Source organism: Actinomyces sp. SKVG-SVH-4(1) (genome assembly GCF_048514265.1).
In the GTDB taxonomy this organism is placed as follows: domain Bacteria; phylum Actinomycetota; class Actinomycetes; order Actinomycetales; family Actinomycetaceae; genus Actinomyces; species Actinomyces oris.
Genome location: NZ_JBGEVE010000005.1, coordinates 115,344 through 173,014 on the forward strand (window position 1 = coordinate 115,344; position 57,671 = coordinate 173,014).

General features: G+C 68.8%; 46 protein-coding genes (1 of these 46 only partly in view). 17 read left to right on the plus strand and 29 right to left on the minus strand.

Annotated elements, in window-relative coordinates; all coding sequences use genetic code 11:
* Nucleotides 1-197, plus strand: the final stretch of a protein-coding gene (rfbA, locus tag AB7V09_RS06265; protein ID WP_279012744.1) for a glucose-1-phosphate thymidylyltransferase RfbA. Its footprint begins 676 nt before the window's first position; 197 of the gene's 873 nt are visible here — the last part of the coding sequence; its start codon lies off the left edge, out of view; it ends in the stop codon at nucleotides 195-197.
* A gap of 90 nt (nucleotides 198-287) precedes the next feature.
* On the opposite strand, the gene AB7V09_RS06270 is transcribed toward rfbA, so the two are convergent.
* The 3 genes from AB7V09_RS06270 to AB7V09_RS06280 form a co-directional block, all read right to left on the minus strand.
* Nucleotides 288-1,856 (minus strand): DUF2142 domain-containing protein, encoded by a 1,569-nt coding sequence (locus AB7V09_RS06270; RefSeq protein WP_279012745.1) that lies wholly within the window; start codon nucleotides 1,854-1,856, stop codon nucleotides 288-290.
* Between the two features lie 54 nt (nucleotides 1,857-1,910).
* Entirely contained in the window at nucleotides 1,911-2,840 is a 930-nt protein-coding gene (locus AB7V09_RS06275) for an SDR family oxidoreductase (RefSeq protein ID WP_279012746.1), read from the minus strand.
* 155 nt (nucleotides 2,841-2,995) lie between these two features.
* Nucleotides 2,996-4,117: a glycosyltransferase family 4 protein gene (locus tag AB7V09_RS06280; protein ID WP_419143248.1), complete on the minus strand. Its 1,122-nt coding sequence runs from the start codon at nucleotides 4,115-4,117 to the stop codon at nucleotides 2,996-2,998.
* Nucleotides 4,118-4,284: 167 nt separating this feature from the next.
* Between AB7V09_RS06280 and AB7V09_RS06285 the strand changes: the two genes are divergently transcribed.
* The 3 genes from AB7V09_RS06285 (at nucleotide 4,285) to AB7V09_RS06295 (ending at nucleotide 7,637) form a co-directional block, all read left to right on the plus strand.
* Nucleotides 4,285-5,397 (plus strand): glycosyltransferase family 4 protein, encoded by a 1,113-nt coding sequence (locus AB7V09_RS06285; RefSeq protein WP_419143278.1) that lies wholly within the window; start codon nucleotides 4,285-4,287, stop codon nucleotides 5,395-5,397.
* Nucleotides 5,394-6,404, plus strand: a complete 1,011-nt coding sequence (locus AB7V09_RS06290; protein WP_279012997.1) for a glycosyltransferase family 2 protein — start codon at nucleotides 5,394-5,396, stop codon at nucleotides 6,402-6,404. Before AB7V09_RS06285 ends, AB7V09_RS06290 begins: the two co-directional genes overlap by 4 nt.
* A 132-nt stretch (nucleotides 6,405-6,536) precedes the next feature.
* A complete protein-coding gene (locus AB7V09_RS06295; RefSeq protein ID WP_419143249.1) occupies nucleotides 6,537-7,637 on the plus strand; it encodes a glycosyltransferase family 2 protein in 1,101 nt (366 codons plus the stop codon).
* 28 nt (nucleotides 7,638-7,665) lie between these two features.
* Here the strand turns inward: AB7V09_RS06295 and AB7V09_RS06300 are convergent, their stop codons facing one another.
* The 11 genes from AB7V09_RS06300 to AB7V09_RS06350 form a co-directional block, all read right to left on the minus strand.
* Nucleotides 7,666-8,964, minus strand: coding sequence for an ABC transporter ATP-binding protein (locus AB7V09_RS06300; RefSeq protein WP_279012999.1), 1,299 nt, complete (start codon nucleotides 8,962-8,964; stop codon nucleotides 7,666-7,668).
* A gap of 8 nt (nucleotides 8,965-8,972) precedes the next feature.
* Nucleotides 8,973-9,839 carry an ABC transporter permease gene (locus AB7V09_RS06305; protein WP_279013000.1) on the minus strand — a complete coding sequence of 289 codons (867 nt, stop codon included), beginning with the start codon at nucleotides 9,837-9,839 and terminating at the stop codon, nucleotides 8,973-8,975.
* A 4-nt stretch (nucleotides 9,840-9,843) separates the two neighbouring features.
* Nucleotides 9,844-10,938 (minus strand): NAD-dependent epimerase/dehydratase family protein, encoded by a 1,095-nt coding sequence (locus AB7V09_RS06310; protein ID WP_279013001.1) that lies wholly within the window; start codon nucleotides 10,936-10,938, stop codon nucleotides 9,844-9,846.
* A 165-nt stretch (nucleotides 10,939-11,103) separates the two neighbouring features.
* Nucleotides 11,104-12,180, minus strand: coding sequence for an acyltransferase family protein (locus tag AB7V09_RS06315; protein ID WP_279013023.1), 1,077 nt, complete (start codon nucleotides 12,178-12,180; stop codon nucleotides 11,104-11,106).
* Between the two features lie 17 nt (nucleotides 12,181-12,197).
* The gene (locus AB7V09_RS06320; RefSeq protein WP_419143250.1) at nucleotides 12,198-14,078 is read right to left on the minus strand and encodes a rhamnan synthesis F family protein; all 1,881 of its coding nucleotides are present in this window, start codon (nucleotides 14,076-14,078) and stop codon (nucleotides 12,198-12,200) included.
* A 75-nt stretch (nucleotides 14,079-14,153) separates the two neighbouring features.
* Entirely contained in the window at nucleotides 14,154-14,996 is an 843-nt protein-coding gene (locus tag AB7V09_RS06325) for an NAD-dependent epimerase/dehydratase family protein (RefSeq protein WP_419143251.1), read from the minus strand.
* A gap of 35 nt (nucleotides 14,997-15,031) precedes the next feature.
* Nucleotides 15,032-17,041 (minus strand): hypothetical protein, encoded by a 2,010-nt coding sequence (locus AB7V09_RS06330; RefSeq protein ID WP_419143252.1) that lies wholly within the window; start codon nucleotides 17,039-17,041, stop codon nucleotides 15,032-15,034.
* Nucleotides 17,031-17,498, minus strand: coding sequence for a GtrA family protein (locus AB7V09_RS06335; protein ID WP_075374382.1), 468 nt, complete (start codon nucleotides 17,496-17,498; stop codon nucleotides 17,031-17,033). Before AB7V09_RS06335 ends, AB7V09_RS06330 begins: the two co-directional genes overlap by 11 nt.
* Nucleotides 17,495-18,541, minus strand: coding sequence for a glycosyltransferase family 2 protein (locus tag AB7V09_RS06340; RefSeq protein ID WP_419143253.1), 1,047 nt, complete (start codon nucleotides 18,539-18,541; stop codon nucleotides 17,495-17,497). Before AB7V09_RS06340 ends, AB7V09_RS06335 begins: the two co-directional genes overlap by 4 nt.
* A gap of 106 nt (nucleotides 18,542-18,647) precedes the next feature.
* Nucleotides 18,648-20,711 (minus strand): rhamnan synthesis F family protein, encoded by a 2,064-nt coding sequence (locus AB7V09_RS06345; protein WP_419143254.1) that lies wholly within the window; start codon nucleotides 20,709-20,711, stop codon nucleotides 18,648-18,650.
* Between the two features lie 123 nt (nucleotides 20,712-20,834).
* Entirely contained in the window at nucleotides 20,835-23,315 is a 2,481-nt protein-coding gene (locus tag AB7V09_RS06350) for an N-acetylmuramoyl-L-alanine amidase (protein ID WP_419143255.1), read from the minus strand.
* 411 nt (nucleotides 23,316-23,726) lie between these two features.
* Here AB7V09_RS06350 and rfbB point away from each other — a divergent pair, with 411 nt between their 5' ends.
* Nucleotides 23,727-24,722, plus strand: a complete 996-nt coding sequence (gene rfbB / locus AB7V09_RS06355) for a dTDP-glucose 4,6-dehydratase (protein WP_075374379.1) — start codon at nucleotides 23,727-23,729, stop codon at nucleotides 24,720-24,722.
* 953 nt (nucleotides 24,723-25,675) lie between these two features.
* The gene (locus AB7V09_RS06360) at nucleotides 25,676-25,849 is read left to right on the plus strand and encodes a type II toxin-antitoxin system HicB family antitoxin (RefSeq protein WP_081385314.1); all 174 of its coding nucleotides are present in this window, start codon (nucleotides 25,676-25,678) and stop codon (nucleotides 25,847-25,849) included.
* Between the two features lie 24 nt (nucleotides 25,850-25,873).
* On the opposite strand, the gene AB7V09_RS06365 is transcribed toward AB7V09_RS06360, so the two are convergent.
* Together AB7V09_RS06365 and AB7V09_RS06370 are read right to left on the minus strand one after the other, a co-directional pair.
* Entirely contained in the window at nucleotides 25,874-27,940 is a 2,067-nt protein-coding gene (locus AB7V09_RS06365) for a DUF6541 family protein (RefSeq protein WP_419143256.1), read from the minus strand.
* Nucleotides 27,941-27,971: 31 nt separating this feature from the next.
* A complete protein-coding gene (locus AB7V09_RS06370; protein WP_003787076.1) occupies nucleotides 27,972-29,276 on the minus strand; it encodes a nucleotide sugar dehydrogenase in 1,305 nt (434 codons plus the stop codon).
* Nucleotides 29,277-29,378: 102 nt separating this feature from the next.
* On the opposite strand from AB7V09_RS06370, the gene AB7V09_RS06375 reads away from it, so the two are divergent.
* Complete coding sequence (locus tag AB7V09_RS06375; protein ID WP_279015217.1) at nucleotides 29,379-31,067, plus strand: asparagine synthase-related protein; 1,689 nt, start codon at nucleotides 29,379-29,381, stop codon at nucleotides 31,065-31,067.
* 56 nt (nucleotides 31,068-31,123) lie between these two features.
* Here AB7V09_RS06375 and AB7V09_RS06380 read toward each other — a convergent pair whose 3' ends face one another.
* Genes AB7V09_RS06380 through AB7V09_RS06390 form a run of 3 tightly spaced genes read right to left on the minus strand, consistent with a single transcriptional unit; the run spans nucleotide 31,124 to nucleotide 35,795 of the window.
* Complete coding sequence (locus tag AB7V09_RS06380) at nucleotides 31,124-33,226, minus strand: DUF6541 family protein (RefSeq protein ID WP_279015219.1); 2,103 nt, start codon at nucleotides 33,224-33,226, stop codon at nucleotides 31,124-31,126.
* Nucleotides 33,223-34,644 carry a glycosyltransferase gene (locus tag AB7V09_RS06385; RefSeq protein ID WP_279015220.1) on the minus strand — a complete coding sequence of 474 codons (1,422 nt, stop codon included), beginning with the start codon at nucleotides 34,642-34,644 and terminating at the stop codon, nucleotides 33,223-33,225. Before AB7V09_RS06385 ends, AB7V09_RS06380 begins: the two co-directional genes overlap by 4 nt.
* On the minus strand, nucleotides 34,641-35,795 hold the full coding sequence (locus AB7V09_RS06390) for a glycosyltransferase family protein (protein ID WP_279015222.1): 1,155 nt from the start codon (nucleotides 35,793-35,795) through the stop codon (nucleotides 34,641-34,643). The genes AB7V09_RS06385 and AB7V09_RS06390 overlap by 4 nt, the downstream gene beginning before the upstream one ends.
* Before the next feature lie 290 nt (nucleotides 35,796-36,085).
* Here AB7V09_RS06390 and wecB point away from each other — a divergent pair, with 290 nt between their 5' ends.
* Nucleotides 36,086-37,168 (plus strand): non-hydrolyzing UDP-N-acetylglucosamine 2-epimerase, encoded by a 1,083-nt coding sequence (wecB, locus tag AB7V09_RS06395; RefSeq protein ID WP_308503973.1) that lies wholly within the window; start codon nucleotides 36,086-36,088, stop codon nucleotides 37,166-37,168.
* A 29-nt stretch (nucleotides 37,169-37,197) separates the two neighbouring features.
* Nucleotides 37,198-38,316, plus strand: a complete 1,119-nt coding sequence (locus AB7V09_RS06400; protein WP_279014312.1) for a glycosyltransferase family 4 protein — start codon at nucleotides 37,198-37,200, stop codon at nucleotides 38,314-38,316.
* Here AB7V09_RS06400 and AB7V09_RS06405 read toward each other — a convergent pair.
* From AB7V09_RS06405 to AB7V09_RS06425, 5 genes are all read right to left on the minus strand, one after another.
* Nucleotides 38,310-39,659 carry a lipopolysaccharide biosynthesis protein gene (locus tag AB7V09_RS06405; protein ID WP_279014313.1) on the minus strand — a complete coding sequence of 450 codons (1,350 nt, stop codon included), beginning with the start codon at nucleotides 39,657-39,659 and terminating at the stop codon, nucleotides 38,310-38,312. The two genes, AB7V09_RS06400 and AB7V09_RS06405, sit on opposite strands and share 7 nt — an antisense overlap.
* Before the next feature lie 26 nt (nucleotides 39,660-39,685).
* Nucleotides 39,686-40,753 carry a Gfo/Idh/MocA family protein gene (locus AB7V09_RS06410; RefSeq protein ID WP_279014315.1) on the minus strand — a complete coding sequence of 356 codons (1,068 nt, stop codon included), beginning with the start codon at nucleotides 40,751-40,753 and terminating at the stop codon, nucleotides 39,686-39,688.
* 1 nt (nucleotide 40,754) lies between these two features.
* Complete coding sequence (locus AB7V09_RS06415) at nucleotides 40,755-41,888, minus strand: DegT/DnrJ/EryC1/StrS family aminotransferase (protein ID WP_419143257.1); 1,134 nt, start codon at nucleotides 41,886-41,888, stop codon at nucleotides 40,755-40,757.
* On the minus strand, nucleotides 41,888-42,544 hold the full coding sequence (locus AB7V09_RS06420) for an acyltransferase (protein ID WP_419143258.1): 657 nt from the start codon (nucleotides 42,542-42,544) through the stop codon (nucleotides 41,888-41,890). The genes AB7V09_RS06415 and AB7V09_RS06420 overlap by 1 nt, the downstream gene beginning before the upstream one ends.
* Nucleotides 42,545-42,764: 220 nt before the next feature.
* Complete coding sequence (locus tag AB7V09_RS06425; RefSeq protein ID WP_419143259.1) at nucleotides 42,765-44,168, minus strand: glycosyltransferase; 1,404 nt, start codon at nucleotides 44,166-44,168, stop codon at nucleotides 42,765-42,767.
* A gap of 253 nt (nucleotides 44,169-44,421) precedes the next feature.
* Between AB7V09_RS06425 and AB7V09_RS06430 the strand changes: the two genes are divergently transcribed.
* Nucleotides 44,422-45,138 carry a glycosyltransferase family 2 protein gene (locus tag AB7V09_RS06430; protein WP_419143260.1) on the plus strand — a complete coding sequence of 239 codons (717 nt, stop codon included), beginning with the start codon at nucleotides 44,422-44,424 and terminating at the stop codon, nucleotides 45,136-45,138.
* Between the two features lie 22 nt (nucleotides 45,139-45,160).
* Nucleotides 45,161-45,574 carry a DUF2304 domain-containing protein gene (locus AB7V09_RS06435; protein WP_003787089.1) on the plus strand — a complete coding sequence of 138 codons (414 nt, stop codon included), beginning with the start codon at nucleotides 45,161-45,163 and terminating at the stop codon, nucleotides 45,572-45,574.
* A 35-nt stretch (nucleotides 45,575-45,609) separates the two neighbouring features.
* On the opposite strand, the gene AB7V09_RS06440 is transcribed toward AB7V09_RS06435, so the two are convergent.
* On the minus strand, nucleotides 45,610-46,563 hold the full coding sequence (locus AB7V09_RS06440; RefSeq protein ID WP_419143261.1) for a glycosyltransferase: 954 nt from the start codon (nucleotides 46,561-46,563) through the stop codon (nucleotides 45,610-45,612).
* 119 nt (nucleotides 46,564-46,682) lie between these two features.
* On the opposite strand from AB7V09_RS06440, the gene AB7V09_RS06445 reads away from it, so the two are divergent.
* Together AB7V09_RS06445 and AB7V09_RS06450 are read left to right on the plus strand one after the other, a co-directional pair.
* The gene (locus AB7V09_RS06445) at nucleotides 46,683-47,957 is read left to right on the plus strand and encodes an LCP family protein (RefSeq protein ID WP_419143262.1); all 1,275 of its coding nucleotides are present in this window, start codon (nucleotides 46,683-46,685) and stop codon (nucleotides 47,955-47,957) included.
* Nucleotides 47,958-47,972: 15 nt separating this feature from the next.
* The gene (locus tag AB7V09_RS06450; RefSeq protein ID WP_419143263.1) at nucleotides 47,973-49,469 is read left to right on the plus strand and encodes an LCP family protein; all 1,497 of its coding nucleotides are present in this window, start codon (nucleotides 47,973-47,975) and stop codon (nucleotides 49,467-49,469) included.
* Nucleotides 49,470-49,553: 84 nt separating this feature from the next.
* On the opposite strand, the gene galE is transcribed toward AB7V09_RS06450, so the two are convergent.
* Nucleotides 49,554-50,543, minus strand: coding sequence for a UDP-glucose 4-epimerase GalE (galE, locus tag AB7V09_RS06455; protein ID WP_003787093.1), 990 nt, complete (start codon nucleotides 50,541-50,543; stop codon nucleotides 49,554-49,556).
* A gap of 198 nt (nucleotides 50,544-50,741) precedes the next feature.
* Between galE and AB7V09_RS06460 the strand changes: the two genes are divergently transcribed.
* Nucleotides 50,742-51,746 (plus strand): Abi family protein, encoded by a 1,005-nt coding sequence (locus AB7V09_RS06460; RefSeq protein WP_419143264.1) that lies wholly within the window; start codon nucleotides 50,742-50,744, stop codon nucleotides 51,744-51,746.
* A gap of 43 nt (nucleotides 51,747-51,789) precedes the next feature.
* On the opposite strand, the gene purE is transcribed toward AB7V09_RS06460, so the two are convergent.
* Together purE and AB7V09_RS06470 are read right to left on the minus strand one after the other, a co-directional pair.
* Nucleotides 51,790-52,341 (minus strand): 5-(carboxyamino)imidazole ribonucleotide mutase, encoded by a 552-nt coding sequence (gene purE / locus AB7V09_RS06465; protein ID WP_419143265.1) that lies wholly within the window; start codon nucleotides 52,339-52,341, stop codon nucleotides 51,790-51,792.
* Between the two features lie 51 nt (nucleotides 52,342-52,392).
* Nucleotides 52,393-53,688: a 5-(carboxyamino)imidazole ribonucleotide synthase gene (locus AB7V09_RS06470; RefSeq protein ID WP_419143266.1), complete on the minus strand. Its 1,296-nt coding sequence runs from the start codon at nucleotides 53,686-53,688 to the stop codon at nucleotides 52,393-52,395.
* A 67-nt stretch (nucleotides 53,689-53,755) separates the two neighbouring features.
* On the opposite strand from AB7V09_RS06470, the gene AB7V09_RS06475 reads away from it, so the two are divergent.
* The 3 genes from AB7V09_RS06475 (at nucleotide 53,756) to AB7V09_RS06485 (ending at nucleotide 56,456) form a co-directional block, all read left to right on the plus strand.
* Entirely contained in the window at nucleotides 53,756-55,027 is a 1,272-nt protein-coding gene (locus tag AB7V09_RS06475) for a hypothetical protein (RefSeq protein ID WP_419143267.1), read from the plus strand.
* A 40-nt stretch (nucleotides 55,028-55,067) separates the two neighbouring features.
* The gene (locus AB7V09_RS06480) at nucleotides 55,068-55,631 is read left to right on the plus strand and encodes a GtrA family protein (protein ID WP_419143268.1); all 564 of its coding nucleotides are present in this window, start codon (nucleotides 55,068-55,070) and stop codon (nucleotides 55,629-55,631) included.
* Between the two features lie 111 nt (nucleotides 55,632-55,742).
* Complete coding sequence (locus AB7V09_RS06485) at nucleotides 55,743-56,456, plus strand: VTT domain-containing protein (RefSeq protein ID WP_009747741.1); 714 nt, start codon at nucleotides 55,743-55,745, stop codon at nucleotides 56,454-56,456.
* 52 nt (nucleotides 56,457-56,508) lie between these two features.
* On the opposite strand, the gene AB7V09_RS06490 is transcribed toward AB7V09_RS06485, so the two are convergent.
* Nucleotides 56,509-57,585: a sensor histidine kinase gene (locus AB7V09_RS06490; RefSeq protein ID WP_279013136.1), complete on the minus strand. Its 1,077-nt coding sequence runs from the start codon at nucleotides 57,583-57,585 to the stop codon at nucleotides 56,509-56,511.
* Between the last annotated feature and the right edge of the window lie 86 nt (nucleotides 57,586-57,671).

Here is a 57,671-nt window from a genome sequence, read left to right on the forward strand (position 1 = left end):
TCGACTCCCTGGCCGACGCCACCAGCTTCATCCGCACCGTCCAGCACCGTCAGGGCCTCAACATCGGCGCTCCCGAGGAGGTCGCCTGGCGCATGGGCTTCATCGACGACGAGGGCCTGCGCCAGCGCGCCGAGCCCCTGGTGAAGTCCGGGTACGGCGCCTACCTCCTGGGTCTGCTGGAGAACCAGCAGTCCTGAGGATCCTGGCCGGAGACCCCCGGCCTGCTCCGTTCCTGCCTCATAACGTGTGGGCGGGTGGCGCCACTCCGCGCCGCCCGCCCACAGTGCTTACGACTCCTGGGGCGCCTCGTGCTTGTCGACTGCCGGGTGAGTCAGCATCGTCATGACGATCCCCAGAGCCGCAGTGGCGAAGCAGGTCGTGAAGAACCAGACCACCATGGGCGAGACCGGCATGCTCCACCACCACTGGATGTCCTTGTTGAGATTGACCTCCCACTGCTCACCAATGCCCTGAACGAATCGCAGCAGCAGCGTATGGAGGGTGACTGTCTGGCACAGCGATGCGCAGGCGGTGATCCAGAGGGCCTGCGGAACCGTGAACCAGGCACCCTCATCCTGGTCGACGGCCAGCACGAGGAAGAAGGTGGGCGCCAGCAGCGGGAAGATGTACCGGGCCTGGTAAAGCTCGATGTACTCCATAGCCCCGTTCGCGTAGAACACAGCTGGAAGGAGGACCGTCGCCCCCACGATAATCGCCATGGCGGTCCACTTCCGCCACCCACCTCGGCGCAAGCCGACGGCCACGAAAGCACCGGCCGCCATAATGGTGAGGACATAGGGAGCGCGGATCTCCAGAGGAACGTCGTACCAGCCCGGGGTCCACGTATGACCCCAGAATCCGCCGAGATACTTCGGAGCGGTCTCCAACCCGATGATGAACTTGTCAAAGAACGACTGCTTGTCGGCGGATGCCGCTGGATCGGAGGTATCGAAAGCACGCAGGAAGTAGCTGACCTTCGACACCTGGGACGAGGCCATGAAGGTGCCGACTCCGAGGAGCGCTATTGTGCCCAGGGCACCCAGTCCCACCCATCCCCCTCGTCTCCACGGCACCGCGAAGAGCAGTGCAAGGCCGACGACAAGGAGGAAGAAGGCGGCGTCGTATCGCGACGTCAGGCACATCACGGCGCCAATCACCGCGCAGATCACGAGGGTAATACGACGATACCCCTTCTGCTGCGGGGCCATAAATGTTGCCGCGGAGTAGGCCAACAGACCTGACAGGGACCAGGAGCTGGGATTGTTGGAGGCGATGAAGTAGACCCCCATGGGGATCCATGAGGCGACGATCGCCGCCACGAATGGTCGCCTCATCCGCTGTGGTGCGCAGAAACCAACCACTCCCAGAAGCGCCACGGCGATGAGCACATTGACAGCGCGCATCACCAGGACCGAGGTCTGCACGTCCTTGCCGATGAGGAGGTGGTGGAAGTGGTAGTAGCCAATCGGGTAGGCGCCATTGTCGAAGCGTTTGGACCACGCCATCTCCGAGTCGCTGTACCCGAGTGCACATCTTGCCGACTGTTCCGAGTGGAGAACGTAGCACTTCATCGAGTCGTCCGACACGGCGACCGGGACCCGGACGACCGGCTCACCATTGACAACGCTGGTCTGGCAGTACTCATCCGCAGGTCGGGGGCACCAGATACTCCCCAGGTGATAGTCCTCGTCGGGAGACGACTCCAGCGGCGAGGACACCGCCCACCCAAGTCCGGTCAGCAGCATCAGGATGAGGAGGAGCCCGCCCACCACCGCTGGACGGCGTGACGACACCACCCCGGCCTCTGAGCGGCCCGGGGTCGGCAGTCGTAAGTACTTGGTGAGCTCACGTCTCATGCTGATCTCCGACGAGAAACGGGTGCGAGGGAGTGTAAACCGTTCGGATTCAACCTACAGGAGGCCCTGAAGATAGGCCTCCAGGCGCTCCGTGGAGTCAGCCGGGGTGAAACCTGTGGCTTTGATCTTCGCCAGGTCCAGGGCCGAGCTCAGTGGCCGCGGTGCGATCCCATCCTGACCGGCGTAGTACTCCTCAGTGGTGACGGCAGTGACCTCGTCGGGACTGTGGCCGGCGCGCTCGTAGACCCGCTTGGCGACATCCGCCCAGGAGACGATCGGCCCATCACCGGAGAGGTTGTAGGTGCCGAACTCGGCGCCCGAGGTGAGGAGGTGGATGATGCCCGCCGCCAGATCGGAGGCGAAGGTGAGGCGCCCAGTCTGGTCGGCCACAACCTGTGGGCTGATACCGCGCTCGGCCAGGGAGAGCATCGTCTTGACGAAGTTCTTGCCATCACCGACCACCCAGGAGGTGCGCACCAGGTAGTGCCGGGGGCAGACGCTGACGGCGGCGTCCCCGGCGGCCTTGGACTGACCGTAGACGCCCAGCGGTGAGGGGGTCTCCTCCTCGGTGTGGACAGCCGTCACGCCGTCGAAGGTGTACTCGGTGGACAGGTGCACCAGGGTCAGGCCGTGCTGGACGGCCGCCCGGGCCAGGTTGACCGGGCCGACCGTGTTGGCCCGCCACGACAGGCGGCGCCCCTCAGGAGTCTCCGCCCCATCCACGTTGGTCCAGGCCGCGGCATTGATGATGACGTCGTAACCAGTCCAGTCCCAGGAGGACATGGCTGCCGCGTCCGAGATATCCACCTCGGGCAGGTCGACGCCGGTGGGTTCGAAGCCCGCCTGCGGCAGCAGGGTCATCAGCGCGCGCCCCAGCTGGCCGTTGGCGCCGGTGACGAGAACCCGTCCGCGCATCTGCCCTTCGTCGTGCCCGGCACGGGGGAGAGAGGTCCCCTCAGTCCGCACCGGCTTGGTCTCGTTCACTGGCCGTCTCTTCCTTCCCGCGCGCGTCGTATCGCCGACGTCTCACCATGGGCATAGCCCGTCGATGAACACTACACGAGTGCACCGGCCACGTTGGGCGATATCACCAAGGACTAAGGACTAACGGCCTACCGTACTCCCGGATGGGGAGGGCCTCAGTGCGCCATAGCGGCGCGGTACGCCTCGACGTGCGCCTGGGCGGAGGCCCTCCAGGTGAACTCGGCGGCCCGCTCGAGGGCGGCGACCCCCAGGGCCCGGCGCCGCTCGGGCTGGGCGTCCAGGACCACGAGGCCCCGGGCGATAGCCTGAGCATCCGAGCCGCAGTAGGCGACGGCGTCGCCCCCGACCTCCGGAAGGCTCAGCTCGCGGGTGGTGAGCACTGCGGCCCCGCAGGCCATGGCCTCCAGGACCGGCAGGCCGAAGCCCTCGCCGATGGAGGGATAGGCCAGGATCTCGCAGCCGGACAGGAACCCGGGTAGGTCCTCCAGGGGCAGGTAGCCGGGCCGCAGGACGTTCAGGTGCCGGGGCACCTGAGCCAGGGCGGGCTCGATGTCCTCGTCCCACCCGGGTCCGCCGGCCAGCACCAGGGCCGGGGCGTCCTCGCAGTCGCGGAAGACACTGGCCCAGGCGCGCACCAGGTTGGGAACGTTCTTGCGGGGTTCCAGGGTTCCCAGGAAGCCGATGTAGCGCCGGCCCTCCAGTCCGAGGGAGGCGGCCACGCGGGCTCGTTCGGCGTCGTCAACCGGGTGGAACACGGAGGTGTCCACGCCGTGGTAGGCGACGTGGAAGCGCTCGGGGTCGCCTCCGACGTACTTGATGGTCTCGTCGCGAGTGGCCTGCGAGGGCACGACGAGTGCGTCGGCCCGCCGCACGGCCCGGCGGATGGCGCTGGTGAAGAACTTCTGCTTGAGGGGCGAGTGCGCCTGCGGGTGGGAGAAGAACGTGGCGTCGTGGAGGGTGACGACCACAGGTACCTGGTGCAGGGCCGGGAAGGTGTAGTGGGGCGAGTGCAGGACGTCGGGGCGGATGCGGCGGATGAGTGCCGGTAGCCCCGTCTGCTCCCAGGCCATCCGGGCGCCGCGCGACTCCATGGACTGCGAGACCGGGAAGAGGTGGGCGCGGGGCGCCTTGGCGGAGAAGTGCGCCACGTCCCGCTGCTGGACGGCCATGGCCAGGTTGACGCCGCAGGCGATGAGCTCGGGCACGAGGTCGTCGACATAGCGACCCACGCCTCCCAGGTCAGCCGGGATCGCCGTCGCATCGAGAAGAACCTTCATGACGGCAGGCTACCGCGCCTGGCGCGGTCACCCCGTACTCTGAGCCCATGAGCGCAGATCATTCCCGCCCGGCGCACTCCCCGGCCCCTTCCCCCTCCCCCGCCTCCCGCACCGCGTCCTCCCCCGCCAAGGGCCCCCGTCCACCGGCTCGCCCCCGCGGCCCACGCGTGGGCATGGTGGTGGAGCAGCTGTGGCAGCCCGTGCCCGGGGGTTCGGGCACCTACATCGTCGAGCTCGCCCAGGCCCTGCGCGCTCGGCGGGTGCCCGTGGCCGGGATCGCCGCCCACCACCAGGGGGCCGCCTCGCCGCGCCAGGTCGGACTGCCGCCGATGCCGATGCGCTCCTCCCACCTGCCGCGCACCGCCCTGTACGAGTCCTGGAACCGTCTGGGGCTGCCGCGGGCCGAGTCCATCCTGCCCGGCGCCCAGCTCATCCACGCCACGACCTGGGCGCTGCCCCCCACCTCGCTGCCGCTGGTCGTCACCGTGCACGATCTGGCCTTCCTGCGCTCACCCGAGCACTTCACCGCGCGCGGTAACTCCTACTTCAGCCGCTGCCTGGAGCGCGTCATCGCTGAGGCCAGCGCCATCATCGTCCCCTCCCAGGCCACCGCCGACGACTGCATCGCGGCGGGGATCGACGCCGCCCGCCTCTACGTCATTCCCCACGGGGTTCGCACCCGCACCGTCACCGACGAGCAAGTCGAGGGTTTCCGAGCCGCCCGGGGCCTCACGCGCGACTACGTCCTGTGGACGGGTACCCGTGAACCCCGCAAGAACCTGCTGGGACTGCTGCGCGCCTTCGCCCTCCTCATCGAGGAGCACGACGACGCCGGCGGCCTCGACCTGGTGCTCGTCGGACCGGCCGGGTGGGGCGACGACGCCGCCGAGCGTGAGCTGCTGACCCGCCTGGGTGATCGGGTCCACGTCACCGGCAGGCTCGACGACGACGAGCTGGCGGCCGCCTACCGCGGCGCCCGCGCCTTCTGCTTCCCCTCCATCTGGGAGGGCTTCGGCCTGCCGGTCCTGGAGGCCATGGCCTACGGGGCACCGGTGGTTACCAGCGCCGGGACCTGCATGGCCGAGGTGTGCGGACAGGCCGGCCTGCTGGCCGACCCCGCCTCGCCGCGTGAGATCGCCGGCCTGCTCGCCCAGGCCATCGGACCGCAGCACGACGAGCTGGCCGAGGCCGGCCGCGAGCGCGCCCGGACCTTCACCTGGGAGGCCTGCGCCGCTGCGCACACGGAGGTCTATCACGCCCTCATCGGGGGTGCGGTGTGACCCAGCCCGTCAGGCGTCCCTCGGCTCGCGTCGTCGTCGTCAACTGGCGCCAGGCCGAGCTGACGATCCGGGCGGCCCGCTCCATCCGTGAGCAGCTGGGAGACGGGGACGTGCTGGTCGTCGTGGACAACGCCTCCGGCGATGGCTCGGCCGAGAGACTTCGCCGGGAGGGACTCACGGTGGTCGAGTCCCCTGAGAACCGGGGCTTCGGCGCCGGCGTCAACATTGGGGCCCGGGGCATGGTCGAGGATGTCCTCGTCCTGCTCAACAATGACGCGGTGGCCGAGCCCGGCTTCCTCGAGGCGCTCCTGGCCCCCCTGGGCGACCCGCCGTCCGCGGCGGCTCCGGCCGCGACCACGGCGCGGATTCTGCTGGCCGGCCGTTGGAAGCCCGCCGCCCCCGGCCAGCAGGACGCCCTCGTCTCCCCTCGCACCGGGCGGTGGACCCGGGTTGACGATGAGGCCGCTGCCCGCGGTGAGGGGGAGGTCCTGGTCAACTCCACGGGCAACCTGGTGGACGCCTCCGGCAACGGCTATGACCGGGACTGGCTGGTGCCCGCTGGGCAGGAGCACTCCCCCAGTGAGGTCTTCGGCCTGTGCGGGGGCGCCTGCGCGATCCGGCGTGAGGCGTGGCAGGCCCTGGGAGGCTTTCGCGAGGATCTGTTCATGTACTACGAGGACACGGACCTGTCCTGGCGCCTGCGTGAGCGCGGGTGGCGAGTCCTCTACGTGCGTGAGGCCGTGGCGCGCCACGATCACGCCTCCTCCTCGGGCACGGACTCACCGATGTTCATCCGGGTCAACGTCCGCAACCGGATCCTGACGGCAGCCGCCCACAGTCCGGCCACGGTGGTGATGCAGGCACTGGCCCGTACGCTGGTGCGCTCCCTGCGCGGACCGCAGCGCGGCCCGGTGCTGAGGGGACTGACTCAGGCTCTCGCCCGCCTACCGCGCGAGCTGCATCGGCGGGCCAGGATCCGCGCACGCGGCTCGGCGAGAAGTTGTTGATTGTGGCAAGCGCCTACGTCAGTGGCACCCCAACCGTTACAGTTACCAAACCGACGTCGTCAGACGCCCCGCATCACCGGGCAGTACCGTCAAGCACGCTGCACGCGCATCGGATCAAGGAGGACCCCCGACATGGCTGGACACGCCGCACCTTCTCCACGGGTCACCGTGGTGACCCGGACCCGTAACCGTCCCATGCTGCTGAATCGAGCGCTCCAGTCGGTCGGGGCGCAGTCCTTCCAGGACCTCGAGCTCGTCATCGTCAATGACGCCGGAAGCACTGAGCCCGTGGAGGGCGCTCTGGAGACCGCTCCCGAGTGGCTCAGGGAGCGCACCCGGGTGGTCACCAATGAGACCTCGCACGGCCGCGAGGCCGCCCTGGAGGATGGTCTGGCCGTCTCCTCCGGCGAGTTCTTCGCGATCCATGATGACGACGACTCCTGGGAGCCCGGCTTCCTGGCCGCCTGCGTGGCCCACCTCGATGAACACCCCGAGCACGGTGCCGTGGCGGCGCGCTGCGACGTGATCAGTGAGACGGTCACACAGGAAGGTCTGGTCGAGCGAAGCCGATGGGTGCTGGAGGAGGACAAGGAGAGCTGGACCCTCATCGACACGATGGTGTCCAACTACGTCCCGCCGATCTCGCAGCTCATCCGCCGTGAGGTGGCCGACCGCATCGGTCACTGGGACGGGACCCTGCTGACCCAGGCCGACTGGGACTTCAACCTGCGGCTGCTGGCGACCTCCCCGGTGGGCTTCATCGACGGGGAGCCGCTGGCGCACTGGCACCACCGCGACTCCGCCGACGGGACGATGGGGAACTCCGTCGTCGTCGACGCCGTTCACCACCGCACTGACAACCTCGCCATCCGGGACCGCTACGCCCGCCAGTCCCTGGAGGACGCCGAGGCCGCGGCCGCCGCTCGGCAGGGTGGGTCAGTGGACTCCGAGAACCTGGGTCTCCTGCTGGTCTCTGCGGAGTACTACCGCCGCCTCCAGGAGAGGCTGGAGCGGCAGGATCAGGAGATCGAGCATCTCAAGGGGACCATGCACGAGCTGGGCTCGGGCATCCAACAGTTGCGCGACGAGCTGCGCGACGAGCTGCGCAGCACGACGCAACAGGTCCTGTATCAGGCCTACGACATCAGTGCGAAGATCGATCGCGTTGAGGCCACGGTCAAACCCTTCTTCCGCACCGTGGCTCAGCACCTCAAGAGGCTGCGGCGAGGCTGAGCAGCGGCCCTGCCCGCCCTGCCGGGCCTCAGCTGTTCTTGGTGTGCTTCACCATGGGGCGCGGCGGGGTGATCCGCTCGAAGTGTGCCCCCAGGGCCACCAGCCCCCCGGACTCCATGCGTGGCCCCGGGACGATGTCGAAGGAGGTGGCCTTCTGGTAGGCGTCGATGACGCTGGAGAGCTGCCAGGGAGAGATCGAGGCGGAGATGAGGTAGGCGCCCGGCCGTAGCATCATCGCGGGGATGGAGACGTCCACGGTCCCCTCGCCCGGCTCGATCCTCTCGGGCTGGAAGCCGTCGTCGAGACCGTGCAGCCCCCAGGCGAAGATGCCCTCACGGGTGTCGATGGAGCAGCCGAAGATGGGCTTCTCAATCGTCTCCTCGCAGCGGTAGTGAAGGCGAATGGTGGCCTCGTCCCCGGTACGCATGGAGTTCACCGGCCGGCCCCTGCTGTCGAGCAGCTCGATGCGGCGGATCTGGGCCTCACCACTGCCGAAGCGAACGCCCTGTCCGTCCTTGACCTTCTTGGCTCCGTGGGTGACATCGGCGTACTTGTCGATGATCTTGGGGGCCGGACCGACCTCCTTGAGCCGGCCGTGGTCGAGCCAGGCGACCTCATCGCAGAAGGTCCGCATCTGCTCCAGGCCGTGGGAGACGACGACGACGGTGCGACCGTCCTCGCGGAACTCGGCGAACTTGTCCATGCACCGTTCCTGGAACTCCATGTCACCGACGGCCAGGACCTCGTCGACCAGGAGGATCTCCGGCTCGACGTGAATGGACACCGAGAAGCCCAGGCGCACGTACATGCCCGAGGAGTAGTTCTTCACCGGTTGGTCGATGAACTCACCCACTCCGGAGAAGTCCACGATGTCATCGAACTTGGCTTCGATCTCACGACGGCTCATCCCCAGGATGGCGCCGTTGAGGAAGATGTTCTCCCGCCCGGAGAGCTCGGGGTGGAAGCCCGAGCCGACCTCCAGCATGGCGGCCATGCGCCCCCGGGCGGTGATGGAGCCCGAGTCGGGAGCCAGGATCTTGGCGATGCACTTAAGTAAGGTGGACTTACCCGATCCGTTGTGGCCCATGAGTCCGAAGGTCTTGCCCTCGGGGATGTCGAAGGTGATGTCCTTGAGTGCCCAGAAGTCCTCGTAGACGCCACGGCTGCGCTGCAGAATGGCGCCTTTGAGGGACTGATTGCGGTGGTGGTAGATCCTGAAGCGCTTGGAGACGTCCTCAATGCGCACGGCCGGCAGGGCTGAGGATGCTGCCGAGGAGCCATGCGCCGACGACGTTGTTGATGCGGACGATCCGGTGGATGCGGTCATCTGACGTATCAGAGCTCCTCAACGATACTCGCCGAGTGCCGGCGGAAGAAGACCAGGCCCAGCGAGAGCATGACGACTGCCCAGCCCAGGCAGGCCAGGAAGACGGGCAGTGATGGCAGGGCGAAGTCGTACAGGCAGGATCGGAAGGCCTCGAGGTAGGTCTCGGCAGGGTTGAGACGCAGGATCGTGGTCAGCGGGATCGGCCCGCCGTTGACCTGCCAGCCCTTGTCGAACAGGTCGTTCTGAACCTTGTTGACCATGGTCAGGGGGAAGACGACCCCGGAGGCGTACATCCAGATCTGGTTGAAGATCTGCCACAGGTGGCCCAGGTCCCGGAAGTAGACGGTGGCGATGGACAAGATAAGTCCCAGCCCGACGGCGAACATGCCCGCCAACAGGGTGACGACAAGCAGCGCCGGGATCATGAGCAGAACCCCGGGACCGCCCATCAACATGGCGATAATGACCAGCACGAGCAGTTCGAAGGCGAAGTCCACGGCCAGTGACAGGACCGCGGAGTAGATGAGGACCTGGCGGGGGAAGTAGACCTTGGTGAGGAGCCCCGAGTTGTTCACCAGGGCATTCATGGAGGCCATGATCCCGCTGGAGAAGAAGGTCCAGCTGAGCACCCCGATGCCGATCCACAGCGCGAAGGAGTTGATCCCGGAGTTGCGGCCCGGCTCCACCCCTCCACGGAAGACGACGCCGAAGATGAGGGCGAAGATGGCGATGGTGGCCAGGGGGTTGATGAATGACCACAGGCGCCCCAGCGTCGTGCCCTTGAACTCCGAGGAGACCGAGCGCTGAGTCAGCCGCAGGGTGAGGTCCAGCGTCTGGCGGGCATCCTCCGAGCGGAGCAGTCGAGAGAGCATCATAGGCTCACACCTCCGTCGCAGTGCCGGTGGGCGCTGGGGAATCCGCCCCCTCCTGGGCATCGATCCAGTCGCACAGCCGGTTGATGCCCTCGGTGACGCCGACCCGGGGCTCCCAGTCCAGCGCCTGGCGGGCACGCGCGGTGTCCGCCCAGGCGGCACGCACATCGCCGTCACGGAACTGGCCGGTGACGTGCGGGGCGGGCGCTCCGTAGCGCTCAGCGATGGCCTGAGCGACCTGCATGATGGTGGTCCGCTCCCCCAGGCCGATGTCGTAGGGCGTGGAGGTGGCCGGCGAGTGCAGGACGCCGGCCACGATGGCGGAGGCGACGTCGTCGATGAAGACGAAGTCCCGCACGATCTGGCCGTCCTCGTAGACCGGGATGGACTGGCCCTGCTTGGCCAGGCGGGCGAAGAGGGAGACGATACCGGTGTAGGGGTTGATGAGGGACTGGCCGGGTCCGTAGACGTTCTGAAGCCGGTAGAGCACCGGGGTGACGTTGAAGGAGCCGCACCAGGAGGTCACGAGGTTCTCCTGGCAGAACTTGGTGGCGGCGTAGACATTGGCCGGAGAGGCCTGGACCTCGGCGGAGGACTGGACCGAGGGGGTCAGGCCGGTGAAGTCCCACTGACCGGCCTCGAGCATTGCGTGGGTGCGCTGCCCGGGGTAGGAGGGGTGTCCCGCAGCATCGATCCACTTCCCCTCGCCATAGACGGCCCGAGAGGAGGCCAGGACGATCTTGTCGGGACGGATCTCGTGGCGCACGAGGGCGTCGAGCATCTGGGTGGTGCCGACGACGTTGACGTTGGCGTGCCGGGAGGCCTCGGTGAGGGACTGGCCGGTCCCAGTCTCCGCCGCTAGGTGGACGATGACATCGGGCACGACCTCGGCCAGGAGCGCGTCACAGTCCTCGGCGACGGACACGTCCAGGCGGTGCAGCTCCACGCGCTCGTCGAGCTCGGCAGGGCGAGCCTGGGAGGGGTGGATCTGCGGGTGCATGTTGTCCAGGGCCACGACGCGGTCGAAGGCGTCGGCCAGGTCACGCGAGATCGCGCAGCCGATGAATCCGGCACCACCTGTGACAAGGCAGGTACGGGTCACGAGGGTCTCCCTTGGGTAGTCGATTCGGGCCGACAGAACACGCGCAGGGCGCTCCTCGACCACATCACTATTCTCGGCGCTGGAAGAGCTGATCGTGCCGGCAGATGCCGTTGCCTTCGACACTCCGACTGGTTCCACGCCACTCTCAGCCGAAGCTGGCAGCCCTCAGCGCTCAGCTTCGGACACCTCGGGGCGCCAGCTCATGTCCTTGAAGGCCTTGGTGACGAAGTCGACGACGATACCGGAGACCTTCTCCAACGCCACCGACAGGGCGAAGATGATGACGCACTCGGCAGCCAGCAGCATGTAGCGCTGAAGGGGGTAGAAGCCGTAAACGTCGATCTTCTGAATGATCAGCAGGATCACCACGTGGTGGACGAGGAAGATCGGGTAGGAGTACCTGGCGATCAGACTGACGCAGGCCCGAACCGGTTGGATCGCGACATAGCGGCCTGCGACCACAAGAATGAGGAAGGCCGAGATGCCGACGAGTGTGGTGCCCACGTCCTCGGGAATCCGCTCCGGAAGCATCGCTGAGACGACCAGGACCGCTGCCGCGGGAATAACGGTGACCCAGTGAACTCGACGGACGTAGAGGACGAAGTAGCTGCCGAAGGCCAACTCGGGGAGTCTGGTCGTGAGGATCATCGCCGAGGGGTAGCCCGCGAAGTAGCGCTGCATGACGATCACGGTGGTGGCATAGGCCGCCAGGATGACGACGGCGGTGGCGACCGGGAAGCGGTCAATGACCCACAGCAGAACCGGGAAGACGAGGTAGTACAGGAGGATGAAGCCCAGAAACCACTCGCCCAGCAGATACATGGTGGGCCAGCCGAAGGCTGCAGCGAGGCCGTCGACTCCCAGAAGCGTGAAGATAAAAGACTTCGCCGGGGCGGCGTTGGGCGGCCGCCCGTTGAAGATGAGGAAGTAGTAGAGAGTCCCCAGCACCCAGGCGGTCCAGAACATCGGGTAGATGTTGAGGAAGCGCTTCCAGTAGAAGCGTTTGAGGTTGATGGGCCGCCGGTAGGTGAGAGTCAGGGCCGCGCCGGAGATGATGAGGAAGAGGGAGACGCCCAGGGCACCCACGTAGACACCGAAGGGCTGGAAGGTCAGGACGTAGCCGCCTCCGTGCTCACGCAGGTGATAGTTGAAGTGGGTGAGGACGATGAGAAGCGCAGCCAGAGCCCGGATGAGATCCAGATAGAAGATCCGGGGTTTGCCGGCCGTCCGCCGACTCGACATCGCCGTGTCCGCCACTGTCACCTCCCGATCCCCCGGGCCCGCTGGAAGGCCTTCAGAAGCGGCTTATGCAGAGGGCGCGGAATCCAGCGCTCGGCCTGTTTCTTCAGTCGCCTCAGCTCGACACCCCGGCGGAAGAGGTTGCTCACCATGTCATCCTCGTAGCCGAGAATGCCGTTCTCGGCCACTGCGTGAGTGAAGTCCTGAACATAGTGCGACAGGCTGGTGATCTCAATACGGGCGAAGGAGTCCGAGAAGAGCCAGCCGCAGAAGTAGCCGGAGGCCTGAGCGACGTAGCCGTAGGCGCGCTCAATGGCATGGAGGATGGTTCCGTCAATATTGTTCGGCTCAGGCGGGAAGTCATCCCAGTCCCAGCCGTGGTCGAACAGCGGCTTGAGAGCGGCCGGCCGGAACCAGAACATGGTGCCCAACGGGGCGATGGGCAATTTGCTCTCATCGATCGGGACGTTCAGGTTCAGCTCGTCCTTCACGAGAGTCTTCGTGCGCTCGAAGTTCGGCCCCCATCCCATGGTGAAGATGGGGAAGTAGTCACCGTGGTTGGGAGGGGTGGGCGCGAGGAGCCCCAGACGCGGCTCGGCGTCGAAGGTGGCGATGACGTTCTTGACGAAGTCTCGGGTGGGCAGCAGGTTCTCGAAGCACTTGATCGCGAACCCGTCTCCAACGGAGTAGGGCTTGACCTGAGTGACTTTTTTGTCGTGGGTGAAGCAGACGAGGTCGTAGTCGTTGATGATGTCCTTGCAGCCCACCAGGAGCGCGCTGACGTCCCGACCCCGGTTCTCAATGAGGCGCACGGTCACGTTGTAGGGAAGACCCTTGCAGGCCTCCTCCACCAGTTCCGCCTTCTCCTGGGATCCGACGGTGAGGATGAGGTCCGCCCCCTCGGGCATGGACTTGACGTAGGCCAGCGTGGACTCCAGGAGATCCATGTAGTACAGGTGCGCAATGAGGGCGACCTTCTGCGGCTTGGGCTCGCGGGCCACCGCCTGCGTGGGCAGGACGTAGGTGAGCTGGAGATTCTTGACGAGATCCTCCATGTTCATCGAGCGCAGGACGTTGTCCCAGATGAGGTTCGTGTCAAAGTCGGTGTGATCGCGCAGGTATTCGTAGAGGTCGAGGGAGGTGTTGCCGACGGACTGGCGAACCAGGTCCTGGTAGTCGTGGAAGAAGGAGCGGCGCTTGAAGATGGGGCAGCGCTTCTCCTCGATGAGTCGCTTGGGGGCGAAGAGCACCGGGGAGAAGGTGTAGCCCTCCAGGTCCTCGGTGTTGACGTAGACGTCTGAGGTGAAGCCGAGCCGCTCGAAACGCTGGGTGAAGGGCGCCTCGTGAAGTCCTACCGAGTCCTCGTAGGAGTTCATCTGAGGAAGGTTGTCCCAGTAGTCCTGGAAGGCCTTGGAGGAGACCAGGGAACGCCGGTAGGCGTGGAAGTGGGACTGGAGGTGGCGCGGAAGATACCCCTCGGCCGCATGCCCGAAGGGGTCGTAGGGAACCTCATGGAACCAGGTGATGCCCCAGAAGTCGATGTCCCGGCTGGCCATCTCGGTGAACATCTCCTCGAAGGGGTACACCGGTCCCATGATGGTGGCGTTGAACAGGACGACCTCGTCGAACTCGACGAGCCTGTCCCAGCCGTAGCTCTCCATGGCCGTCTTGTAGGCCCAGGCATCCAGGCCCTTGTTCTCCCGCAGGATGATGTTGTCCGTGAAGGCGGTCAGCTTGGCATAGCTCTTGGCGGTCAGCTCACCGTTGACGACAATGACCAGCTCGGAGAGGTTCTTGACCATGTCAGTGAGCAGGGTCTCCACGTAGGAGTCCACGATGCCCTGAGCGTCGAAGAAGAAGAAGATCCCGAGTCGCTTCGGGTCCTGGCCGAGCGTTGCCATAATGTCCCTTCTGGGCAGTGGTTCGAGCCGCTCACCGTGGCGGAAGAGCGGAGTAATACGGTTTCCCCGGGCGCGTCAGCCCGCGCTTGAGGCGAGGATACGGCGGATCTTGGTCGGGTCACCCCACACCCCCGGCGAGTCGTAGGGCCGATCCGGGAATGCCCCGTACTCCAAGGTGATGTCCAGGTCGTTGTCCCGGATATAGGCCTCGACACGCTCGGCCAGGCTCATCGGCTCACCGGTGCAGGCGTTAATGATGCCGTCGACCTCGGTCTGGTCCACGATCGCGGCGATCTGCGTGGCCAGCTCATCCACGGAGATGAAGTCGTAGCGGTTCTTACCCGTGGTGAAGGGGAAGGTGGTACGCCCCTCCTCGGCGGCCTCCAGGAGCTTGGAGAAGATCGAGTTGCCGAACTTGTCGTCGCCCACGATGTAGTAGGCGCGGATCCACTGGGCGACGGCGTCGTGTGCCTTGGCCGACAGGAAGGTGGTCTCCCGCAGTGCGTTCTTGGCGATGCCGTACAGCGAGGCGGGGTTGCACGGGGAGTTCTCGTCGATGGCGCCCTCCCAGTAGCCAACCTCATGCATGGTGCCCATGACGGCGAGCTGCTTGAGACCGCCCGCGTAGAGGTTCTCAATGAGGTTGACGTGCTTGGCCAGGTCGTCCATGTGGGCGGGCGAGGCGTGCTTGAAGCCGTCGCGCCAGGCCATGTGCAGGACGACGTCGGGGCGCCCCATCTGGTCGTAGATGTCGGCGTCCCCGGAGAAGAGGTCCAGGGAGAGCCTCTCCGCCCGCTCGTCGACGCCGTCGAGTCGCAGGTCGAGGGCCTTGACATCCAGGCCACGCTCCAGGAGCGCGGTGACGACGTGGCGACCGATGTAGCCGCCTGCTCCAGTGACGAGAACTGTCTTTGCCATGGTTCTGGATCCTAACAGGTGCGGTTGCGGAGCAATCACTTGGTTCTGCCGCTGATGGACATGAGGAGATCACCGTTGACGGTCGTTCCGTTCTCCGTGGTCGGGAACTGGTCAACCGCGGGATTGATCTCGACGACGGCGCTGCCGCCCTCGGTCAGCTCACTGGTGATCGTGACGGTGTACTTCTCGCCACCGCGCAGGACGAGTCCCTTGGCCGGGAACTCGTGCAGACCCTCGTGGAGAGAGTTCGCCGGCGCCGCGGTCTTGAAGACCCGGGCACCGGAGGCGTCCGTCACCTCGACGTTGACCACCGAGGAGTCGAGCCACTGGATGTCTCCGGCCAGGAAGGCGATATTGAGGGAGCTGACCTCCACGGTGGACGGCAGGGTGATGGTCTCGGAGACGCTGGCCCCGTCGCCGAGGATGTTGACGCTCCCCGCCTGAGGGGTGTCGGTGACCGCTGAGTACGCCACCGGAACGGCCGGCACGAAGTAGGGGATCAGCACCAGCGCGCTGAACGCCGCAGGCATGGTCAGGCGCGACCAGGCCGCAGAACGCGGGACCCGCTCGCCCTGCCCCAGCTTCTCCACCATCTCGGTGCGCGGGAAGTTGATGAAGAGGATCGCCAGGGCGCAGGCGATCATGAAGCCGACGATGAAGGAGCCCTGCCGGCTGATTCCCACGACGTCGAGGAACTGCGCGGGGGTCTCATACCGGGGCTGCGCCGTCGGAGTCATCAGGTGAGGCAGGAGCAGCTGATCGAGGATCGACCGGTTGTACATGGAGAAACCGGTGAAGGTGTACATGAGGAACAACGCGGTTCCTACACCCATCTCAAGAGCAGAGTTGAGCAGCACGTGACGCGGGTTGAGGAAGATGATGAGCACCGCGAAGGGCGAGACCATGACGGCCCAGTAGGGGTTGAGCGGGACGACCGTGGCGAAGACGAGGTAGATGGCCATGCAGATGTAGACCGCGTCGGCCGCCAAGGCCTTCGTCCCCTGAGGGCGGCGCAGGTAGGCGAAGATGACGATCCCGACCATGAACACCACGAAGATCGGAATCATGCTGCTCTGCCACGGGACCCCCACGGCCGTGAGCCTCTGAAGCATGCTGCTCATGAATCCGCCGGTGGACGCCTTGTAGGCCACATTGCCGTGGTAGATGGCGCGGCACCCGACCAGACCGATGAGCCCGACAATGACCTGGAGGGCCACCACGCGCAGCCGCTTCTCCCTCAGCAGCAGGAGCGGCACGAAGATGAACAGGGCGAAGAGCTTGAGCGTGTTGGCGATCGCGAACCACAGCAGGAACCTGCCCAGCCGGCCACGCAGGTAGGCGCGCAGCCCCAGCAGGATGAAGACGATCATGATGATGTCGTACTGGACGATGACGAAGACCGGGACGAACAACGTCATCGACGACAGGAAGAAGAAGGCGACCCACTTGCTGCGCTGCCGGCTGACGCCGAGGTCGCGCGCGATATCCACCAGCACCTTGGCGGCGAGAAGCGCGGCCAGCACCATCATGGTCTTGAGCCACAGCTGCGCCGGCGTCGACAGCAGGTACTGGAAGCCGGTGATCCGGTAGATGATGTAGGTCGGCAGGTTCCACAGCCCGAAGAGCAGGTAGAGCGGGATGTCGTAGACCGCCGGGTGACCGGTCGAGGTGTGCTCGATCGCGATCCGGTAGAAGTCGCCGATCCTCCCCTGAAGAACCGAGTCCAGGAAGTTGAAGGAGTGCTCGAAGGTGGCTCGCACGTCCCCGTAGAGGAAGAAGGCGTAGGCGCCGAGCAGGATGATGCCCAGCAGCGCCCAGTCCACAAGGCCGGGACGCTCGGTACTGCTCCACCAGGAGCCCAGGCGGCTGTCCACCACGCGCTCGACCAGCCGGCGTCCCTGATCGCTCGTCGTCTCAGTGAGCGCGCGCACCCGTGCGGTGAGGCCGGCGGCGGAGCGGGTCTGCGGCGTGGAGTCGTGATCGGTTTTCTCGGCGTCGTTGTTCTTGACCTGACTCGTTCTGTTCTTCGCGGACTTACCGGACACGAGAGCCTGCCTGTTCATCGGGGTGGTGGACAGTGGTCGCCCCGCCGGAGGCGCCGAGACGCTCCAGGAGGGCTTTGCGGGAGATGAAGTTGTAGATGAGCACGATCGCCGTGGCGAGGATCTTCCCCAGGAAGGGGCTCATGCCGGCGAGGTCGGCGCAGACGTAGAGGATGAGTGTGTTCAAGCCCAGTGCGACGACATTGAGCAGAACATACAGCGTGAATTCCTTGAGGACACTGACATTCTCCTGCGCCTCGAAGACGTAGCGCCTGGAGAGGATGTAGTTGAGGACCACTGAGGTGGAGAAGGATGTCGCACTGGCGATGAGGTGGGGTACGCCCAGCCCGTACAGCACGGTGAAGAGGCCGAAGTCAACGCTGAAGGAGATGCCGCCGACGACGAGGAATCGCCCGAACTGCGCAAGGAGGGGACGCAGTTTCTCCTGGAGGGTGCTCAAGAGGCGTTCCCGCCGGGGCGTTCCTGCACGGAGGGACCCGCCTGCGACGACGCCGGGCCGCCTCCGAAGCTCGAAGGACCTTCGGAGGGCCCGAAGTTGAGGCGCTCACCGATGACCACGCGAGGCTTGCTGACGACGCGCCCGTTGATGCTGAGAATGTACTCGCCCAGGATTCCGATGAAGAACAGCTGAATGGAGCCCAGGAAGAACAGGCCCACGGTGCGCGAGGCCTCTCCCACTGGATAGGCGTTCCAGTCGATGAGCTTCTTGACCAGGACGAAGGTGGCCAGGCCCAGGCAGATGATGCCGACGAAGGTGGCCACGAAGGTGGCCATGCGCATCAGCAGCTTGGTGGAGCTGGTGATGCCCTGCATGGCGAAGTCGTAGTTGCGCAGGAAGTTGAAGTTCGACTTCCCCCGGGAGGACTGGGCCTGATCGTACTGGACGATCTCGAGCCCGATTCCGTACTCGGCGACCACCGTCTTGAAATAGGGCTGAATATCGCCGATCTGCCGCAGAACATCGATGAACTCGACGTCGTAGAGCCCGTACCCGGTGAAGCGCGCGATCTGAGGGGTGTCGGCGAACCAGTCGATGAGCTTGTAGTAGAGGTGACGGCATCCCGTCATGACGAAGCCCTCATCAGAGGATCTCCTCTGCCCGATGACGACCTTGGCCCCGGCCTCCCAGCGGGCCACGAACTCCGGGAGGTTCTCAGGAGGGTCCTGGAGGTCACCGAAGAGCATGAAGGTCGCGTCCCCCGAGCCGTAGGTGAGCGCCGAGAAGACATTCCGGTGAAAACCGAAGTTACGGGCGTTGAAGACCGCCTTCACCCGCTTGTCCTCACCCGCCAGAGCGCGGATCGCGTCGCGAGTGCCGTCCGTCGAGTAGTCATCGACGAAGATGATCTCGTAGTCGTACTGGGGAAGATGCGTGTGAAATACCGAGTTCAGTCGGTCATACATCAACCTGACGCTTTTTTCCTCATTGTAACTGGGGATGACGACGCTGATCTTCTTCATGGACAGGTCAAAGGTCCTCACGTGACTCATTGATCGAGGCAGGGGCTCCACCAGGGGCTCCAAGGGGCATACCCGACCATGCCGGCAGGAGGTGCGGGGAGCACCTCACGATATGCTAACACCTCGCTCAATCCCCATTGCCCTCCCCCCGATGGCGGCCGCCACCGCGCAAACGCCTGCCAGCACTCGTCGCGGCGCGCGCCAGGCCCGAGGCCCCGCCGGTCAGGTAGCGGTAGGCGGGCTTGAGAGCACTGCCCATGTCGGGGTGGTGGGCGTCGACGTAGGTGCGCACCCGGGCGCCGACTCCGGCCAGCGGCCCGAACCTGGCCTGGAGGAACCTGACCTGCTCATCGGTGTGGGCCGGAAGGTCCGCGGTGACGACTCGATGCTTGTAGGCCAGGGCCCCGTAGAGCCGCCCGGCCCAGACAGGAGTGAGCACCTCGCGGGGGTGGAAGCCGCTGGACATGGCCGCATAGACGGTCAGCAGCTCGAGCACCTCGGCGGCGCGGGCGCGCCTGAGGCGCTCGGCAGACTGCTCGGGGCCGGCGGCGGCCTGGTCGGTCAGCCGCACGAGCTCCTTGGCCCCTTCACTCAGGGTACGCAGCGCTTCGGGGCGGGCCATGAACATCGCGCCGGGAGGAGCCACGGGGGCGACCGGATCGAGCTCCACGCTCAGGCCGAGCCGCCGGGTCAGGGCCTTGGCGGCGCCGGCCAGCCCGTCCCACGTGGGTCCTCCGTGGGCCCGTCCGATGTGTCCGGCGGCGGGCATGGCCACGCCGAGGCCGCGGTGACGCGCGAAGAGGTCGATGAGGCCGGCCACGTACTCCGGCGAGTCCAGCAGGCAGTCGAGTGCCTGCCGGTGGGCGACGTCGTCGGCCCGCGTACCGGGGCCGGGCGGGGGCCCCACGGCGATCCGCAGGACAAGGGGGCCACCGTCGCCACCCTCGTCACCGTCGCCACTGTCGCTGCCGCCGGCGGCGCGCCCGGGATCCCAGAGGTCGTCGCACTGGGTGAGGAAGGCGATCGTGCCCCGCGGGTCGAGGTCGCGCACCAAGCGGAAGGACACATCCCCTTCCCTGTGCGCTGAGTCCTCCTGTGTGTCCTCCCGAGTGGGACGGCGTCCGGTGACCCGCTCCAGGTCGGCGGCATCCAGCGGTTCAGGCGAGGTGACTACGACCCGCCAGTGCGCCGGCACGCTCGCCAGGCGTCGGGCCAGGCCATCGGCCTCGGCTCGCTCGAGCGCCTCCCTCCCCGCCGGGACGTGGACGACGACGCAGCCCGAGGGCCGCCGCGCAGGCGAGCTCACCTCGACGTCGGTCCCCGCGTCCCCGGGGACGCACCCGGTCACGACCTCGGTGAGGCCGGCATTGACGATGAGGTCTCGGGCGGCCGCGGTGTGGACGACGTCGGACAGGATGAGGTCCTCGCTGTAGCCGGCGGCCACGGCGGCCTCCAGCAGCTCCCCACCGACGACGGCCTGGCGGTCCTGGTGGAGCGGGTCGTGGAAGAGGGCGCGTCGCTTGAGCAGGGGGCAGCCGTCGGCCAGCAGCGCCGGGGCCTCCTCGATGGCCGGGTTCTCCGAGCGGTAGCGGTCCACGGGGAAGGCAACCTGCCAGGTGTGGCCGAGCTCGGCGAAGTAGCCGGTGAAGCGCGACTCGTGCCACTGGATGGAGTCGCGGTAGGAGGTGACCGGCGGCATCTGCTCCCAGTACTCCCGGAAGGCCGGGTCCGTCAGGAGCCTGCGGCGCACCGCGATCCAGTGGGACTGGAGGTGGCGGGGCAGCTCGCGCTGGGCGAGGAAGGGGTGGGGGCGCATGGTGGCGTGCTCGGTCATGCCCCAGAAGGAGATATCGCCCCAGTTCGCGGCGCGGGTGAGGACCTCCCCCCAGGGCCGCAGCGGCGCGTAGGAGGTGTGGTTGGTCAGGATGAGCTCGTCGAAGTCGGCAAGCCGTTCCCAGCCCAGGTGCTCCAGGCCGGCTCGGTAGGCGCCGGCGTCGAGCCCCTCATTGGGGCGCTGGAGGATCTCATCACAGCAGGTCCCCAGGCGGGCGCGGTCGGCTTCGCCGATGGGTGAGTTGGAGACCAGCAGGATGTGGTTGGCGTGGGGCCGCAGGGAGCTGAGCGCGGCAACGACGTAGTCGCGGACCTGATGATGAGGATCGAAGTGGAAGTAGACGAGTCCTCGGTTCATGTGGAGGTCCTTCCCGGCAGGTGGTCGATGAAGGCGGCTGGTGAGGAAGCGGTGAGGCGGCCAGTGTCTCATGAGCTGTCTCATGCACTTCTGGCCGCCTCGCCGCTCCCCCGGTGCGAGATGTCAGCGGATGGCCACCTTCCCGTTGGGCGCCACGGAGATGCTGCCCTTCTCAAAGGTCTGGGTCATGGTGCCGTCGGCCTGGCGCACTGCGCGCCCGGTGGGCAGCCCCACCTTGGAGCGCTCCCAGCCGGCGGCGGCCCAGGCGTTGAGGATCGAGCCGTGGATGAAGCTGACCCGACCCCCGGGGCGCCAGTAGGCGATGCCGCCTTCGAAGATCTGGTGACGGCTGCCACCGACCCCTACCACGCCACCGCTGCGCGGGTAGCCCATGGACCCGGTCTGATAGCCGTAAGCGCCCCAGGCACTGAGCACCGGCTCACCCACGAACTGCGCACCAGTCGCCGGGCTCCAGTAAGCCACCCCGCGCTCGAAGCGCTGGAACACTCCACCCTTGGTGGAGGCGGTCTCGTTGGAGGTGGGCAGCCCCAGCCAGGAGCGCTCCCAGCCGGCGGCGGCCCAGGCGTTGAGGATCGAGCCGTGGATGAAGCTGACCCGGCCCCCGGGGCGCCAGTATGCGATGCCGCCTTCGAAGATCTGGTGACGGCTGCCGCCGACTCCTACCACGCCACCACTGCGCGGGTAGCCCATGGACCCGGTCTGATAGCCGTAAGCGCCCCAGGCACTGAGCACCGGCTCACCCACGAACTGCGCACCAGTCGCCGGGCTCCAGTAGCCCACCCCGTGCTCGAAGCTCTGGAACACCCCACCCTTGGTGGAGGCCTGGACGCCGGAGGTGGCCGCTCCGATCCAGCCGTTGGCACCCAGGGCGCTGCGCAGGGCGACGGCTCCCGGATGGTCCTGGGGCACGGTCGACGACGCACCACTGCTTCCCCCCTGCGGGGAGGAGCCCTGCGCCTTGGCGATGGCGCGGATGGTGCCGAGCTTGGAGTAGCCGACGTTGCCGGGGCAGGTGGTGTAGCCGACGTCGCGGTGCCCGAGGATGCGGGGCATGGAGATGGTGGAGCCGGCCTGGTAGCGCTCGGTCGTCCACACGTGCAGGCCCGCCCAGCCGGTGACATCGGAGATGCCGGCTCGTTTGAGGAACCATCCGGCCATCTTGCCCACGGAGCTCAGTTGGGCATCCGAGGGGGACACCGTGCTGTAGTCCCCCATCATGGAGATGCCCATGGTGCCGGTGTTGACGCCGCGGGCGTGCGCCCCGATGCTCATCCTGCCGGCCGGTGCCGCCACGGAGCCGGAGCGCCCCTCGAAGACGGTGCCGAACTTGTCGACGAGGAAGTTGTAGCCGATGTCGCCCCAGTCCAGGACGACCGCGTGGTAGTAGTAGATGCCCCGCACGATGGAGGCGGACTGGCCTGCTGAGTAGCTGTTGGTGCCTGCGGTGTGGTGGACGACGACGTGGCCGGCTCTCGCGTACTCGGGATCCCAGCTCATGTAGGAGGCATTGGCCCCCCACTCGGCCCGGGTGGTCACCGCAACCGGCAGGCCGTTAGCGGTCGTCGCAGCCGGTGCAACGACAGGCACAGTGGCTGGTGCAGTGGCTGGCGAAGCAACCGATGCTGCGGCGGGCTGGGCGACCGGCGCGGGGCTCGCGGACAGCGTCATGGCGGCCGGATCCACCTGAGTGCCCTGGTTCTCCATGGCGGAGGCATCCTCGATGACGGGGGTCGGTGCAGCCTCAGTGGTCTTGAGGTCGTCGGCATCGAGGACCTCCTCGCCCTGCGGGCGGGAGGGGACCAGGGCCAGCTTGAGCCCAGCGGGAAGCGAGCCGCCGACGACGGAGGCCTGGATCGCGTCGGCCCCGCCGGTGACGAACTCCCCCGTGCCGGGGGTGGCGCGGTCGTCGCGGCCGGAGTCGGCCGCCTCACTCAGGTACCAGGGCGACCAGCTCCCGTTCTCCCGCACGCGCAGGTAGATGCGCACGCCGTCGGGCAGGTCGGCACCACCGGTCCAGGTGAAGCCGGCGACGAAGAAGCGGTCAACCTCGAGGGGGTCGGTGAGCAAGGCGGCGTCCGCCTGCGGATCCGTGGCCGCCGGCAGGATCGACGGGGCCGGGCCGCCGGCTGCTCCCATCGTCTGAGCGAGGGCGGGCACGGTGGCGGTTGCGCCGAGCACCGGCGCCGGACTCACCGAGGCGGCGTTATCGGAGCCACTGGCCTCCTCGGTCGACGGCCTTGGCGTCTGGGCGTCCGCCCCATCGCGCGACCCCGAGCCGGAGCCCTGCCCCGGCGAGGCCTGGACGTCGTCGAGCCCCGACTGCGCCACCTCGGTGGCCTGGCCGCTAACGGTGGTCAGGTCGAGGATCTGCACCGGAGCGGGGACCTCGCCCTGACCACCGGAGTCGCCGGCACCCGGAGCGGCACCGGCCACGGGCACCAGGCTGGACAGGAGCAGTGAGGACAGGGCGATGAGCCCGGCGGAGCGGCACGCGTGTGCGCGGGCGCTGAGACCACCGGCATGGCCACTGAGGCGATGGCCGCCGCGGGGGGCGATGCGGCCAAGAGCGCGAGGGACGTTCATGGGGTTCCTTTGAGGTGATACCGACGGGCGTCCATCAGGCCTCACCATCACAACCGACGACGCGCTCCCTCGAGAGGCACGAAATCTAATTTCTGAGCAATTTCCAAGAGATTGCTGATAGTTTACTGAATGTCACGGAGGGTCCTTGACGGCGCCGGCTGCATCGGCACCCAGAATCCCGGAGACCACCAGCCCACCCCACACCTTTTCTTGAGGCTCCGCGGTTTTACCGGTTCACGGCACGTCTATTGCAATCCGGTCTCACCACCCCAGGACCCTCGGTCCGACTGCGCCGGCCCGGAAGTCGCGCTCTGCAGCCGCCCGTGAGCTCGAGCGCACTCCTGTGGCATGATGGCGTCGGCCATGATGGGCGCTCAGCGCCCGCAGTTCCCACGTATCGGAGCGAGTTCTATGCACGTCCTCATCACCGGAGGCGCCGGCTTCATCGGCGCCAACTTCGTCCACCAGACCCTGGTGCGCCACCCCGATGCCACCGTCACCGTCCTGGACAAGCTCACCTACGCCGGGAACAAGGGCTCACTGGCGGACCTGGGCGACCGCGTCACGCTCGTCGTCGGGGACATCGCCGACGCCGACGTCGTCGACCCGCTCGTCGCCCAGGCCGACGTCGTCGTCCACTTCGCTGCCGAGTCTCACAACGACAACTCGCTGCGCGACCCCTCCCCCTTCATCCAGACCAACCTCGTGGGCACCTTCACCCTCCTGGAGGCGGTGCGCCGCCACAAGGTGCGCTTCCACCACATCTCCACCGACGAGGTCTACGGGGACCTGGAGCTGGACGACCCGGCGAAGTTCGAGCCGACGACGCCCTACAACCCCTCCTCCCCCTACTCCTCATCCAAGGCCGGAAGCGACCTGCTCGTGCGCGCCTGGGTGCGCTCCTTCGGCGTGGAGGCCACCATCTCCAACTGCTCGAACAACTACGGGCCCTACCAGCACATCGAGAAGTTCATCCCGCGTCAGATCACCAACCTCATCGACGGCGTGCGCCCCAAGCTCTACGGCGCCGGCGAGAACGTGCGCGACTGGATCCACGTCCTGGACCACAACGACGCCGTGTGGGACATCATCGAGAAAGGCCGCATTGGCGAGACCTACCTCATCGGCGCCGACGGCGAGAAGAACAACAAGGAGGTCGTCGAGCTGATCCTGGAGCTCATGGGCCACGCTCCCGACGACTACGAGCACGTCGCCGACCGCCCCGGTCACGACATGCGCTACGCCATCGACAACTCCAAGCTGGTCCAGGAGCTCGGCTGGGCGCCGAGGTTCACCGACTTCCGCTCCGGCCTGCAGGCCACCATCGACTGGTACCGGGACAACGAGGCCTGGTGGCGCCCGCTCAAGGCCGAGGTCGAGGCCAAGTACGCCGCCCAGGGGCAGTGACCGGGCGGCGCCGCCATCGAGCCGCCAACGACAAGTCATGACGTGTGGGGTCCCCGCGGGGGCCCCACACGCGTCTGCGCCCGGCGATCCTCGTGTCAGCATCCAGAATGACCATGGGCGGGCAAAGCCGTATCAAGTGAGACAGGTTCTCGCCGCCATCGAGAAGAAGGGAGAGACGGAGACATGAGTACAGCCATCGACACTGCAAGGTACAGCTTCTGCGTGACGTGGTCAGCGAGGTGGTCGCCGACCTCCTCGCGTCAGGGGAAGCAGTGCCAGAGCCTCTATCGACCCGTCACTATGTGCTGTCTCCTCACTTCTGAGACATGTGAGTGTCATGACTTCTGAGACACCCGCTCGGGCGGAAACCCGGGGCAGGCTGGTGGCCCTGGAGGCGAGGGTGGCTTAGGGGCGAGGCATGACGGGGTGTGGGTGTCCATGGTGCTGACATTAAAGGCGCACCGGCGCAGCACACCGAAGAAGAACCGCAGGATTCCAACGATCCCCGCTGGGCGCTTCGACGCCAGGCTCGTCAATGTCAGCGCTGTGGACACCGGGCCGCGCAGGAGCGAGAGTCCGGGGTTCGTACGGCAGAGCCCGGTGCCTCCCTCACAGGTTCTCCTCCACCGCTCCCTGCCCGCCGTCTGCGCAGGGTCCCGGCAGTCATGGTTTGACTCCGGCCCCACCCAGAACTGGCTCGAGATGGCCCGAGTCGGCTTGCTCCACGAGGGTCGGGATCCACTGGCGAAGGGTTGTGCGTACTGCACGAAGGCCCCACCTACCCAAAGTGCACCCAACCCTCCTCCAGTAGCACCCCACCCTCGTGCAGTGCGCGCCAGACGACGCCAGCAACCACCAGAGCGACCGGGTCAGCCCCTCCGACAGGTCGAAACAGCAGCTCTCCCATCTCTCTCCCATCTGGCAGACCCACCCAACCGGTGTCTTGAGATGTCATGACATCCGAAACTCTCAGAAGTCATGAGACAACACAATCGACCCGTCACTACTCGGGTAAGTTCCAGCTGCGCCTCGGCGAGGACCTGCACCGACGTCTGGCCATGGAAGCAGCAGAGCAGTCCACCAGCTTGAATCAGTACGTCGTGCGAAAGCTGGCCTCAGTCTCCTGACTCAGGATCGTGAAGTAAGCCCCCTCAGTCGCAGGCGGTGATGCGCCACAGTGAGGTGCTGCCCTGGGAGTCGATGAGCTCGAGCCCCTCGCTGGGGATCCGGGTCAGCGGGGCGTCCCAGCGCAGGGGGGCCGCGCCTGCCACGGAGCCCGCGGCCGTGGCGTCCGAGCTGCTGTAGAAGTAGCGCACGCCCAGCTGGTTGAGGAGCGCGCAGGTCCGCGAGCCCTTCTGGCCCAGGGTGGGCCAGGCAGAGGGCAGGGTCGCACCCAGGGTTCCAGGTGCTGTCTGGTCACGCGTCGGGTAGACGACGTGGACCCCGCCCAAGGACCACAGGTGGGCGGCCCCTCGCGATGGCGCTCCGAGGACGACCGCGTCCTGAGGCAGGACGCTCCTCGAGCGCTCAATGAGCGCCAGGGCGTCCTCGGTCAGCAAGGTCCCGTACTTGATGCGCTGCGGGTCGTAGACGGAGGCGACGAGGTTGCGTTCCAGGGGGACCCTTGCCACCACCGGCAGAAGTACAAGCGCTGCCAGCATGGCCACCGCCGCACGCTGCGGCCGGGCCCCGCCGACCCGTGAGGCCAGTCGACGCAGCAGCCCCCACAGTCGTCGCCCAGGCCGCCCGGCCCCGGCCTGCACCATGAGAACGAGCGCCGGCAGGATGACAAGCGGAAGGATCCGGGCCTTCTGGAGGTACCAGGGCGCCCCGAGCTGACGGCCGGCCCACTGGGGTCCCCCCACGAGGACCACAAGCAGCAGCGACAGGAGCCACATGACGAGCCAGGGGCGCTGATCCCGGTGTGCACGTGCCGACCATGCCGCCGCCAGGGTGAGTCCGCCGAACACGATCCCGACGGGCACGGAGGCCCCCGGGACCGCCCCGTACATCGGCAGGTCGATGAGCGCCTGCCCCAGGGTCGCCACGATGCCGCCCACTCCCCCGGCCGGGCGCTGATAGCCCAGGACAGAGGCCAGGGAGGCGCGCATGACCCAGGCCCCCATTGCCAGGACCAGCACGGACGCGACCGCTCCGACCACCAGGAGGGCGCGGCCGCCCCGCCTGGTGGCGCTGCGACGCCATCGGGAGACGAGGAGGTTGACCAAGAAGGGTGGGCTCAAGACGGCGAGGTTGAACAGGCCGGTGCCGTGCGCCGCCACCACGCCGCCGGCGGCGGCCAGGGCGAGGAGGACCAGTACCAGACGCAGGCGCCACGAGGAGGTTTCCTGACGCAGCAGGTCGTAGAGCACGAGGACGCCGGGAAGCCCCACAACACTCAGGGCGTAGGGCCACACTGCCAAGGCCGTCATGGGCAGCAGTGGGAAGCCCACCACTGCGGCGCTGAGCGCGAGCACAACGGCGACCGCGCAGGTCTGTTGCCTGCGGCGGGCTCGGTCCGTCTCCGAGGCCCGGGCGGCGTCAAGACCTGCGGCCCGGGCGAGCAACCCCAACAGGCTCAGCGGCCAGACCACCGCGGTGAGGGCCAGCACCCCCGCGGTACTGACCGGGGCCGGGCTGCCCGGTGCCAGCGCCACCACCCCGTGCCAGACCGTGGGGTAGTAGACGGCGCGACCGGAGTAGAGGGCGGACAGGCCCCCCAGCATAGAGGCGTTACCGCCCTCACGGATGGCCGCCACCGCGTTGAGGTGGAAGGTGGCGTCGAAGACCTGCGCCGGGTAGCCGGGCCCCGGCAGGACGGTCAGAATCACCCCGGCCGGCACAGCAACGGCCACGGTCAGGCCTGCAGCCAGGATCACCCACTCGTCCCGGCCCTGCGACGCCGCTCGTCGCGCACGCTCCGGCGGAGCACCGACGATCAGACGTGCCATCAACGCCAAGACCGCCGTCAGGCCGGCGATCACCGCCCACCCCCAGGGGAGCCAGGGCAACGCGAGGGTGTGGGCGAGGATCTCCGTCGCCGCGATAATCGCCGAGCCGAGCGCGGGAGCCACCGCCAGCGACGGCAGTGCGGCAAGGCGCGCCGAGCGTCCCACGATCCAGCCGGGCACCAGGAGCAGCCCGGCCACGACGAGCGTGGCGGCCGTCAGAATCCAGCCGGAGTCTCCGGACAGCCCCGCCGCCACGCTCGCAGTCATTCCTCCTGCCGACCTCAGAGCGCCTGCGGGGTCACTCGCCTCCGCCGATGGTCAGGCGCGGCACACCGGTCCACTTGGCGGCGTCGGTGGCGCGGCGTCCGTCCAGCAGGAGGCGCAGCCCGGGCAGGTCGGCGGCGGAGAGCTCGCCGTACTCGGGGTGGTCGGCCTGGACGATGGCGACGTCGACCTGCTCCCCCAGGTGGTAGGGGGTCCAGCCGAAACCGGCCAGCTCCTCGTCGGTGTACATGGGGTCGTGGACGAGGACCTCGGCGCCGGCCTCGCGCAGGGCCTCCACGGTGGGGAAGACCCCGGAGAAGGCGGTCTCCTTGACCTTGCCGCGGTAGGAGGCCCCCAGCACGACGACGCGCAGGCCCTTGAGCGAGCCGAGCACCTCGGTGGCCCGACCCACCACGTAGGCGGGCATCGTGGCGTTGAAGGTGCGGGCGGTGCGCACCACGGAGGCGTCGGGGTCGGTGGACAGGTACAGGCGCGGGTAGACCGGGATGCAGTGCCCGCCCACCGCGATGCCGGGGCGGTGGATGTGGGAGTAGGGCTGGGAGTTGCAGGCCTCGATGACGCGCTCGATGTCGAAGCCGGCCTTGTCGGCGTAGACGGCGAACTGGTTGGCCAGGCCGATGTTGACGTCGCGGTAGGTGGTCTCGGCGAGCTTGGCCATCTCGGCGGCCTCGGCGGTGCCCATGTCCCACACGCCGTTGGGGCGGGGCAGGTCGTCGCGCTCGTCGAAGTCGAGGACGGACTCGTAGAAGGCGATGCCGGCCTGGGTGCCGGCCTCGTCCAGACCGCCCACGAGCTTGGGGTAGCGGCGCAGGTCGGCGAAGACGCGGCCGGTGAGGACCCGCTCGGGGCTGAAGACGAGGTGGAAGTCGGTCCCCTCCTTCAGGCCGCTGATCTCCTCGATCATGGGCTTGAAGCGGCCCCGCAGCGTGCCGACGGGCAGGGTGGTCTCGTAGGAGATGAGGGTGTTGGGGGTCAGGTGGGCGGCCAGGGAGCGAGTGGCGTCGTCCATCCAGGCGAAGTCCGGCTCCCAGGTGGCGTCGTTGACGAAGAGCGGCACGACCAGGACGATGGCGTCGGCCTCGGGGATGGCCTCGGCGTAGTCGGTGGTGGCGCGCAGGGCGCCGTTGCCGGTGGCGGGGCTCAGGGCTGCGAGCTTCTCGGCCAGGTGGGCCTCGCCGGGGAAGGGCTCGGTTCCGGCGTTGACGGCCTCGACGACGGCGGGGTTGACGTCGACTCCGATGACCTCGTGACCCTTGTCTGCGTACTGGACGGCCAGAGGCAGTCCGATCTTGCCCAGGGCGACGACGGCGATGCGCATACGGGTTGGTCCTTCCGACGGATCAGGCTGAGGCTCAGGTTGATGCTCAGGTGGCGGCTCGGGTAGCAGCCCTCCGTATGATACGGCGCTTACCATGTCCACATGCACGACTTGGACCACACGGACCGCACGGACACGTCCCCTTCCGGATACCGCCTTCACCTGACGTCTCCGACGTGGACGCACGGTCCCGCGGACGCTGAGCCCCCAGCGCCCATAGCGTCCCCAGCGTCCTCGGCGCCCCAGTACCACCTGTGGCGACCGCTACCGCTCGGGTCCGGTGACCTGGAGTCCCTGCGGCGCGAGCGGCCCGAGCGGCGCACGGGGGCCTGGACACTCATCGAGGCCGACGACGGCCTCGTGCGCCTGACCACGGACCACACCCGTTCCCACCACCTGTTGTTCACCCGCGCGGGCGACACCTGGGTCATCAGCGACGACCCTGAGGAGCTGCGCCGACACGCCCCGGCCTGGGTGCGCGATGAGGAGGCCGCCGAGGTCTTCCTGCACTCTGGCTTCACACCGGGGACGCGGACACTGGCCCACGAGGTCTACGCCACTCCGGCCGGATCGGTGGTGGAGCTGCGCCCCGACGGCACCTGGAGCAGCCGCTCGTGGGAGACCTACCGGTACGCCGCTGACCCGATCACCTCCCCAGAGGAGTTCGCGGCCGTCTTCCGTGGCGCGCTCGACACCGCGGTCGAGCGCGTCCTTCAGGACATCGACGGCCGCCAGATCCTCGTTCCCCTCTCCGGTGGGCTGGACTCCAGGCTGCTGGCCGTCTGGCTCAAGCGCCACGGGGCCCGCGACGTGGTGACCTTCACCTACGGGGTGCCGGGCAGCTCTGAGGTCGCCATCTCCCGGGGCGTGGCCGAGGCGCTCGAGTTGGACTGGTTCACGGTCGACCTGGACCCCGCCGAGGTGGCTCGCAGCTGGGCCGGGCCCGACGGCGTCGACTTCCAGAGGCGCACCTGGGGCCTGACCTCGCTGCCGCACGTCCAGGACTGGTACGCCCTGCTCCAGATGCGCCGCCAGGCCCTGATCGACACCGATGCGGTGTTCCTGCCCGGCCACACGATCGTCGGCAACATGCATGACGAGCACCTGCTCGAGGGCAGCCCCTCACGCAACGAGGTACTCACCGCCGCGGCCCGCCACCACTCGCTGCTTCAGGGGGACCGCGATGCGTGGCGCCACCTGCCCCTGCTGCGCCGAGCCGTGGTGAAGGGAGCCCAGGAGGTCTCCTTCCCGACCAACCCGGGCGAGGACCTTCCTGGAGGCGGGCGCTGCGTCCAGGAGCTCCTGGAGTGGGTCAACCTCCAGGAACGTCAGGCCAAGTACATCAACGAGTCCTTCAAGGCCTACGAGGCCTTCGGATACGGCTGGGCGCTGCCGATGCTCGACACCGAGATGTGGCGCGCCTGGCTGCGGGGATCGGAGGAGCTGACCGCCACTCGCGACTGGTACGCGCAGTTCACGGCGGAGGTCTACGGCGAGGCGACGGGCACTGCCTCCCAGCTCTTCGAGGCGCCGGCCGCGCGGATCCCGGCGGGGCCGCGGCGCGCGCTCATGGCGGCACTGACCGTCACCGGCACCCGCACGGCGCTGTCCCGGGCGGTCTCCATGCGCACCATGCTGCGCCACCCCATGGCCTTCGAGGCCTTCAACGCCCCCATGCCCTACACCGAGCAGATCCTGCGCATGTCCAGGGGGGCCACCTCGACGGGCCTGTGGACGCAGCTGTTCCTGGACGGGACCTGGGGCGCCGAGCCCGTCGTCCCCATGAGCTGAGAGCTCTGAGAGCTCATAGTCCCCGATGCGGGCGCTGTCAGAGCGTCAGCAGGCCGTCAGCTGCAGACGTCGATGCGCCACAGCGAGGCCGAGCCACCGGAGTCGACGAGGGTGAATCCGCTGGAGGTGTCGACCTTGTAGAGGCCGGGTCGGAACTTGCTGAGCCGGTTGCCGTTGAAGACGATGTCCTTGTCGGCGTAGAAGTAGTGGATCCCGTGCCGCTGGAGGAGCTCGCACACGTGAGGGTCGGTGTGAATCCGGTTGAAGTTCTCACGCAGGTAGATCCCGTCCTGGTCGTCGGCGGCCTGACCGGGGAAGACCCACACGCTGCGCATACCAGTGAGGATGGGGATGTAGCCGGTCCCGGCCACCGGGTCGCCGATGACGACGGCGTTGTCCGGCAGCTCGTCGGGCAGCCGGCGGATCATGTCGAGCTCGGCCGTGTCCGCGATGAAGCGGGTGTCGCCGTGCACGGGAAGATATCCCTCGCGTACATCGGTGGCCACGGCCCGGCTCCCGATCAGCATGATGGGCAGGCACACGGCCAGGGCGGCGACGGCGGCCCCTGCCCTGAGCACCGCCGTGCTCACGGAGGCCAGGCCGATACGTCCGAGGGCTCCGCGCAGCGCGGAGCCGGCCCGCGCTCCCAGCGGGCTGAGCCACGTGCGCAACGCGTCCAGGGCGACGACGACGAGGAGCACCGCCAGGACGGCGGTCATCGCCTTGATGCGGTGGGGAACCCGGTAGAACAGGCCGGTGAACGCCGAGAGCACCGGGATGGGGGCAATGGCGGCCAGGATGAGGGACATGCTGAAGATCCAGGCCACGACGAGTTCCCAGTTGCGTCGCCGCCACAGGCAGATCGCCGAGCCCAGAAGGCACAGGGTCGCCAACGGCATCTCGATCCACTCAATGGCCCAGCCGCCGAAGTAGTCCAGGGTGATGGGGATGAGGAGCTTGGTGGTCAGGTTGCTCCAGTCCAACTCGGTGTACCTGCCGAAGTGCTGCTGCTGGGGACCGGGCAGCACGACGAAGGCGACGAACGCGACCACCGCCAGGAGGGCGCCGATCCACCAGGCCGCGGCCTGGGCGCGTCGCTCGGAGCGCCAGCTCTTGATCCCCGAGTACACCGCCTGGCACAGGAGGATGCCGAACAGCGGCCACAGGAGCATCGCCGCCGCTGAGGTGTGGATGAGGCAGGACCCGACGAAGAAGGGGATGATCGCGCTCAACGCCATGGCGGCACGCGCCCGTGCGCCCCAAACCGACGTGTTCTGCTCCCGGGCGGCCACCACCATGAGGGTGCGGGCACGGCGCCAGCACTCGATCGACATGGCGATCACGGCCGGGCAGGTGGCCACTGCCATGCAGTAGGGCCACAGCGCCGCACCGTAGGTGAGCCGCCAGGGGAAGACCGGAGCCAGGAGCGAGGCGGCCAGCGCCAGGTAGGGGGCGTGTCGGACCTTGGGCAGGGCGGTACGAGCCAGGTAGACCAGGCCGAGGTACCACACCAGCGCCACGGCCAGCAGCAGGACGTTGTTGGCGATGAGCGTCTCACGCCAGCTCCACGCTCCCAGGCTGGCGACCTGGTGCCACACGATCGGGTAGAAGCCCGCGTGGCTCGTGAGCCCGAACATGCCGGCGTTCGGGTTGAACATCGAGGCGTAGTCCTCGCGCTCGATGATGGCGACCTGCATGTAGTGGTAGAGGGCGTCACCGCTCTGAGAGACCGCGTTGGGCGGGATCGTGAGAATGACGGGCAGCGCGGTGACGGCCCAGAACACCAGGACCGTCAGGAAGAGCCTGCGTTCGGCGCGTCCGCCGTCGGTGCGCATGGTCATGCCCTCCCGCTGGTCCTCGGGCATGAGGAGGATCCCCGGGTCCCAGCGGTCGATGAGACGCTTCGCCGTGGTGGCGGCAAAGGCCAGGAGCGCGGTCGTCACCATGACGGGGATCCAGCCCCAGGGCTTGCCGACGGCGGCCTGGAAGAGCCCGTCGGCCGTCAGGATGAGGGCGCTGATGGTCGGGGCCAGCGCGACGGGACGGATCCCTCTCATTCCGGCGGCGCGCAGCACGAGCCACCCGACCCCGAAGAGCGCAGACAGAAGCAGGACCGCGGTTGGCAGGGTGTTGAACCAGTCGACCAGGCTGTTGGTCACCAACGTTGCGCCTCACTCACTCGACGTACCTCATGGCCCCCAGCACTCTCCTCGCTGCTGTCACCGGCCCTGCCGGCGGCCTCCTGCACGACACGGGCGGCGGACTGCCCCGTGGCACGCAGCGAGCGATGGTCCTCGACCCAGTCGTGGAAGCGCTGCGCCGTGGCGGGCCGCGTACCCGAGGTGATCTCGGCGTCGTAGGTGTCCAGCGCCGTGCTCATGGCCTCGGCGACCGCTGCCGCGTCGTGCTCGGCCGCCCATCCCAGGTCGAAGTCGCGCACGTCCGCGGACACCGGCCCGCGACCGGCGAAGAGCACCGGTGTGCCGCATCCCAGGGCGGAGAGGACCTTGGTGGGGTAGGCGAAGTCGTAGCCCTGCCCGGGCTTGATGGACACCAGGGCCGCTGCGGCGCCCCGCTGCCACACGGCGGCCTCGGCCGCGGGCACGGCCGGGTGCATGATGACGGCCGGGGCGCCGTCGGGGCCCGCGGGCAGCTGGGAGGCGGCCTGGGTGATCTCCTGCCAGGCCGTTCCCCGGCCCAGGAAGAGCAGCTGGGCCTTCGGGTGGGTGCGTCGCACCTGGGCCAGGGCGTGGACGAAGACGTCGGCGCCCTGCCACTCCGAGGCCGTTCCGGCGTAGACGAAGTACGGCCCGCTCAGCCCGATCCGCGCACGGTCCGGCTCGGAGGGGGTCGGCCCGTGGGCGTCGAAGACAGCGGTGTCGATCCCGTTGGGCACGACCCGTATCCGCTGCGCCCAGGACTCGTCGTCCGGTGCCGCGTTCACGAGCTCGGCGACGGACTGGGCGACTCCGTCATTGACGGCGATGACCCGAGCCGCCCCGCCGACGGCGAAGGCCTCGAGCCTCTCGACGGCCCGCACGACGATGTCGGCCGCACCGGTGGAGGCCGCTGCCGCCGACCAGACGTCCGCGGCGTACCACACGTAGGGAATCGCGCGCAGGGCCGCCACGACCCGCACGACCGCGCCGGTCGTCGGGGGCGGCTCCACGAGGATCGCCTCCGGCCGACGGGCCACCAGCAGCCTGAGAGCCAGGGGCAGATCGAAGGACAGGTAGGGCACGTAGCCGCGCAGGTAGCCCGAGGAGTCCCGCAGGACCGGCCAGCGCGAGACCTGGACCCCCTCAGGATCGGGCTCGCCCTGCGGCGCGTCGGCCGGGGCCCGGCTGGTGAGGACCCGCACCGCCGTCCCGTCGGCCGCGAGCGCCTTCTCCACGCTGTCGAGCCGGAAGGAGGCGGCAGCGGCCTCGGGCAGGTGGATGCGGGTGGCCAGCAGGACGCCGTCGGCTCGACCGGAACGGGCGCACCGACGCGACGTCACCGCCGTCGCCAGCGCGGCCGCGGCACCGCCGAGGACCAGAGCGCCCAGCGACGCCTTGACGAAGCCCCGTGCGCTCATCGGTTCCCTCCTGCTCGCAGCGTGCGGGCCTGGGCCAGTGCGCCGGCCCGAACCGCCTGCATGTCCTGGGCGACCGTGCGCGCCCGACTGAGCCAGGTGTGCTCCTGGCGGGCCTGCCGGGCCCGGCCGGCGGCCTCGGCGACCTCCTGGGGGTGCTGGAGGAGCCTGCGCAGCAGTCCGGAGAGCACTGTAGCGTCATACGGAAGGGTCCAGCCGGCGCCGGCGGCGCCCACGACCTCGGCGGCCAGGGTCCCCTGGGAGGCGATGACCGGTTTGCCGCGTCCGAGGTACTCGTAGAGCTTGACCGGGGAGGCGAACTCCCGATACGGGTCCGGCTCGACGAACAGGACGCACAGGTCGGCGCGCTCGTAGAGGGCGGTGAGCTCCTCCCCGGAACGGTGCACGACCTCGATCCGGCCGCCGGCGGCCTCCACCAGGTCGGCGTACTGGTCGCCGGCCGCCTCCCACTGGTCGGGGCGGGTGCAGATGGTCAGGCTGGTGCCGGGCACGTCGACGACGGCGCGCAGGCACTCCTGGAGCCGGTAGTGGCCACCCAGCCCGCCGATGTAGAGCAGGTGGAGCTCGCCGTCGGGGCGGGAGGAGGGCGCCTCGTCAACGATCTCGCAGCCCGGGGGCAGCGGGGCCATGCGCTCCTCGGGGAACCCGGGGACGTGGGCGCCCATGCGCATCGAGGGCAGGTAGAGGCGGTCGATGTAGCGCGAGTACCAGGCCAGGTCATAGCGGTAGACGCATCCCATGGCCGTGGCCAGCGCGGCCCCGACCCTCTCGCGATAGTCGGGGAAGGCCCAGTAGATGTCCCGGTAGAACAGGGACGTGGGTACACCATGCCGGTGCATCAGCCCCATGAGCGCCGGGTCGACGAAGGGGTGGGGCGGGAGGTGGCGCGGCTCAGTCAGCATGGTGGGAATGGTCGCGCACTCGGAGTAGAGGAACTCGATGCGCTCCCCGCCCTGGAGGCGGTCCTTCAGGGCGCGCAGGCGACGCGATCTCTCCCGGGCCGAGCCGGTCACGTCCAGCACGGTGTAACCGAGCTCCCGGAAGGCATCGAGCATGCGCACAGGCCGGATACCGGAAGCCGACGACGCCTCCCGATCCAGGGGGAAAGGGGAGTGGTAGACGATCGCAGCCATACGGTGCCTCGCCTCCTTTAGGGGGTATCTCAGGAACCAGGCGCGGCCGCACCAGGCAGACAGACTCGAGCGCGAATGATAGTACCATCGGCCGATCACAGTTATGACACGACGTCGGCGGTCCGGCACCTCGCGGTGGAGCTCAGCAGCCGGGGGCGGCCTCCGTGGAAGTACCGCCCTTTCAGCGCCGCCCCAACGATGTTCACGACCGTTCGAAAAGGCCTCCGCGTCCTTGACTCCCTGGCGCTCGATGGCACTGGAGCCCGCGCAGTCACGGTAGAGTCTCAACCATGCGTGTCATGTCAGTGGTGGGCGCCCGGCCCCAGTTCGTCAAGCTAGCCCCGATCGACGCCGCTTTCCGTGAGGCCGGCATCGACCATGTGATTGTTCACACCGGGCAGCACTATGACCCGATGCTCTCCGATGTCTTCTTCAGCGACCTGGGGATCTCGGCACCGGACGTCCACCTCGGAGTCGGCTCGGGGTCGCACGGGGTGCAGACCGGCACGATGCTCGCGGCCATGGACGAGACCATCGAGACCCATCGCCCCGACTGGGTCCTGGTCTACGGGGACACGAACTCCACACTGGCCGGGGCGCTGTCCGCCGTCAAGCTCCACGTGCCCATCGCCCACCTGGAGGCGGGCCTGCGCTCCTTCAATCGGGCCATGCCCGAGGAGATCAACCGGATCCTGACCGATCACGCCGCCGACCTGCTGCTGGCACCGACCGAGGTGGGGGCCGCCCACCTGGCGGACGAGGGCCTGGCAGAGCGCACCGTCGTCGTGGGCGACGTGATGACCGACATCCTGTTCTCGGTGCGCGACTCCGTCATCGATACCCCCTCCCCCGTCATGACCGAGCTGGACCTGCCCGAGGGCGGCTACTCGCTGGCGACCATCCACCGGGCGGAGAACACCGACGACCCCGAGCGCCTGCGCTCCATCCTGGAGTCGCTGGCGGCGGTCGATCACCCGGTGGTGCTCCTGGCCCACCCGCGCCTGGTGGCCAAGTGCGCCGAGCACGGCATCACCCTGGAGGACTCGGGCAACCTGCGGATGCACCCGCCCCTGGCCTACCCCGAGCTCGTCGCCTCGACCCTGCACGCCCGCGGCGTGGTCACCGACTCCGGCGGCCTGCAGAAGGAGGCCTTCCTCCTGCGGGCGCCGTGCACCACGGTGCGTCCCCAGACCGAGTGGGTCGAGACCGTCGATCTGGGCTGGAACGTCCTGGTCGAGCCCGGTCAGGCCCTGGTCGACGCCGCCTCCCGTGCCCGGCCGACCGAGCCCGCCGACGCCGATGCCCACCCCTACGGGGACGGCAACGCCGCGGCCCGAGTGGTCCAGGCCCTCACCGAGCACCTGCCCGGCTGATCGCCCGCACTGGCTCCCTGGGCAGCATCATGCGCGTCACCATCGTCACCACCTGGTTCCCCACGCACCGCTCACCGGGTCTGGGGGTCTTCGTGGCACGCCACGCCGCCTCCATGGCGGCGGCCGGCCACGATATTCGTGTCGTCCACCTCGCCTCGGCCTCCGTCGACGACGGGGTGCGCCGCGACCGGGTGATGGGGCTGCCCGTCGTGCGCCTGCCCATGTCGCTGTCGCGGCCCCACGAGGTGCTCGCGGCCAGGCGGGAGCTGACAGCGCTGACTCGGGACAGTGACGTCGTCCACACTCACGCGGTCTCCACCCTCCTGCCCTACTCCCTGAGTCGGCCCCGTCAGCCGTGGCTCCACACGGAGCACTGGTCGGGGATCGCCCAGCGCGGCGCCGAGCTCGGCTCCCTGGCGCGGGCGGGGGCTCAGGTGGTCCTGCGCCTGGAGCGCCGGCCCGACGTCGTCACCACCGTCTCCGACCAGCTCGCCGCCGACCTGCGGGCCTACCGCCCCGAGGGTGAGATCCTGACGGTCCCCAATGAGGTCACCATGCCTGAGGAACCGGCGCCGCGCCGCAGCGTTGAGCTGGGGCGTGACACGCTGCGGATCGTCGGTATCGGGGGGCTCATCGAGCGCAAGCGCCCGGACCTGGCGGTTGAGGCGGTCGCCGCGCTGGCGAAGCAGGGGGTTCCGGCCCGGTTGACCTGGGTGGGTGGCGGGCCCCTGGCCGATCGCTGCACGGATCTCGCGGCCGCCCTGGGCGTCGACCTGGAGCTGACCGGTCAGCTGCCGGGCGATCAGGTGCAGCAGGTCCTGGCCGACAACGACCTCTTCCTCGTACCCACGCTCGCCGAGACCTTCTTCCTGGGTGCCGCCGAGGCCGTTGCCGCCGGCCGGCCAGTGGTCACCAGTGACCGGGGGGCGCACACCAGCTTCCTGGATCCCTCTGTGAGCGAGATCGTCTCTCAGGACGACCCCGCCGCGTGGGCCAGGGCCGTCGTCGACGTCATGGGACGGTGCACGGACCTCACGGCGCGCGACATCCAGGACAGGCTGCCGCGGGCCTTCTCCCCCAGTCAGGTGGCGCACTCCTACGGCCGCGCCTACGAGGCCGCCATCGCCCAGTACTCGAAATCCTACTGATCCTCGGGCGTGCCGGCTGCGTCCCCGGAGTCGTCAGCGGCTTCGTAGTGGCCCTCGTCGGCCTCACTGGCGGGGGGCCTGGCGTCGAAGCGGCGGGCGGCGGCATCGGCCATGAGGATCTGCACCACCAGGATGAGGCACATGAGGACGCCCAGGACGTAGGTGGTCGTCAGCAGCGAGTACGGGCTGAACCAGAGCCAGGCCAGGGGGACGGCGGCGTAGACCACCGAGAACATGAGTAGCCAGTCCTGGTTCTCGGTGACGACGAAGAGAGTCGACAGCGGGGAGGTGACCAGGAGGATGAACAGCCAGGGGGTCAGGGCCCTGGCGAAGCTGCCCGCCTCGGTCCAGCTGCTGCCGAAGAGCAGGGGGAAGAGCCAGGGCGACACGATGTAGAGCAGGACGAACGGCGCGGTCCCGATGATAAGGACCCGCTTGATGACCTGGCGGACCAGGGGGCGCATCTGTCCGGGACGCAGGGTGGCGAGCTTGTGGAAGAAGACCTGCCCCACGGCGGCGTTGATGAGAGCCAGCGGAACCTCCAGGCAGCGCCAGGCCAGGTTGAACTGCCCCAGGCTGGCCACCGAGTAGGAGCCCACGAGCAGGTTGATGCCGTTGAGCCGCACGGCGTCGACGAAGGCGTTGAGGCCGTTGAGCAGGGGCATGCGCCTATAGCGGCGGGCCACCTGCCACAGGGTGGGCGCCTCCGGCGGCAGCGGCCGGTGCAAGGGCTTGGCCTTGCGCCCCAGGTTGATGAAGGCCCAGGCCTGCCCGATCGTCTGACCGATCAGCAGGCCTCCGACGCTGACCATCCCCGCCGCCCCCAGGACGAGCTGGCCGAGGGACTGCCCGACCTGCTGCTCGACCCGGTTGATCGAGATCGTCCGGTAGTCCGACTGGCGGTTGTACCAGTACTGGAGGAGCTGGACCGTGGACAGCAGCAGCGTGGTCACGCCCAGCAGCGGCATCCAGACGGCGATATCCGCCCCCCAGTACCGGGTGACCAGCGGCTTGAGGAGGAAGGCCACGACGCTGGAGACGACCGAGACCACCACGATGCACACCATTCCCAGGCGGGCGCAGGCCAGGGCCCAGGCGTCCTTCTTGGGGAGCATGATCGTCATGTCGTAGCGGAGGGCCGCCACGGCCGTGATGATCGAGACGACCGAGGTGTAGCGCGCCAGCTGGCCGAGGTCCGCGTCGGAGAAGATGCGGGTGAGGATCATCGTCATGCCGAAGACGATGGCCTGGGCGGTGGCCGTGCCGCTGACCAGGGTCAGGACGTGGCGCAGGAACGGGGAGGACTCCATGACCGAGCGGACCCGGGCGAGCACTCCCGCCACGGGGCCGCTCGGTGCGGCTGAGCGGTTCAGAGCGCGACCGTCCGGTTCTCGCTCGCCGAGGTCAGGACCGCCTCGACGACGTCGAGCGTGGCCACGCCCTCGGCCATGGTGACGTGGCGCTGGGCCACGCCTCGCACGGCGTCGCGGAAGTTCTCCTGCTCCAGGGCCAGCGGCTCGCGCTTGGGGATCGCGTAGCGGATGACGTCGCCCTCGCTGACGCCTCGGAAGGCGGCGACCTGGTCCCAGGTGGAGGCCACGGTGCCGTTGGCGTGGAAGGTGAGGTCCCCGGTGAGGGTGTCCGCCACGAAGGCGCCCTTCTCGCCGGTGACGATCGTGACGCGCTCCTTGAAGGGGGTGAGCCAGTTGACCTGGTGGCTGACGATGATGCCGCCCTCCAGCAGGCCGGTGGCCACCATCATGTCCTCGTTCTGGCGGCCGGAGCGGTGCGTGACCTGCGCGGCCACGGAGGTGTAGCGGGCGCCGGCGACCCAGGCGGTCAGGTCGATGTCGTGGGTGGCCAGGTCCTTGACGACGCCGACGTCGCTGATGCGGGCCGGGAAGGGGCCCTGGCGGCGGGTGAGGACCTGGTAGACCTCGCCGAGCTCACCGGCGTCGAGGCGCTCGCGCAGGGCCCGCAGGGCCGGGTTGCAGCGCTCCACGTAGCCGACGGCGCCCACCAGGCCCCGCTCGGCGAAGGCGGCGGCCACGCGGCGGCCCGCGGCGGCGTCGTGGGCGATGGGCTTCTCCACCATGGTGTGCACGCCGGCCTCGGCCAGGGCCAGGGCGACGTCCTCGTGGTAGACGGTGGGGACGGCCACCATGGCGGCGTCGAGTCCGGCGTCGATGAGGGCGTGGACATCGGGCAGGACCGGCAGCTCGCCGGCCACGCCGAAGCGGTCGCCGCCGGGGTCGGCCACGGCCACGAGCTCCATGCCCTCAGTGGCGCGGATGACCCGGGCGTGGTGGCGCCCCATGGAGCCCAGGCCGATGAGGCCCACGCGCAGCGGGTTGTCCGCCGTGCCCTTGTCGGTGAGGTGGTGGACCTCGGGCAGCGCAGTGGTGGCCTGCCCGTCGAGAGCGACGTTCTCACCCATGTCAGGCACCTGCCTTGACGGTGGCGGCCACGGCCTGGCCGATGCGCTCCAGGTCCGCCTCGCTCAGGGAGGGGTGGACCGGCAGGGAGAGGCACTCGCGGGCGGCCTTCTCGGTTCCGGGCAGCTCGAGACCCTCGGCGTAGTGGGACAGGGAGGCCAGGCGGTGGTTGGGGATCGGGTAGTAGACGCCGCTGCCGACCTGCCACTCCTCGCGCAGGGCGGCCTGGACGGCATCGCGCTCGGCGCCCGTGGCACCCTCGAGGCGGATCGTGTACTGGTGGTAGACGTGCGTGTAGCCCTCGGGAACGAAGGGGGTGACGACGCCCTCGACGCCCGCCAGCAGCTCGTTGAGGCGCGCGGCGTTGGCCTGGCGGGCAGCGGTCCAGCCGGCCAGCTTGGTCAGCTGGACGCGGCCGACGGCGGCGGCCACGTCCGTCATGCGGTTGTTGAGGCCCACCAGCTCGTTGGCGTACTGCTGCTCCATGCCCTGGTTGCGGATGAGGCGGCAGCGGCGGGCCAGCTCGGCGTCGGCCGTGGTAATCATGCCGCCCTCGAGGCTGGTCATGTTCTTGGTGGGGTAGAAGGAGAAGGAGCCCCAGGCCCCGAAGGTGCCCACGGGCTTGCCCTCGATGGCGGCGCCATGCGCCTGGGCGCAGTCCTCGAAGACGGCCAGGCCGTGACGCTCGGCGATGGCGAGGATCTCCGGCATGTTGGCGGGCAGACCGTAGAGGTGGACCACCTCGATGGCCGCCGTGCGCTCGGTGATGGAGGCCTCGACGCTGGCGGGGTCGAGGTTGAAGGTCACAGGGTCGATGTCGGCGAAGACCGGCACGGCACCACTGATGGCCACCGAGTTGCCGGTGGCGGCGAAGGTGAAGGAGGGGACGATGACCTCCGGGGCCCCGCCGGCGCGCTCCTGGAGCTCGCTGGCCAGGGTGGCCACGTGCTGGGCCGAGGTGCCGGAGTTGACGGCCACGCAGTGGACACCGTCGACGACCTGGGCGGAGAACTCCTCCTCGAAGGCCTTGACCTGGGGCCCCTGGACGACCATGCCCGAGGTGAGGACGGCGTCGACGGCGTCGCGCTCCTCCTGCCCGATGATCGGCTTGGCTGCTGGGATGAACTCGCGTGACATCAGTGGGTGACCTCTCGGATGGTGGTGGATTCGGAGCTGGACTGCGAGCCGGACCCGGCAGCGGGCTCGGCGTCGAACTGCTCGTACAGGGTCCCGGTGACGGGGCAGCGCCAGCGTGGGGCGCCGTCGGGGCCGGGGTCAGCGGGGGTGAGGGGCTCGCCGGCGCGTCCGACCCAGCCGATGCGGCGGGCGGGGACCCCGGCGACCAGGGCGTGGGCGGGAACGTCCTTGGTGACCACGGCGCCGGCGGCCACCGTGGCCCAGGCCCCGATGCGCACCGGAGCCACGCACACGGCGCGGGCGCCGATCGACGCGCCCTGCTCGATGGTGACTCCCACGGGTTCCCAGTCGGCGGCCGACTTGAGCGAGCCGTCGGGGTTGACGGCCCGGGGGAAGTGGTCGTTGGTCAGCGTGACCGCCGGGCCGATGAAGACCCCGTTGGCCAGGCGGGCCGGCTCGTAGACGAGGGCGTAGTTCTGCACCTTGCAGTTGTCCCCCATGACGACGCCCTCACCGATGTAGGCGCCGCGCCCCACGATGCAGTCCCGTCCGAGGACGGCGTGCTCACGGACCTGTGCGAGGTGCCAGATGCTGGTGCCCTCTCCGAGCACGGCTTCCTCGGAGACATCGGCGGACGGGGCGATGCGGGTGGCCACGGCGACTCCTGTGCGGGCGGCTCGCACCGCCCTGACGATCGAATGAGTCCGGGCAGCCTGGTGGCTGCCGGAAGCCGTGCCGCTCCGGTCGCCGGAGGCGGCGGCGCTGCACGACCGGCCCCATCCTAGGGGACTGACCCCCGCGAGACGACATCTCCGGCGCCTCTCCTCTGCGACGCCGCTGAGAAGAGGCGGAGGAAGACGGTCCCGGGAGATGACCTCAGCCCTCCAGGGCCACCAGGCCGTCAACGAACTCTCGGTACTGACGCTGCGCGTCCGACATCCTCGCCCAGGTGGCGTGGGCCTGCGCACTCATGGCTGCGTACTGGGCGTCACTGAGGTCCATCACGGACTCGACGGCGTCGGCCACCTGTGAGGCGGTGACCTCCACCGGGACGAGCCGGCCGTTCTCGCCGTCGTGGACGATCTCGCCGGTCCCACCGGCGGCGGTGGCCACGACCGGCATGCCCGCCGCCTGGGCCTCCATGACGGCCACCGGGACGCCCTCACCGTCGGAGCAGTTGAGGAAGCAGGCGAAGTCGGTGGCGGCATAGAGCTCGCGCACCTCGCGGTTGGTCAGGTGCCCGGTGAAGGTCACCGGGCTCGAGTCGATCAGCTCCTCGGCCCGGGCGCGCATGGCGGCCAGACGGTCGGCGTCGTTCTCGCCGATGTGGGTCCAGGAGACTCTCCGACCGCGTCGCTCCAGCTCGGCGACGGCCTCCACGATGAGGTGGACCCGCTTGTAGGGGGCCATGTGCGAGCAGGAGACCAGTTGGAAGGGCTCAGTCCGGTGACGCTCGTGGCGCGGAGCGGGCGGCACCCCCAGCCGGCGCACCTCGATGTTCCGGGCCTCGGGAAAGCGCCGGTGCAGGAAGGAGGCCGCGTAGTCCGAGATCGGATAGACCCGGTCCACGGCCCGCATGACGAAGGCGCGTGAGGGGATGTAGCCGCGGGGGGCGTCGGCCTCGTCAACGTCGTAGGCATGCGCTCGCGAGACCACCGTCACCGGGCGCCTTCTCAGCTCCCGACGCCGCAGCATGCCGCCCAGTGCCGCCCCGGTGAAGAACCAGTACGAGTAGATGGTCAGGTGCCCCGTCCCCTCCAGCCCCAGGCTCGGCAAGAGCCGACGCATTCGTCCGTACGCGCTCAGGGCGATCGCCGCGAAGCGCACATCCATGCCGAAGCGGCCGAAGCTCTTCCACACCGGGGTCTCCACCATGCGCTCGCGGCCCAGCAGAATCTGCGGGGCGCGCAGGAGGGCCTGGAGGCGCCAGTCGGCCAGCCGCGAGGCGGGCAGCAGGGCGCAGCGGGCATTGGCCGGCAGGTCGCGGGTCTGACGGGCCCCCTGGCTCAGGCGCATCGGGACGATGACGACCTCGTCGTATGCGGCGCACAGGGTCTCGATCTCCTGCTCGAGGAACTCCTCCCCCACCTCATAGGGGAAGGCGTCGGTGAGCAGGAGCAGACTGCGCCGGCCCACCGCCCCAGCACCCCTCGGGGACGCGGCCGCCGCATCCGCACGGCCGGGCGCGCTGCCGGCGCCACCGGCACCATGAGCGCCGTCACTCCCCTCCCGGCTGGAACCCGGAGGGACATCGGCGGACGGGGCGATGCTGGTGGCCACGGCGACTCCTGTGCGGACGGCTCGCACCGCCCTGACGATCGAATGAGTCCGGGCAGCCTGGTGGCTGCCGGAAGCCGTGCCACTCCGGTCGCCGGAGGCGGCGGGCACTGCACGACCGGCCCCATCCTAGGGGACCCACCCCCGCCAGACGCCGCCCGGGCACGCCCCGAAGGAGACCTACCCCACCAAGGCCAACCGCCCCCGCCTCCCGCAAGAGGGCTGGCGCCCTCTGTTCGCGTGCAAGAATGCGGTGGTGACTACCTCCACCGCATCGCAGACCGGGGAGCCCACCCCGGCGCTCCCGGTCACCGACACCTGGCTCGTCATTCCCCTGTACAACGAGGCGACCGTCGTGCGCGAGGTCATCTCCCAGGCCCGCACAGTCTTCCCCCATGTCGTTGTCGTCGACGACGGCTCCAAGGACGCCTCTGCCCGGGAGGCGGCCGCCGCGGGGGCCGTGGTCGTGCGCCACCCGATCAACCTCGGCCAGGGCGCAGCGCTGCAGACGGGCTTCTCCTACGTGCTGGAGAAGACCAATGCCGACTACGTCGTCACCTTCGACGCCGACGGCCAGCACTCCACCACGGACGCCGCCGCCATGGTGGCCGCGGCGCGAGCCGAGAATCTCGCCGTCGTCCTCGGCTCGCGCTTCCTCGAGGGTCCCTCCCCGGTGGGGTGGCTCAAGCGGATGGTCCTGCGCACGGCGGCGGCCGTCAGCTCGCACACCTCCGGCATGCGCCTGACCGACGCCCACAACGGCCTGCGGGTGCTCCGCCGCGACGTCCTGGCGCAGCTCGACCTCAGGCAGAACCGGATGGCGCACGCCAGCGAGATCATTCGCCAGATCGGCGCCACCGGCATGCCCTGGCGCGAGTTCCCGGTGCACATCGTCTACACCGACTACTCCCGCGCCAAGGGCCAGTCCCTGTGGAACTCGGTCAACATCCTGGTCGACCTGCTCTTCTCCTGAGCCCGCACGGAAGGCACAGCCCATGATTCATCAGTTCGCCACCCGGGTCACGCCGATCACGAACCACCAGTTCTACATCCAGGCCGCCCTGATCCTGGCCGTGATCGCCGTCGGCTGGATGATGCTGCGCACCCCCGGCGGGGCCCGCCACATGGCCGCCCGCAGGCTGGTCACCCTGGCCTTCGTAGCCTTCGCCGTCTTCAACATCACCTTCCCCTGGGTGATGAGCTCGATCGCGCACCGGATGGGAGTCGGGCGAGGAACTGACTTCCTGCTCTACGCCCTGGTCATCGCCTTCCTGGCGCAGATCCTCTCCTCCTTCAGACGCAACAGCGCCAGGGAGCGGCAGATCACTCACCTGGCTCGCCGCATCGCCCTGGACAACGCCCCCGAGCCCCCTGCCGGCGCGCGGCTCACCGCTGAGACTGACGACTGACCCCGAAACGCCCGGAGAGCAGCGGGCACTCCCCCTCAGTTCCGGGAGGCGCGGACCTCGAGCTCCTCACGCAGGCGCAGCCCGCCGGTCAGCAGCCAGCGCACCGGCGCCTGCCACGGGGCGCTGTAGACGCCGTTGAGGTAGTGGCGGGCGGAGGCGTGGTGCGCCCGGATCATCTTCTCGGGGCGGGCCTTCCAGCTGGCCCCCTGCTCGTGGACGACGACGGAGTCCGACACTTGCACGTTGAGCCAGCCGGCCCGTCCGACCCGCTCCCCCAAGTCCACGTCCTCGAAGAACATGAAGTAGTCGTCGTCGAAGCCCTCCAGGCGCCTCCAGGCGGCGGCGGGCAGCAGTAGGCAGGCTCCCGAGAGCCAGCCCACCGTCCGCGACCCGCCCGAGCCGCCCTGATCGGCGGTGTGATAGGCGGCGGAGAAGGGGTTGGCCGGCCACATCCGGCCCAGGACGGCGTGCCCGGCCCCCTTGACCAGGGAGGGCAGGGCGCGCCCGGAGGGGTAGACGGTGCCGTCGGGGTTGAGCAGAAGGGGCCCCAGGCAGCCGGCCGCCGGGTTGGCCAGGCCCGCATCAATGAGGACGTCGAGGCTCCCGGGTCTCCAGACGAGATCGGGATTGGCCACCACGATCCAGTCCTCCTCCAAATCCGCGGCCGCCAGGTTGGCACCCGCCCCGTAACCGAGGTTGGTGCCGTCCCCGACGACGCGCGCCCCGTGTCGCTCGGCGGCAGCAGTGACGACGTCGTGCTCGGTGCCGTTGTCCGCGATGACGACGACGAGCCTGCGCTCCGTCGCCGCGGCCAAGGAGGCCAGGAAGCGCTCCAGCTCCTCACCCGGGTTGAAGGCGACCGTCACCACTCGCACGCTCTGCCCGTCGGGTGCAGGGGCCCGGGCCCCCGAACGCTCCCCTACCTGATCCGAAGCACTGACGGGAGCGGCCGAGGCACTGGTCGGCGTGGGTTTGGCAACACTGGTCACGGACAGAGCCTAGCCCTGTTACCCATGTGAGGGGCTTCACCCGGCATTGGGTAAATCTCATGTAACAGGTGTAGGCAGACCCATATGGTTTAGCAGTCTCGTTCCCTATGATCGCTTCCGTGCCTCAGTTCAGTAAGCCGAATGCGCGACACTCCTCCAAGGAACTCGGACGCCGCCTGGCCCGGCGAGTGGGACTCAGCCTGCTCGCGGTGACGATCTTCGTCGTCTCCGCCGCGGGCTTCGCGTGGCACAACATCCAGTCGCGGATCGCCTGGTTCAACATCGACAGCCTTCTGACCGAGGAGGATCGGCCCGGCACCAAGCCGCCGGACAGCTACGAGGGCCGAGCCGTCAACCTCCTGATCCTGGGCACCGACTCGCGCGCGGGGAACAACAACGTCGACGGCTCGCAGGGCGACGACGAGGTCTCCGTGGCCCGCTCCGACACGGCGCTGGTCATGCACATCTCCGCCGACCGCAAGCGCGTCGATGCCGTGTCCATCCCCCGCGACACCCTGGTCGACATCCCCGAGTGCACGACCCTCGACGGCGGGAAGACCGACTCCAGCGAGGACGCACCGTTCAACTCCGCCTTCGCCAACGGAGCCGGCAGCAGCAGCGACGACAAGAAGGCCGTTGCCTCCGGAGCCGCCTGCACCCTCAAGACCGTGGAGAAGCTGACGCACGTGCGTATCGACGACTTCGTCGTCGTCGACTTCTCAGGCCTGTCCAAGGTGGTCGACTCCCTCGGCGGCGTCCACGTGCAGGTCGATGAGGCCATTGACGACTCCGAGTACACCGGTTTCAAGCTCGATGAAGGCTGCCAGAAGCTGAACGGCGAGAACGCCCTGCAGTACGCCCGCGTCCGGCACGGGGTGAGCGACGGCTCGGATCTCTCCCGTATCACCCGTCAGCAGAACCTCATGCGAGCCATGGCCTCCAAGGCGCTGTCCTCCAGCCTCCTGACGCAGTCCGGCTTCCTGACCTCCACCCTGGAAACCCTCACCACGTCCGAGCGCATCGGTCAGATCGGCAACCTGTCGGGCCTGGCCTACTCCATCCAGGGCGTGGGCGTCGACAAGATCAACTTCGTCACCATGCCGAACCAGCCCGCAGACAACCCGAACCAGGTGGTCCCCGCCGAGGGCGCCAAGAAGGTCTGGAAGGCCCTCGAGGATGACAAGCCCATCCCCTCCGACACCTCGGCACCCGCCTCGTCGGACTCGAGCGCCACCGCGGACGGCTCCGCCTCGGAGAACACTGACGAGTCCTCGGAGTCCTCCGAGCCCTCCCAGCCCACCCCGACGCCGGCTCCGTCCACCCAGGCGCCCAAGGCGAGCACCCCCCAGCAGCAACCCGCCGCGAAGCCGACCACCTCTGCCTGCCCCGCCTGAGGCAGAATCAGTGGTGTGACTCCGACAGACGACTCACTACCGCCCTCGATCACCCCCGGCTCCAGCGGAGGCAGGCCTCAACGCAGGCAGCGTCCCATCGATGCTGTCAACCAGCGCAGCCGCGAGCGCGGGGAGGCGTCCGGCGGCGAGGCAGTCGCCCAGCCCACTGACGTTGCCGGTGGCGCCCCGCGCCGCCCGTCATCAACCGCTGCCCGCCGCCCCCAGCGGCACTCGGTCCTGGGCCGTCAGGACGGCGACCAGCCGGCCTCGGCTCAGCCCGCCTCCGCGCGAGAGGGGCAGCAGCCGCCGTCGGTCCAGCCCCGTCGCCCCTCCGCCCCGTCTCAACGGGGCAGCCACGCCCGGACCGGGTCGAGTGCGATCCCCCTGAAACCGGACACCGACGGAGGCAGCGGCACAGCCGGGCCGGAGCGCACGCAGGCCTTACCCGTGCGGCGCGGAACCTACCCCGTGGGCTCCGCGGGCCGGCAGTCGCCGCAGGAGCCCGCTGCAGGTGGACCCTCACTCACGCCCCAGCGTCCGCAGCGGCCGCAGCGCACCCGTCCCAGGTGGCGCCGGATCGTGGGCTGGACGGTCGTCGTCATCGTTGTCGTCCTGGCTCTCATCGCAGCGCGGGTCGCCTGGCTGTGGAACGACGTCTCCTCCCAGCTCCATCGCGTCGACGCATTGTCCGGGGCGGCCAACACTCCGGGCGAGACCTGGCTCATCGTGGGCTCGGACGCGCGCGGAGGTGCTGTCCAGGACGAGACCGAGGGGGCGCGCGCCGACTCCGTCATGCTGCTGCACAAGGCGGAGAACGGACAGACGAGCCTGACCTCCCTGCCTCGCGACACCTTCGTGGACATCCCCGAGTACGGGGAGAACAAGATCAACGCCGCCTACTCCTTCGGCGGCCCCAAGCTGCTGGTCCAGACCGTGGAGAAGCTCTCCGGGCTGACCGTGGACCACTATGTGGAGGTCGGCATGACCGGGGTGTCCCAGATGGTCGACGCCGTCGGCGGGGTCAACGTCTGCCTGGACTACGACGTCGCCGATGAGGACTCCGGCCTGGTCTGGGACACCTCTCAGGGCACGTGTCAGACGGTGGACGGGACGAAGGCGCTGGCCTACTCCCGGATGCGCAAGTCGGACCCTACCGGTGACGTGGGTCGCGGTCAGCGCCAGCGCGCCGTCATCTCCGCAGTGGTCTCCAAGGCGGCAGCGCCGTCCACCGCCTTCTCCTTCTCCCGGCAGGACGCGCTGGTTGACGCCGGTACGAACGCGCTCACGGTGGATCGCAGCGCCGGCACCATGAGCATCGCCAAGATGGTGCTGGCCTTCCGCTCCGCCTCCGGTGGCGGTCTGACCGGAGCCCCGCCCATTGAGGATCCCGCCTACTCCCCCGAGGACGCCGACATCGGCGAAACGGTGCTGCTGCGGGACACGACCGCACCGGACTTCTTCTCCAAGCTGCGCGACGGGAGGCTGACGGCGGCGGACTTCAACCAGTCCTGACGCTCAGTCACCGAAGACGAACACGTGCGGGCCGGTTCCCCGGGAGAGGGGGAACCGGCCCGCACGCCGTGGTGCTGGGACCACTCAGCCGAAGTGGGGCCGGTTGGGGTCGGCCTGCCAGGAGGTGTAGGAGGAGGCGACGATGTCGTCCAGGTCGTGCTCGGCCCTCCATCCCAGGACCTCACCGATGCGGGTGGCGTTGCCGATGAGCTGGGGCGGGTCGCCGGCGCGGCGGGCGAGCTCCTCGGGCTCCAGGTCCAGGCCCGTGGAGGCAATGACCTTGGAGACGACCTCGCGCACCGAGGCGCCCTGGCCGGTGCCGACGTTGAAGACGTGCTCGGCCATCTCCTGGCCGCCGGCCAGGTAGTCCAGGGCGGCGATGTGGGCGACCGCCAGGTCCTTGACGTGGATGTAGTCGCGCACGCAGGTGCCGTCGGGGGTGGGGTAGTCGGTTCCGAAGATCTTGGGGGTCTCGCCCTTGGCGAGCCGGTCGAGGACCATGGGGATGAGGTTGAGGGTGGCCATGTCGCCCAGGTCGTCCCAGCCGGCTCCGGCGACATTGAAGTAGCGCAGGCCGGCCCAGCGCAGCCCCCAGGCCTTCTCGGCGTCGGCCATCATCCACTCCCCGATGAGCTTGGTCTCTCCGTAGGGGTTGATGGGGCGGCAGTCGATGTCCTCGGGAACGACCTCCACCGGGGGCATGCCGTAGACGGCGGCCGAGGAGGAGAAGATCATCTGCTTGACGCCGGCGGTCTCCATGGCCAGCAGCATGTTGGCCAGGCCGCCGACGTTCTGCTGGTAGTACCAGGCGGGGCGCTCGACGGACTCGCCCACCTGCTTGCGGGCGGCGAAGTGGATGACGGCGGTGACGCCGTGCGAGTCCATGACCTCGGCGAGGGTCTGGGGGGCCTGGCCGCTGGCGACGTCGAGCTCGACGAGGGAAGCCCCCTTGACTCGCTCCGGCGTCCCGTAGGACAGGTCATCGACGACGACGACCTCCTCCCCGCGCTCGAGGAGAAGTCGGACCACGTGCGCGCCGATGTAGCCGGCGCCTCCAGCAACGAGAATGCTCATGCCCCCAGTCTACCCACGCTCGCTCAGAAACGAACAGAAACGAACGCGAGATCCACGCGTCAGTGCGTTCCTCACCCAACACCCCGCACACTTGGTACGCCGGTGTACACTGACACCACAACACCCCCCAGGCCTCTCGCTCGCCAGAGCACGCCCAAATCGGGGGGTTTTTACACGCCACCACCTTACCATTGGAGGATGAATCCTCCAGGTCAACGTTACGATAAACCAGCACTCGACGAGAACGAGCTCATTGAGCGTTACATTGAACGCGGACTCATCATCACGGACCGGAATCGCGCTGCCAGATACCTCCGACACATCGGATACTATCGACTCTCGCCCTACACAATCCCCTTCCAAGCCGACCGAACCACCCACTCCTTCAAGTCGGGCACCACCTTCGACGACATCCTCTATATCTACGTGTTCGATCGCCAGCTGCGCCTCCTGACAATGGACGCCCTTGAACGCGTCGAGGTCGCAGTCCGCGCCGCAGTGTCCAACACGATGTCAACACACGGCGAAGGCGGAGCCTTCTGGTACCAAATCGCCTCCAACTACCAAACCCGCAAAGGTCACTCCGCAACGGTTGAACGCGTCGAGCACCTCACAGAACGCGAACGGCAGCGCACCCCCTCAGATCGCGGCGAGCAGGTGGATCACCTCCACTACCCTGATGCCCTCTCGCACTACCTCGCCACCTACTCGTCTCCAGTGACACCACCGTCTTGGCTGGTCATCGAGCTGCTCACCGCTGGCGAGCTTCATCACCTTTACACCGACCTGACCCTCAGGTATCGCAAGAAAATTGCGAGAGAGCTCAACCTCCCTGACCAGGTGCTGCAATCCTGGCTCAAGACCTACGTGAGGGTACGCAACATCTGCGCCCACCACGGACGTCTCTGGAACAGGTTCCTCGGCGTATATCCAGTCATTCCAAGAAGCCCGACCGTCCGTTGGCTCACCGATCGCAGCACCTTTGATACCGGCAACCCAAGAGCCTTAGAACGAAAGAGGTTCTACCCTGTTCTCGTCTCTCTTCAGTCGATCTTGTTCACCATCAGCCCACACTCAACGTGGGCTCTGAGAATGCACTCTCTTTTAGGCGAATATCAACGCGTCCCACTGAATGCCCTGGGAATGAAAGCCGACTGGGACGCCGATGAGTTCTGGCAAGAGGCCTTCAAGGCCGGCTCCTGATACAGCCAGCGACCTTCGCGCACGTCGCGCGAACGGTTGATCGTCAATCCTGCAGCCGCTCGCGCAGGGCGGCGCCCTTGGCGTGGGCGACCTCGCTGAGGTCTGCCTGGAAGGCCCGCATGGCGGCGCCCAGGCGGTCGGCCTCCGGCCCCTGGCCGGAGGCGAGGATACGCACCGCCAGCAACCCCGCATTGCGGGCCCCGCCGATGGAGACCGTGGCCACCGGGACCCCCGCGGGCATCTGCACGATGGACAGCAGGGAGTCCATGCCGTCGAGGTACTTCAGCGGCACCGGCACCCCGATCACCGGCAGCTCGGTGACGGCCGCCAGCATCCCGGGCAGGTGGGCCGCTCCCCCGGCGCCTGCGATGATGACGCGCAGCCCCCGCTCAGCAGCGGCGCGCCCGTAGTCGATCATCTCGGTGGGCATGCGGTGGGCGGAGACGACGTCGGCCTCGTAGGCCACCTTGAACTCGTCGAGGACCTCGGCGGCGGCCCCCATAACCGGCCAGTCCGAGTCCGACCCCATGACGATGCCGACCTCCGGCCGCGCCACGTCCTGCGTGCCCGTCATCGCTGCGCTGGGCTCACTCATGAAATGTCCTCCCTGTCGTGTCCTGCGTGCTGTGGTCTGAATGCATCCGGCTCAGGCGTCCCCACGCAGGATGGCGACGGCCCCGCGCGCCTGCTCGACGACGTCGGCGATCTCCTGGTCCGGACCGACCGTCATGGTGACGTGCCCGAGCTTGCGACCCGCTCGCCACTGCTTGCCGTAGAGGTGGATGCGGGCCTCGGGATGGGCGGCCATGGCCCGGGCCAGGGCATCGGACCCCGGCTCGCGCCGGCCGCCGATCAGGTTGACCATGACGGTGGTGGGCGCCGTGGCCTCCGTGGCGCCCAGCGGCAGGTCGAGAACCGCCCGCAGGTGCTGGGCGAACTGGCTGGTGACGGACCCGTCCTGGGTCCAGTGCCCGGAGTTGTGGGGACGCATCGCCAGCTCGTTGACGTACAGGCGCGTGGGCTCCCCGAAGGTCTCCACGGCGAAGAGCTCGACGGCGAGCACCCCGGTCACCCCGGCGCGCTCGGCGACCGTGCGGCCGATGAGCTCGGCCTCCTCGACAGCGATCGAGTCAAGACCGGGCGCCGGCGCCAGGACCTCAGCGCACATGCCGTCCTCCTGGACCGTCTGGGCCACCGGCCACACCGCCACTTGCCCGCTGGGGGTGCGGGCCAGCAGGACCGCGAGCTCACGGGTGAAGGGGATCGCCTGCTCCACCAGCAGACTGGTCACCGCCGCACCTCCGAGGCTGCCTCCCCCGCCGGCCCCGCGGCCGTCGCCCTGGCCCGCTCGGGCGCGCGCCACCGAGGCGATCCACTCAGCCGCCTCGCCCTGGCGCAGGGACTCGGCGCTGCGCACCAGCAGCACCCCGTGGCCGTCATAGCCTCCACGCGGCGTCTTGAGGACCACGGGCCAGCCGTGCTCGGCGGCGAAGGCCTCAATGGCGTCGACCATCTGCTCGGCGCTCTCCTGCTGCGGCCCGCCGACCTCCGCCCAGGCGGGCTGCGGGAGCCCGGCCCCACTCATCATCCTCCGCATGGCGAGCTTGTCGCGGGCCAGGGTCAGGGCCTGCGGGGTGGGCTGGACACTGACCCCCTCGGCCTGGAGCCTCTCCAGGAGGGCCGAGTCCTGGTGCTCGTGCTCGAAGGTGAGGACCGAGGCCGGCCCACCTGCGGGCCCGTCACCACCGTCCCCGGTGACGACGGCGCGTACGGCCGCCTCGTCGTCGGCGGCTCCGACGGGGGCGTCCGGGGTCACCTGTCCGGTGGACCCGTCCGCGGCCTCCACCAGCGCCCTGAGGTGAATCCCCAGAGCACTGGCCTCCTCCTGCATCATGCGGGCCAGCTGCCCGCCTCCGATCACGGCGACGATGGGTGCGCTCACGCCCCCAAGGCTACCCGCATGTCGCTCATCCTCACCGCGCACGGGTCCAGACCGTAGGGTGGGGGCCGTGACCCCACCCGTCTCAGAGTCCTCCGCGTCCTCCAGCGCCCGGCATGCCCCGCCCTCGTCTTCGACGCACGGCGCCGCCTCGAGGCCGCACCACTGGCTCCAGGTCCTGGCGGTCTGGGCCGCGGCGAGCGCCGTGTCCCTCCTCATCCTGCGGCTGGGCGCCCAGGACACGCCCGCGACCCCGTGGGCCGGGGCCGCGCCGTCCTGGGAGGAGCACCTGCGTTTCTGGGACTCGGGCTGGTACAACCGGATCGTCGAGGAGGGCTACCCGGAGCGGCTGCCCGTGAGCGGCGACGGGCGGGTGGCCCAGAACACCTGGGCCTTCATGCCGCTGCTGAGCGCAGCGGCCTCCCTGCTGGGCTGGACCGGCTGGTCCTTCTACGTGCGCGCCGCCCTCGTATCGGTCCTGGCCTCGGCGGCGGCGGCGGTCGTCATGGACCGCTGGCTCTCACCGGTGACGGGCAGGCGGGCCTCCCTGTGGGCGGTGGCCCTGGTCTGGTCCTCGCCGTGCGCCGCGGTCCTCCAGGTCCCCTACGCCGAGTCCCTGGGACTGGTGCTGGTGGGTCTGACGCTGTGGCTGGCGAGCCGCGGGCGGTCACTGACGGCGATTCCCCTGGCGCTGGCCGCCTGCTTCGCCCGCCCCGTCGGAGTCCCCCTGGGGGCGGCGCTGGGGCTGTGGTGGGCCTGGGAGGTGGCCTGCGCCCGCGGCTGGGTCCCGCCCACCTGGTTCGCGCGTCTGGCGCCCGGCCACGTCCGGCAGGCGCCGGGCGCACGCCTGCGACTGCTGGTGCTGGCCCTGCTCACCTGCTCGGCGGCCCTGAGCTGGCCGCTCATCGCCTGGCTGGTCACGGGGCGCCAGGACGCTTACACGGCCACTGAGACCTCCTGGCGCGGCGCGGACCTGGCGCCCGTCGTGCAGTGGGCGACCCGCCTGGGCGACTGGGTGGGCCCGCACCTGGGACCAGCCCTGCTGGCCGTCGTGCTGCTCGCGGTGGGCCTGCTGCTGAGCGCCCCGAGCCTGCGGGCCCTGGGGCCCGCGGTCTGGTTCTGGTGCCTGGGCTACCTGCTCTACCTCCTGGTCTTCTTCGATCCGACGACGTCGGTGCTGCGCCTCCTGCTGCCCCTGGCCCCAGCGGGCTGGGCGCTGGCCGTGGCGGCCGGCACCACCCGCCGGCGGCTGGCCCTGCTGGCGGCGGGCATCGCCGGCCAGCTGCTGTGGGTCTCGTGGGTGTGGGACCTGGGCAGCGTCAGTGTTCACTGGGTGCCGTGAGCGGCCCCGGTTTGCGTGACCTGACTGTGATCGGCATAGGATGCCCGCCATGACGCGCTCCTCCGGCAACTCCTTGACCCAGAGGCTCATCGCCCTCGTCAAGGAGTTCATGCAGTTCGGCATGGTGGGCGCTGCGGCCTACGTGATCGACGTCGGCCTGTTCAACCTGCTCCAGCACGGCCCCACCGGTGTCCTCTCCGGTCACCCCAACTCCGCCCAGCTGCTGGCCTCCTCGACGGCGACCGTCTTCTCGTGGATCGCGAACCGCTACTGGACCTACCGGGGCCGGACCCAGAAGAACGTCGCCCGCGAGGCCACGCTGTTCGTCCTGGCCAACCTGGGCGGTATCGCCATCACACAGTTCTGCCTGCTGTTCACCCATCACGTCCTGGGGCTGACCTCCCCGCTGGCGGACAATGTCGCTGCCTACGTCGTCGGTTTCGGCCTGGGGACAGCATTCCGCTTCGTCTTCTACCACTACATCGTCTTCACTGGGCACAAGGACCGCTCCCCCGGCGACGACGACACCGATAGCACCGGCCCCCAGGGACGGCCCGACAGCGGCACTGAGTCCCCGGCCGTTCCCATCTCGGTTCGTCCCTGACGCCCGAGAGGACCGACCCGGTTGGCCGCACCCTTCGGGGTGCCCGATGCCACAGCCTGGAGGGGATCGCTCTCACGGCATGGCCGCCGGGGCAGCGTTTAGCCTTGCACGGTGACTGCCCTGAACGCCTTCGCACCGGCGCTGAACCTGCCCACAGCCCTCCCCTCCGTCCGCGCACCGATGCTCGGCCCCGAGTGGCTCGACGCCGCCAACCTCATCACGACCATCGTCAAGTGGTTCGGCCCCTGGGCCATCCTCGGCGTCATGCTCGTCATCTTCGCCGAGACCGGCCTGCTCATCGGCTTCTTCCTGCCGGGCGACTCCTTGCTCTTCACGCTGGGGATGTTCGTGGGCACCGGCGCCGTCGGCGTACACATCTGGGTGGCGGCCCCCCTCGTATGGCTCGCCGCCGTCGCCGGCAACCAGACCGGCTACCTCATCGGCCGCAAGGCGGGGCCCGCGATCTTCAACAAGCCCGACTCCCGTCTGTTCAAGCAGGAGTACGTGGAGCGCACCTCAGAGTTCTTCGAGCGCCACGGCGGCAAGGCCGTCACCCTGGCCCAGTTCGTGCCGATCGTGCGCACCTTCACGCCCGTCATCGCCGGCGTCGGCAAGATGCGCTACCGCCACTTCATCACCTTCAACATCCTGGGCGCCACCTTCTGGGCCTTCGGCATCACCTGGCTGGGCTACTTCCTGGGATCCTTCGAGTGGATCCGGGAGAACATCGACACGATGATCCTCGTCATCGTCTTCATCTCGGTGGCGCCGATGCTCGCCTCCGCCATCTCAAAGGTCATCAAGTCCCGCCGCCAGAACTCCTGACGCCCCGCCTCTCAGCCCTCACCTCGCCGTCGCGCGAAGGTTCAGCGGCGGCTCAGAAGCGACGACGCCGGCCCACCGAGACCAGCGCGCCCTGCGGCAGGACGTTGTTGGGGTCCAGGGACTTGGGGACGGCGTTGAGCAGGATGGAGAAGACGGCCGGGCTGCGCTGGGACAGCTCGATGCGGCCGCCGTCGGCCTCGATGAGGTCCTTGGCCAGGGCCAGCCCGACGCCGGTGGAGCCGTAGCCGGAGACGTGCCGCTCGAAGACGTGCGGTGCGATGTCCTCAGCCACGCCCTCGCCCTCGTCGGCGATGTCGATGAAGACCGCGTGACCGCCGTTGGCCCCGCGCACACTCACCGAGGTCGTCCCGGCCCCGTAGCGCAGGGAGTTCTCGATGACGGTGGCCAGCACTTGGGCCAGGGACCCGGGCGTGGCCAGGACCGGGTGGCTGATCTCGTCGGAGAAGGTGATGGTGCGCCCGGCCTGCTCGAAGGCCGGCTCCCACTCCTCGCGCTGCTGAGCGAAGATGTCCTTGAGGTGAAGCGCCTCCGTGGTCCCGCCCCCGGAGCGGCGCGAGACCTTGAGCAGGTCCTCGACGACGCCGGTGAGCCTCTCGACCTGCTCCAGGCAGGCGTGGGCCTCGGCACGCACCTCCTCCTCACCGGCGAGCAGCTCGATCTCCTCCAGGCGCAGCGACAGGCTGGTCAGCGGTGTGCGCAGCTGGTGGGAGGCATCGGAGGCGAACTGCCGCTCAGCGGCGATGCGTCCGGCCACGCGCTCGGCCGAACGCACCAGCTCGGCCTGGACCAGGTCGATCTCCTCGATCCCCGAGGAGCGCAGCCTCGGGCGGACCTGGCCGCTGCCGAGCTGCTCGGCCTCGGCGGCCAGGTAGATGAGCGGGGCCGAGATGCGCCTGGACACCCGGGAGGCCACCACGGAGGCCGCCGTGAGCGCGGTACCGGTGAGCACCAGAACCGTGAGGATGACCGTGCCAATGATGATGACCCGGTCGCCGCTTCCGGCGGAGCGCAACGCGCTGGCGATCCAGGCGCCCCCCAGCGGCAGTCCCAACAGGAGGACGGCCACCGACACCGCCGACATCGTCATCGTCATGGCGTAACGACGCATGGCAAGCCCTCCTTCAGCCCCGATCAGTTCATCGAGGCGCCTTGGGAACCCAGCACTCCTCTCGGGAAGCCCTCCCGGTCAGCGAC

What these genes read in the sequence shown, in the direction of transcription:
- AB7V09_RS06270 (WP_279012745.1), bottom strand. Translation starts at nt 1,856, where the DNA reads ATGAGACGTGAGCTCACCAAGTACTTACGACTGCCGACCCCGGGCCGC.
- AB7V09_RS06280 (WP_419143248.1), bottom strand. Translation starts at nt 4,117, where the DNA reads ATGAAGGTTCTTCTCGATGCGACGGCGATCCCGGCTGACCTGGGAGGC.
- AB7V09_RS06295 (WP_419143249.1), top strand. Translation starts at nt 6,537, where the DNA reads ATGGCTGGACACGCCGCACCTTCTCCACGGGTCACCGTGGTGACCCGG.
- AB7V09_RS06300 (WP_279012999.1), bottom strand. Translation starts at nt 8,964, where the DNA reads ATGACCGCATCCACCGGATCGTCCGCATCAACAACGTCGTCGGCGCAT.
- AB7V09_RS06305 (WP_279013000.1), bottom strand. Translation starts at nt 9,839, where the DNA reads ATGATGCTCTCTCGACTGCTCCGCTCGGAGGATGCCCGCCAGACGCTG.
- AB7V09_RS06315 (WP_279013023.1), bottom strand. Translation starts at nt 12,180, where the DNA reads ATGTCGAGTCGGCGGACGGCCGGCAAACCCCGGATCTTCTATCTGGAT.
- AB7V09_RS06320 (WP_419143250.1), bottom strand. Translation starts at nt 14,078, where the DNA reads ATGGCAACGCTCGGCCAGGACCCGAAGCGACTCGGGATCTTCTTCTTC.
- AB7V09_RS06325 (WP_419143251.1), bottom strand. Translation starts at nt 14,996, where the DNA reads ATGGCAAAGACAGTTCTCGTCACTGGAGCAGGCGGCTACATCGGTCGC.
- AB7V09_RS06345 (WP_419143254.1), bottom strand. Translation starts at nt 20,711, where the DNA reads ATGAACCGAGGACTCGTCTACTTCCACTTCGATCCTCATCATCAGGTC.
- AB7V09_RS06350 (WP_419143255.1), bottom strand. Translation starts at nt 23,315, where the DNA reads ATGAACGTCCCTCGCGCTCTTGGCCGCATCGCCCCCCGCGGCGGCCAT.
- rfbB (WP_075374379.1), top strand. Translation starts at nt 23,727, where the DNA reads ATGCACGTCCTCATCACCGGAGGCGCCGGCTTCATCGGCGCCAACTTC.
- AB7V09_RS06360 (WP_081385314.1), top strand. Translation starts at nt 25,676, where the DNA reads ATGACATCCGAAACTCTCAGAAGTCATGAGACAACACAATCGACCCGT.
- AB7V09_RS06365 (WP_419143256.1), bottom strand. Translation starts at nt 27,940, where the DNA reads ATGACTGCGAGCGTGGCGGCGGGGCTGTCCGGAGACTCCGGCTGGATT.
- AB7V09_RS06370 (WP_003787076.1), bottom strand. Translation starts at nt 29,276, where the DNA reads ATGCGCATCGCCGTCGTCGCCCTGGGCAAGATCGGACTGCCTCTGGCC.
- AB7V09_RS06375 (WP_279015217.1), top strand. Translation starts at nt 29,379, where the DNA reads ATGCACGACTTGGACCACACGGACCGCACGGACACGTCCCCTTCCGGA.
- AB7V09_RS06385 (WP_279015220.1), bottom strand. Translation starts at nt 34,644, where the DNA reads ATGAGCGCACGGGGCTTCGTCAAGGCGTCGCTGGGCGCTCTGGTCCTC.
- AB7V09_RS06390 (WP_279015222.1), bottom strand. Translation starts at nt 35,795, where the DNA reads ATGGCTGCGATCGTCTACCACTCCCCTTTCCCCCTGGATCGGGAGGCG.
- wecB (WP_308503973.1), top strand. Translation starts at nt 36,086, where the DNA reads ATGCGTGTCATGTCAGTGGTGGGCGCCCGGCCCCAGTTCGTCAAGCTA.
- AB7V09_RS06400 (WP_279014312.1), top strand. Translation starts at nt 37,198, where the DNA reads ATGCGCGTCACCATCGTCACCACCTGGTTCCCCACGCACCGCTCACCG.
- AB7V09_RS06410 (WP_279014315.1), bottom strand. Translation starts at nt 40,753, where the DNA reads ATGGGTGAGAACGTCGCTCTCGACGGGCAGGCCACCACTGCGCTGCCC.
- AB7V09_RS06415 (WP_419143257.1), bottom strand. Translation starts at nt 41,888, where the DNA reads ATGTCACGCGAGTTCATCCCAGCAGCCAAGCCGATCATCGGGCAGGAG.
- AB7V09_RS06435 (WP_003787089.1), top strand. Translation starts at nt 45,161, where the DNA reads ATGATTCATCAGTTCGCCACCCGGGTCACGCCGATCACGAACCACCAG.
- galE (WP_003787093.1), bottom strand. Translation starts at nt 50,543, where the DNA reads ATGAGCATTCTCGTTGCTGGAGGCGCCGGCTACATCGGCGCGCACGTG.
- AB7V09_RS06460 (WP_419143264.1), top strand. Translation starts at nt 50,742, where the DNA reads ATGAATCCTCCAGGTCAACGTTACGATAAACCAGCACTCGACGAGAAC.
- purE (WP_419143265.1), bottom strand. Translation starts at nt 52,341, where the DNA reads ATGAGTGAGCCCAGCGCAGCGATGACGGGCACGCAGGACGTGGCGCGG.
- AB7V09_RS06480 (WP_419143268.1), top strand. Translation starts at nt 55,068, where the DNA reads ATGCCCGCCATGACGCGCTCCTCCGGCAACTCCTTGACCCAGAGGCTC.
- AB7V09_RS06490 (WP_279013136.1), bottom strand. Translation starts at nt 57,585, where the DNA reads ATGCGTCGTTACGCCATGACGATGACGATGTCGGCGGTGTCGGTGGCC.